The 57,671-nt window shown below is 69.3% G+C and carries 48 protein-coding genes (1 of these 48 running past the window's edge); 31 read left to right on the top strand and 17 right to left on the bottom strand.

Annotated features, from left to right (window positions below; all coding sequences use genetic code 11):
• Positions 1-211: the 3' end of a GNAT family N-acetyltransferase gene (locus tag Aco04nite_RS38260; protein WP_213002120.1), read on the top strand. 296 nt of this gene lie to the left of the window's left edge; 211 of the gene's 507 nt are visible here — the last part of the coding sequence; the start codon falls outside the window, past its left edge; its stop codon occupies positions 209-211.
• Here Aco04nite_RS38260 and Aco04nite_RS38255 read toward each other — a convergent pair.
• From Aco04nite_RS38255 to Aco04nite_RS38235, 5 genes are all read right to left on the bottom strand, one after another.
• Complete coding sequence (locus tag Aco04nite_RS38255) at positions 198-1,364, bottom strand: RNA polymerase sigma factor (protein ID WP_213002119.1); 1,167 nt, start codon at positions 1,362-1,364, stop codon at positions 198-200. The two genes, Aco04nite_RS38260 and Aco04nite_RS38255, sit on opposite strands and share 14 nt — an antisense overlap.
• Before the next feature lie 92 nt (positions 1,365-1,456).
• Entirely contained in the window at positions 1,457-1,810 is a 354-nt protein-coding gene (locus tag Aco04nite_RS38250) for a YciI family protein (protein ID WP_213002118.1), read from the bottom strand.
• Positions 1,807-2,223 carry a hypothetical protein gene (locus tag Aco04nite_RS38245; protein WP_213002117.1) on the bottom strand — a complete coding sequence of 139 codons (417 nt, stop codon included), beginning with the start codon at positions 2,221-2,223 and terminating at the stop codon, positions 1,807-1,809. Before Aco04nite_RS38245 ends, Aco04nite_RS38250 begins: the two co-directional genes overlap by 4 nt.
• Complete coding sequence (locus Aco04nite_RS38240; protein WP_213002116.1) at positions 2,220-2,624, bottom strand: DUF6924 domain-containing protein; 405 nt, start codon at positions 2,622-2,624, stop codon at positions 2,220-2,222. The genes Aco04nite_RS38245 and Aco04nite_RS38240 overlap by 4 nt, the downstream gene beginning before the upstream one ends.
• 131 nt (positions 2,625-2,755) lie before the next feature.
• Positions 2,756-7,300: an ATP-dependent helicase gene (locus Aco04nite_RS38235; protein WP_213002115.1), complete on the bottom strand. Its 4,545-nt coding sequence runs from the start codon at positions 7,298-7,300 to the stop codon at positions 2,756-2,758.
• 88 nt (positions 7,301-7,388) lie between these two features.
• On the opposite strand from Aco04nite_RS38235, the gene Aco04nite_RS38230 reads away from it, so the two are divergent.
• The 7 genes from Aco04nite_RS38230 to Aco04nite_RS38200 all read left to right on the top strand — a co-directional run bounded on the left by Aco04nite_RS38230 (position 7,389) and on the right by Aco04nite_RS38200 (position 14,666).
• On the top strand, positions 7,389-8,219 hold the full coding sequence (locus Aco04nite_RS38230) for a DUF4397 domain-containing protein (protein WP_213002114.1): 831 nt from the start codon (positions 7,389-7,391) through the stop codon (positions 8,217-8,219).
• Positions 8,216-8,860: a class F sortase gene (locus tag Aco04nite_RS38225; RefSeq protein WP_244876601.1), complete on the top strand. Its 645-nt coding sequence runs from the start codon at positions 8,216-8,218 to the stop codon at positions 8,858-8,860. The genes Aco04nite_RS38230 and Aco04nite_RS38225 overlap by 4 nt, the downstream gene beginning before the upstream one ends.
• A gap of 49 nt (positions 8,861-8,909) precedes the next feature.
• Positions 8,910-10,547 carry a serine/threonine-protein kinase gene (locus Aco04nite_RS38220; RefSeq protein ID WP_213002113.1) on the top strand — a complete coding sequence of 546 codons (1,638 nt, stop codon included), beginning with the start codon at positions 8,910-8,912 and terminating at the stop codon, positions 10,545-10,547.
• Between the two features lie 198 nt (positions 10,548-10,745).
• Entirely contained in the window at positions 10,746-12,071 is a 1,326-nt protein-coding gene (locus Aco04nite_RS38215; RefSeq protein ID WP_213002112.1) for a hemolysin family protein, read from the top strand.
• A complete protein-coding gene (locus Aco04nite_RS38210; RefSeq protein WP_213002111.1) occupies positions 12,068-13,126 on the top strand; it encodes a hemolysin family protein in 1,059 nt (352 codons plus the stop codon). Before Aco04nite_RS38215 ends, Aco04nite_RS38210 begins: the two co-directional genes overlap by 4 nt.
• A gap of 20 nt (positions 13,127-13,146) precedes the next feature.
• The gene (locus Aco04nite_RS38205; protein ID WP_213002110.1) at positions 13,147-13,902 is read left to right on the top strand and encodes a sporulation protein; all 756 of its coding nucleotides are present in this window, start codon (positions 13,147-13,149) and stop codon (positions 13,900-13,902) included.
• 296 nt (positions 13,903-14,198) lie between these two features.
• Positions 14,199-14,666: a DoxX family protein gene (locus Aco04nite_RS38200; protein WP_213002109.1), complete on the top strand. Its 468-nt coding sequence runs from the start codon at positions 14,199-14,201 to the stop codon at positions 14,664-14,666.
• Between the two features lie 438 nt (positions 14,667-15,104).
• Here Aco04nite_RS38200 and Aco04nite_RS38195 read toward each other — a convergent pair whose 3' ends face one another.
• Entirely contained in the window at positions 15,105-16,367 is a 1,263-nt protein-coding gene (locus Aco04nite_RS38195) for a bifunctional pyridoxamine 5'-phosphate oxidase family protein/GNAT family N-acetyltransferase (RefSeq protein ID WP_244876600.1), read from the bottom strand.
• Positions 16,368-16,414: 47 nt separating this feature from the next.
• Between Aco04nite_RS38195 and Aco04nite_RS38190 the strand changes: the two genes are divergently transcribed.
• A complete protein-coding gene (locus Aco04nite_RS38190; RefSeq protein WP_213002108.1) occupies positions 16,415-17,761 on the top strand; it encodes an aminotransferase class I/II-fold pyridoxal phosphate-dependent enzyme in 1,347 nt (448 codons plus the stop codon).
• A 67-nt stretch (positions 17,762-17,828) separates the two neighbouring features.
• A complete protein-coding gene (locus Aco04nite_RS38185) occupies positions 17,829-18,494 on the top strand; it encodes a UdgX family uracil-DNA binding protein (RefSeq protein ID WP_213002107.1) in 666 nt (221 codons plus the stop codon).
• A gap of 19 nt (positions 18,495-18,513) precedes the next feature.
• On the opposite strand, the gene Aco04nite_RS38180 is transcribed toward Aco04nite_RS38185, so the two are convergent.
• Positions 18,514-18,990 (bottom strand): hypothetical protein, encoded by a 477-nt coding sequence (locus Aco04nite_RS38180; RefSeq protein ID WP_213002106.1) that lies wholly within the window; start codon positions 18,988-18,990, stop codon positions 18,514-18,516.
• 210 nt (positions 18,991-19,200) lie between these two features.
• Between Aco04nite_RS38180 and Aco04nite_RS38175 the strand changes: the two genes are divergently transcribed.
• The 5 genes from Aco04nite_RS38175 (at position 19,201) to rny (ending at position 27,941) form a co-directional block, all read left to right on the top strand.
• Positions 19,201-19,401: a DUF3046 domain-containing protein gene (locus Aco04nite_RS38175; RefSeq protein WP_213002105.1), complete on the top strand. Its 201-nt coding sequence runs from the start codon at positions 19,201-19,203 to the stop codon at positions 19,399-19,401.
• A 202-nt stretch (positions 19,402-19,603) separates the two neighbouring features.
• The gene (recA, locus tag Aco04nite_RS38170; RefSeq protein WP_203838738.1) at positions 19,604-20,650 is read left to right on the top strand and encodes a recombinase RecA; all 1,047 of its coding nucleotides are present in this window, start codon (positions 19,604-19,606) and stop codon (positions 20,648-20,650) included.
• 531 nt (positions 20,651-21,181) lie between these two features.
• Positions 21,182-21,760 carry a regulatory protein RecX gene (locus Aco04nite_RS38165; RefSeq protein ID WP_213002104.1) on the top strand — a complete coding sequence of 193 codons (579 nt, stop codon included), beginning with the start codon at positions 21,182-21,184 and terminating at the stop codon, positions 21,758-21,760.
• Positions 21,761-23,014: 1,254 nt separating this feature from the next.
• Positions 23,015-24,847 carry a hypothetical protein gene (locus Aco04nite_RS38160; RefSeq protein WP_213002103.1) on the top strand — a complete coding sequence of 611 codons (1,833 nt, stop codon included), beginning with the start codon at positions 23,015-23,017 and terminating at the stop codon, positions 24,845-24,847.
• Positions 24,848-26,216: 1,369 nt separating this feature from the next.
• Complete coding sequence (rny, locus tag Aco04nite_RS38155; protein ID WP_213002102.1) at positions 26,217-27,941, top strand: ribonuclease Y; 1,725 nt, start codon at positions 26,217-26,219, stop codon at positions 27,939-27,941.
• Positions 27,942-28,090: 149 nt separating this feature from the next.
• Here rny and Aco04nite_RS38150 read toward each other — a convergent pair whose 3' ends face one another.
• On the bottom strand, positions 28,091-28,594 hold the full coding sequence (locus Aco04nite_RS38150; protein ID WP_213002101.1) for an NUDIX domain-containing protein: 504 nt from the start codon (positions 28,592-28,594) through the stop codon (positions 28,091-28,093).
• Here Aco04nite_RS38150 and Aco04nite_RS38145 point away from each other — a divergent pair.
• Together Aco04nite_RS38145 and Aco04nite_RS38140 are read left to right on the top strand one after the other, a co-directional pair.
• Positions 28,593-28,946, top strand: a complete 354-nt coding sequence (locus tag Aco04nite_RS38145) for a hypothetical protein (protein ID WP_213002100.1) — start codon at positions 28,593-28,595, stop codon at positions 28,944-28,946. The genes Aco04nite_RS38150 and Aco04nite_RS38145 overlap by 2 nt on opposite strands.
• Positions 28,922-29,860: a helix-turn-helix domain-containing protein gene (locus Aco04nite_RS38140; protein WP_213002099.1), complete on the top strand. Its 939-nt coding sequence runs from the start codon at positions 28,922-28,924 to the stop codon at positions 29,858-29,860. Before Aco04nite_RS38145 ends, Aco04nite_RS38140 begins: the two co-directional genes overlap by 25 nt.
• A gap of 356 nt (positions 29,861-30,216) precedes the next feature.
• On the opposite strand, the gene Aco04nite_RS38135 is transcribed toward Aco04nite_RS38140, so the two are convergent.
• The 4 genes from Aco04nite_RS38135 to Aco04nite_RS38120 all read right to left on the bottom strand — a co-directional run bounded on the left by Aco04nite_RS38135 (position 30,217) and on the right by Aco04nite_RS38120 (position 33,567).
• Complete coding sequence (locus tag Aco04nite_RS38135; protein WP_213002098.1) at positions 30,217-31,101, bottom strand: amino acid ABC transporter permease; 885 nt, start codon at positions 31,099-31,101, stop codon at positions 30,217-30,219.
• A complete protein-coding gene (locus tag Aco04nite_RS38130) occupies positions 31,098-31,772 on the bottom strand; it encodes an amino acid ABC transporter permease (protein WP_213002097.1) in 675 nt (224 codons plus the stop codon). The genes Aco04nite_RS38135 and Aco04nite_RS38130 overlap by 4 nt, the downstream gene beginning before the upstream one ends.
• Before the next feature lie 83 nt (positions 31,773-31,855).
• Complete coding sequence (locus Aco04nite_RS38125; RefSeq protein ID WP_213002096.1) at positions 31,856-32,713, bottom strand: glutamate ABC transporter substrate-binding protein; 858 nt, start codon at positions 32,711-32,713, stop codon at positions 31,856-31,858.
• A gap of 107 nt (positions 32,714-32,820) precedes the next feature.
• Entirely contained in the window at positions 32,821-33,567 is a 747-nt protein-coding gene (locus Aco04nite_RS38120) for an amino acid ABC transporter ATP-binding protein (RefSeq protein WP_203838750.1), read from the bottom strand.
• A gap of 142 nt (positions 33,568-33,709) precedes the next feature.
• On the opposite strand from Aco04nite_RS38120, the gene Aco04nite_RS38115 reads away from it, so the two are divergent.
• The 4 genes from Aco04nite_RS38115 to Aco04nite_RS38100 are packed head-to-tail and all read left to right on the top strand — an operon-like array spanning position 33,710 to position 37,228.
• Positions 33,710-34,195: a hypothetical protein gene (locus tag Aco04nite_RS38115; RefSeq protein ID WP_244876599.1), complete on the top strand. Its 486-nt coding sequence runs from the start codon at positions 33,710-33,712 to the stop codon at positions 34,193-34,195.
• Positions 34,196-34,216: 21 nt separating this feature from the next.
• A complete protein-coding gene (gene miaB, locus Aco04nite_RS38110) occupies positions 34,217-35,761 on the top strand; it encodes a tRNA (N6-isopentenyl adenosine(37)-C2)-methylthiotransferase MiaB (RefSeq protein WP_280519471.1) in 1,545 nt (514 codons plus the stop codon).
• Positions 35,762-35,805: 44 nt separating this feature from the next.
• Positions 35,806-36,267, top strand: a complete 462-nt coding sequence (locus tag Aco04nite_RS38105; protein WP_213002094.1) for a group II truncated hemoglobin — start codon at positions 35,806-35,808, stop codon at positions 36,265-36,267.
• A 7-nt stretch (positions 36,268-36,274) separates the two neighbouring features.
• Complete coding sequence (locus Aco04nite_RS38100) at positions 36,275-37,228, top strand: threonine ammonia-lyase (RefSeq protein WP_244876598.1); 954 nt, start codon at positions 36,275-36,277, stop codon at positions 37,226-37,228.
• Between the two features lie 47 nt (positions 37,229-37,275).
• Here Aco04nite_RS38100 and Aco04nite_RS38095 read toward each other — a convergent pair whose 3' ends face one another.
• Positions 37,276-38,484 carry a DUF349 domain-containing protein gene (locus Aco04nite_RS38095; RefSeq protein WP_213002093.1) on the bottom strand — a complete coding sequence of 403 codons (1,209 nt, stop codon included), beginning with the start codon at positions 38,482-38,484 and terminating at the stop codon, positions 37,276-37,278.
• Between the two features lie 172 nt (positions 38,485-38,656).
• Here Aco04nite_RS38095 and miaA point away from each other — a divergent pair, with 172 nt between their 5' ends.
• Genes miaA through Aco04nite_RS38080 form a run of 3 tightly spaced genes read left to right on the top strand, consistent with a single transcriptional unit; the run spans position 38,657 to position 41,171 of the window.
• Positions 38,657-39,580, top strand: a complete 924-nt coding sequence (gene miaA / locus Aco04nite_RS38090; RefSeq protein ID WP_213002092.1) for a tRNA (adenosine(37)-N6)-dimethylallyltransferase MiaA — start codon at positions 38,657-38,659, stop codon at positions 39,578-39,580.
• An 8-nt stretch (positions 39,581-39,588) separates the two neighbouring features.
• A complete protein-coding gene (gene dapF / locus Aco04nite_RS38085; protein WP_213002091.1) occupies positions 39,589-40,434 on the top strand; it encodes a diaminopimelate epimerase in 846 nt (281 codons plus the stop codon).
• Complete coding sequence (locus Aco04nite_RS38080) at positions 40,431-41,171, top strand: glycerophosphodiester phosphodiesterase (protein WP_213002090.1); 741 nt, start codon at positions 40,431-40,433, stop codon at positions 41,169-41,171. The genes dapF and Aco04nite_RS38080 overlap by 4 nt, the downstream gene beginning before the upstream one ends.
• Here Aco04nite_RS38080 and Aco04nite_RS38075 read toward each other — a convergent pair.
• On the bottom strand, positions 41,168-42,628 hold the full coding sequence (locus Aco04nite_RS38075) for an NAD-dependent malic enzyme (RefSeq protein WP_203838758.1): 1,461 nt from the start codon (positions 42,626-42,628) through the stop codon (positions 41,168-41,170). The two genes, Aco04nite_RS38080 and Aco04nite_RS38075, sit on opposite strands and share 4 nt — an antisense overlap.
• A gap of 173 nt (positions 42,629-42,801) precedes the next feature.
• Here Aco04nite_RS38075 and hflX point away from each other — a divergent pair, with 173 nt between their 5' ends.
• A complete protein-coding gene (hflX, locus tag Aco04nite_RS38070) occupies positions 42,802-44,199 on the top strand; it encodes a GTPase HflX (RefSeq protein ID WP_213002089.1) in 1,398 nt (465 codons plus the stop codon).
• 97 nt (positions 44,200-44,296) lie between these two features.
• Positions 44,297-46,507: a hypothetical protein gene (locus Aco04nite_RS38065; protein WP_244876607.1), complete on the top strand. Its 2,211-nt coding sequence runs from the start codon at positions 44,297-44,299 to the stop codon at positions 46,505-46,507.
• A gap of 475 nt (positions 46,508-46,982) precedes the next feature.
• Here Aco04nite_RS38065 and Aco04nite_RS38060 read toward each other — a convergent pair whose 3' ends face one another.
• Positions 46,983-47,627, bottom strand: coding sequence for a hypothetical protein (locus Aco04nite_RS38060; protein WP_213002088.1), 645 nt, complete (start codon positions 47,625-47,627; stop codon positions 46,983-46,985).
• 79 nt (positions 47,628-47,706) lie between these two features.
• Positions 47,707-48,504 carry a transcriptional repressor LexA gene (gene lexA / locus Aco04nite_RS38055; RefSeq protein WP_213002087.1) on the bottom strand — a complete coding sequence of 266 codons (798 nt, stop codon included), beginning with the start codon at positions 48,502-48,504 and terminating at the stop codon, positions 47,707-47,709.
• A gap of 368 nt (positions 48,505-48,872) precedes the next feature.
• On the opposite strand from lexA, the gene Aco04nite_RS38050 reads away from it, so the two are divergent.
• From Aco04nite_RS38050 to Aco04nite_RS38040, 3 genes are all read left to right on the top strand, one after another.
• Complete coding sequence (locus Aco04nite_RS38050) at positions 48,873-49,097, top strand: LysM peptidoglycan-binding domain-containing protein (RefSeq protein WP_244876597.1); 225 nt, start codon at positions 48,873-48,875, stop codon at positions 49,095-49,097.
• Positions 49,098-49,622: 525 nt separating this feature from the next.
• Entirely contained in the window at positions 49,623-50,153 is a 531-nt protein-coding gene (gene nrdR, locus Aco04nite_RS38045) for a transcriptional regulator NrdR (protein WP_203838762.1), read from the top strand.
• Positions 50,154-50,498: 345 nt separating this feature from the next.
• Positions 50,499-53,393, top strand: coding sequence for a vitamin B12-dependent ribonucleotide reductase (locus Aco04nite_RS38040; protein WP_213002086.1), 2,895 nt, complete (start codon positions 50,499-50,501; stop codon positions 53,391-53,393).
• Positions 53,394-53,753: 360 nt separating this feature from the next.
• Here Aco04nite_RS38040 and Aco04nite_RS38035 read toward each other — a convergent pair whose 3' ends face one another.
• A complete protein-coding gene (locus Aco04nite_RS38035; RefSeq protein WP_213002085.1) occupies positions 53,754-54,284 on the bottom strand; it encodes a TIGR03086 family metal-binding protein in 531 nt (176 codons plus the stop codon).
• Between the two features lie 94 nt (positions 54,285-54,378).
• Between Aco04nite_RS38035 and Aco04nite_RS38030 the strand changes: the two genes are divergently transcribed.
• On the top strand, positions 54,379-55,875 hold the full coding sequence (locus tag Aco04nite_RS38030; RefSeq protein WP_213002084.1) for a peptide-N4-asparagine amidase: 1,497 nt from the start codon (positions 54,379-54,381) through the stop codon (positions 55,873-55,875).
• A 238-nt stretch (positions 55,876-56,113) separates the two neighbouring features.
• Positions 56,114-57,346 carry an MFS transporter gene (locus Aco04nite_RS38025; RefSeq protein ID WP_244876596.1) on the top strand — a complete coding sequence of 411 codons (1,233 nt, stop codon included), beginning with the start codon at positions 56,114-56,116 and terminating at the stop codon, positions 57,344-57,346.
• Positions 57,347-57,671 lie beyond the last annotated feature (325 nt).

Raw genomic sequence — 57,671 nt, 5'->3', positions numbered from 1 at the left:
CGCCGCGTGGGGCGCCGGCTATGCCACCGAGGTGGCAACAGCAGTGGTGGCCTGGGCCGGCGAGCACCTCCCGGACTGGCCGATCCTCGCCCGCGTACGCCCGGAGAACATCGCCTCGCAGAAGGTCGCCCTCAACGCCGGCCTGACCCGTGCCGAGCACCTCGACGAGCCCGGCGAGGACGGCCCCGACTGGATGTTCACCGCGAACTGAGAAACTCCCGCTCCGCCTCGTTGCTCGTCAACGCCAACGCCTCGCGATAGGCGACCGCGGCCTCGGCATCCCGGCCCGCTCGCCGCAGGAGATCCGCCTTGACCGCCGGAAGGTACTGGTACCCCGCGAGCCGGCCCTCGGTCTCCAGCTCCGCGATCGCCAGCAGGGCCCGCTCGACCCCGGCCACCTCGGCCAGTGCCACGGTGCGGTTCAGCGCGACAACCGGCGACGGCCACGCCGCCAGCAACTCGTCGTAGAGCGCCAGAATCCGCGCCCAGTCCGTCTCCGCGAAGGTCGGCGCCTCCGCATACTGCGCGGCGATCGCTGCCTGCAGGACATACCGGCCCCGGCTCGGCTCCTCATTGAGCAACTCGTGCGCTTCGGCAATCGCGGCATGGTCCCATTGCGACCGATCCTGCTGATCCAGCCTCAGCAGCCGCCCCTGCGAGTCAACTCGGGTACGCCGCCGGGCATCGGTCACGAGCAGCAGGGCCAACAGCCCACGCACCTCTCCCTCACCGGGCATCAGCTCGTTCAGCACCCTGGCCAGGTGCACACCTTGATCCAGGAGATCGGCCCGCATCAGCGACGCACCCGACGGCGCGGCATGCCCCGCGGTGAAGAGCAGATGGATCACCCCGAGCACCCCGCGCAGCCGCCCGGCCAGATCAGCCGCCTCCGGCACGCGATACGGAATCCGCGCGGTCGCGATCTTCTTCTTCGCCCTGGTCAACCGAGCCGCCATCGTCGGCTCCGACACCAGCAACGCCCGCGCGACCTCCCCGGTCGACAACCCACACACCAACCGCAACGTGAGCGCCAGCTGCGCCTCCTGCCCCAGCGCCGGATGACAACACATGAAAATCAACCGCAACCGCTCATCGGGTACGCAGTCAGCGCCATCACCTACCCCCGGCTCGACCGCCACCTCTGCTTCCTCGGGCACCACCAGCAGCGGAAGCTTGGCCCGCAACACCCGCTCCCGCCGAACCACATCAACCGCCCGCCGCCGCGCCGTGGTCGTCAGCCACCCCACCGGACTGCCCGGCACCCCACCCCCGGGCCACCCATCCAAAGCCGCCGCGTACGCCTCCTGCACACACTCCTCCGCCAGATCCAGATCCCGGGTGACCCGCACCGTCGCAGCCAGCACGATCCCCCACCCCCGCCGATGCGCCTCCGCAACCTCAGCCCTGACATCAACCGCCACCTCCGGCCCAGCGTCTCGCGCGTGGTCCGGCCCGGTCACTCGCGTGCGGTGGGGCGGATGAAGCCGCCCGCAACCGGCCGCACCTCGACGCCGCCACCCTGCTGGATCACGGGGTTGGCCCCGGCAATCCGCAGCGCGGCATCCAAGTCAGGAGCCTCGATCACGTAGAACCCCGCAATGACCTCCTTGGCATCAACGAACGGCCCATCCGTCACCGCGTCACCCCGGATCGACGTCGCACTCGCGACGGACTCCAACGCGAACGCCGCCACCATGCTGTCGGCGTCCCGCAACTCCTCTGCATGGCGATCGTGCACCTCCTGCTCCGCCTCGGCGCCCTCGCGATGCGCCGAATCACCCGCATAGATCAAGACCGCGTACTGAGTCATGGCTCTTCTCCCTCACCGCCGGACGACTGCGTTCCACCTCTATGTCGAACGGATCCGCCGAAATCGACAGCCGGATCGATTTCCGCTTCCAACGGCCTGAGCACAACTGTCAGCTCCCGCGGCTCGGCATCGAGCCATCCCGTCGCCTCGTCATCGGGAAGCAGCCCCGCCCAGTCGATCCCCTCCCGAGACCGCACACCGCCCCCGACGAAGAGCGTGAACCGCCAACGCTCCTGCCCGGTGACGCCGCACCACATCAGGCCCCCGATGAACGGATCCGCCCCGTCGAGGTGATAGTCCTCCGCCTCGAACCCGTCGCACCACAGATACCGAAGCCTGTTGTCCTCGAACCCACGGAACTCGGCACACACCCGGAACTCGAGCCGCCCCCAGAACTCGGCCTCGTCCATCATTTCCCCAGGTAAGCGCCGGACTCATCCACGTGATCGGCGAACTCGTCGAAGTCCATGTTCGCGATGGCCAGGTTGGCGGAAACGTCCCCGAACCAGCGCAGCGGCAGCCGGAAGGTGCGGCCCGGCTCGGTGTACAGATCGACGGCCAGCAATGGGTGCCCGGCGTCGGCCAAGGTGGTGGCGTCGGCGAGGAACAGGTATGTCAGCTTGTCGTCATCCTCGGCCCCGGCGTCCGCGGCGACCAGCGAATCGACGGTTGCGTCGGCGTAGGCGGGGTCACTGACGAGGGTCGCACTTTCGTCACGCAGCGCGGCTTCGAGCTCCCGCCACGCCAGATCGCCGCCGAAGCTCGTGCGCAGGACCAGCGAGGTCAGATCGTCAGGCTGAGGCAGCACGGTCATCTCCAGAGGTCAGCTGCGTTCCGGGCGGTGGTGGACCGCGCCGGGTGGTGTGAGTAGCGAACGATGTCAGCCCATTCGGAGAAGGCAGTGGGCCGTGGGCGGAGGGGAGCCGGCAGGGGTGAGGGACGGGATCAGCCGCGCAGGCGGAGGCCACGGGGGGTGGTGCGGAACCCGGCTGTGGTGAGGGCTTCGCGGAGGGGAGAGGGGGAGGCGTGGACGGATTCGCCGTCGGCTCGTTCGACGGACATGGGGCCGAGGGCGCCGGATTTCACCGCGCCGGCGAGGGCCTGGCCGGCTGCGATGAGGGATTCGGGGGTGTCGGTGAAGGAGAGCAGGGTGCGGCCGCCGCGCTCGACGTAGAGGATGATGTCGCCGCCGACGAGGACCACGAGGGCGCCGGCTTTGCGGCCGGCGCGGTGGCCGGTGGCGGGGGTGGTTTCGCCGTTGCCGCTGTCGATGACGCGTTCGGGCCAGGGCAGGGCTGCGCCGTAGGGGTTGGCAGGGTCGGTCGCGGCTAGGACGACGGCGGCTGTGGCTGTGCGTTTGGCCAGCTCTGCGGGCTCGGCGAGGGCGCGGAGGCGGTCGACCGCGCCGGGGACAGCGAACTGGGCTGCGCCGAGGCCCTCGACGAAGTAGCCGCGGCGGGCGGCGCCGCGTTCCTCGAGGGCGGCGAGGACCGGGTAGACCGCGGCGAAACCGCCCGTGACGCCCTCGGCCATGACCGCGCCGCGGGTGATGACGCCGTGCCGTTCGAGCAGGAGATCGGCGAGCGCGGCGGCGCGGCGGGTGGGGTCGAGGTCGCGGGCGGGCAGGCGGGACCAGCGGCCGACCATCTGCAGGGGGCCGCTGCGGGCGGGCATCGCGACGCGGCCGGGGCGGCGGTATCGGGCTCGGGCCGGGGCGGATTTGCTCTTGTGGGCGCCGCTGCCGCCGAGCAGGGCGCGCAGCGGGGCGAGCGTGTCGTTGGTCAGGTGACCGGCCCACACGAGGTCCCAGATCGCGGCCGCGAGGGCGTTGTCGTCGAGTGAGTGGACCCGGTCGGCGAGGCTGCGGAAGAACAGCGCCTGGCCGTCGGCGAGGGTGTCGAGGATCGACTGGTGCAGCGGGGTCAGCGCCACCTCGTCGTCCGGGGGCGGCAGGAGCAGCGGGGCGCTGTCGGCGTATGCGAGGGTGATCCAGCCGTCGCCGCCGGCGATGCTGCCGGAGCCGGCCCAGAGCACCTCGCCTGCCGCGCAGAGCTCGTCGAGCTGGGGTGGGGCGTAATCGGCGACCCGGGACGGCAGGACGAGGCGCTCCCAGGCCGAGGCGGGGACAGCGACACCCTGGAGCTGCTCGAGCGAGGCGGCGAGGGCGTCGATGCCGCGGGAGTTGCCGCCGATCTGGTGCCAGCGGGGCAGGAACGCGGCGAGGATCCGGGGCGCGACCGGCTCGATCTCGCGGCGCAGCGCGGCCAGGGAACGCCGGCGCAGCATCCGCAGCACCTCGGCGTCGCACCACTCGGTGCCCGCGCCGCCGGGGGAGAACTCGCCGGAGACCACGCGGCCGGTGGCGCTGAGCCGTTTGAGGGCCTGCTCCACCACGAAGACACCGAGGCCGAAGCGGGCCGCGCAGGTCGCCGCCGCGAACGGGCCGTGGGTGCGGGCGTAACGGGCGACGACATCGCCGAGCGGGTCGGCGACCGGCTCGAGATAGGCCTCCGGGATGCCCACCGGCAGCGCGACACCGAACGCGTCGCGGTAGCGGCCGGCGTCCTCGACGCCGATCCAGCGCTCCTCGCCGGCCACCCGGATCTGGATCGCGCGGCGGGTGTCGGCGAGTTGGGTCATCCAGTCGAGCTCGATCGAGCGGGCGGTCAGCTCGGCCTGGGACAGGTCGCCGAGCAGGCGCAGCAGCTCGGCGGCGTCCTCGGCGTCGCGCGGGCTGCGTTGCGTGGTGAGCCACTGCAGACCGCTCTCGGTCTCGGTGACGACCGTCGGGTCGAGCAGCTCGCGCAGGTCGACCCGGCCGAGCAGCTCGCCGAGCAGCGTCGAATCCAGGGCCAGCGCGGCGGCGCGGCGCTCGGCCAGCGGAGCGTCACCCTCGTAGAGGAACGCGCCGACATATCCGAACAGCAGCGAGCGCGCGAACGGCGAGGGCCGGGGCGTCTCCGCCTCGACGAGCCGCACCTTGCGCCCGGCGATCTCGCGCATGAGCCCGACCAGCCCTGGCACGTCGAACACGTCCTGCAGGCACTCGCGGGCAGCCTCGAGCGTGACCGGGAAGTCGGCGAACTCGCGGGCGACGTCGAGCAGCTGGGCCGAGCGCTGGCGCTGCTGCCAGAGCGGCTGACGACGGCGTGGATCGCGGCGTGGCAGCAACAACGACCGGGCCGCGCACTCGCGGAAGCGTGAGGCGAACAGCGCCGAGGTGCCCACCGTCTCCTCGACGATCTGCGAGATCTCCTCGGGGTCGAAGGCGACCAGGTCGGCGCCGGGCGGGTCCTCGGCGGTGTCGGGCAGCCGGATCACGATGCCGTCGTCGGACGGCATGACCTGACCGTCCACGCCGTAGCGCTCGCTGAGCCGGCGCGCGATCGCGAGCGCCCAGGGCGCGTTGACCTTGGCGCCGAGGACGCAGTGCACGGTCATCCGCCAGTCGCCCAGCTCGTCGCGGAACCGCTCGACGACCACCGTGCGGTCGTCGGGCAGGTTGCGCGTGGCTTCCCGCTGCTCACGCAGGTAGGCGACGAGGTTGTCGGCGGCCCACTCGTCGAGCCCGGACCCGCGCAGCGACGCGACGGCGGCCTCGTCACCGGCCCGGGTCAGCCCGCGCAACCGGGCGCCGATGGCCCGGCCCAGCTCGACCGGGCGACCCAGCGAGTCGCCCTTCCAGAACGGCATCTTGGCCGGGGCGCCGGGCGCGGGGGAGACCAGCACCCGGTCGGGGGTGATGTCCTCGATGCGCCACGAGGTCGAGCCGAGCAGGAAGACGTCGCCGACGCGGGACTCGTAGACCATCTCCTCGTCGAGCTCGCCGACCCGGGACGCGCGCTCCGACCCGGCCAGGAACACGCCGAACATGCCACGGTCGGGGATGGTGCCGCCGCTCGTGACGGCCAGCCGCTGGGCGCCCGGGCGACCGGTGAGCTGGTCGGTGGTGCGATCCCAGACCAGGCGGGGGCGCAGCTCGGCGAATGCCGTCGAGGGGTAGCGGCCGGAGAGCATGTCGAGCACGGCGTGCAATGCGGAGTCGGGCAGCTCCGTGTAGGGCGCCGAGCGGCGGACCAGCGCGGCGAGATCGTCGAGCTGCCACTCGTCGAGCGCGACCATGGCGACGATCTGCTGGGCCAGCACGTCGAGCGGGTTGCGCAGGTAGCGCAGCTCCTCGATCGCGCCCTCGCTCATCCGCTCGGCGACCACCGCGCAGGAGACCAGGTCACCGCGGTGCTTCGGGAAGACGACGCCCCGGGAGACCGCGCCGACCTGGTGACCGGCCCGGCCGATGCGCTGCAGCCCGGCGGAGACCGACGGCGGCGCCTCGATCTGCACGACCAGGTCGACCGCGCCCATGTCGATGCCCAGCTCCAGGCTGGACGTCGCGACCACGGCGGGAAGCTGCCCGGATTTCAGCGCCTCCTCGATCTGTTTGCGCTCCTCGCGGGAAACGCTGCCGTGATGCGCCCGCGCGACGACCGGTGGCGCGCCGCCGGAGGAGCCCGCTTGAGCCATGATCTGCGCGGGTGGAGCCGACGCCTCGGAAGTGGTTTCCAGCGCCAGCTCGTTGATCCGCGCGCACAACCGCTCGGCCCCGCGGCGGGAGTTGGTGAAGACGATGGTCGAGCGATGCGCTCTGATCAGATCGAGCACCCGCTCCTCGACCGCCGGCCAGATCGACGGCGAGTGCCGCCCCGCGCCGGGATCGTCGGGGTCGACGTCGGGCACCTCGTCGAGGCGGGTCATGTCCTCGACCGGGACCTGCACCGTGACCTCGATGGTCTTGCTGCTCTTCGGCTGCACGATCTCGACGTGGTGGGCGCCGCCGAGGAACCGGGCGGTGTCCTCGATCGGGCGGACGGTGGCGGAGAGGCCGACCCGCTGGGCCGGCTTGGGCAGCAGCGCGTCGAGGCGCTCGAGCGAGAGCGCCAGGTGCGCGCCGCGCTTGGTGGCGGCGACGGCGTGCACCTCGTCGATGATCACCGTCTCGACACCGCGCAACGACTCCCGCGCGGCCGACGTGAGCAGCAGGAACAGCGACTCGGGCGTGGTGATCAGGATGTCGGGCGGGGTGCGCGCGAAGGCGCGTCGCTCGTCGGCCGGTGTGTCGCCGGAGCGCATGCCCACGGTGATGTCGGGCGGAGGCACGCCGAGCCGGCCCGAGGCCTGCCGGATGCCGGTCAGCGGGGCGCGCAGGTTGCGCTCGACGTCGACCGCGAGGGCCTTGAGCGGACTGATGTAGAGGACCCGGCACCGGTGCTTGGGGTCCGGCGGCAGCGGCTCCTGCGCGAGCCGGTCAAGCGACCAGAGGAACGCGGCCAGGGTCTTGCCGGAACCGGTCGGCGCCACCACCAAAGCGTTACGGCCGCCACCGATCGCCCGCCACGCGCCGGTCTGGGCGGCGGTGGGCGCGGCGAAGGCAGCCCGGAACCACTCCCTGGTGGCCAGGCCAAATTCCTCCAACACGTCTCGCACGTCCTCCATCGTGCCCCGGGGGTATGACAAAAACAGCGGATCGACCCGCCCGGATGGGCCATGGCGTCCGTCCATGACCTGCGACACATTGATGGGCATGTTGAGGAAACTCCCCGGTGCAGTCGCCGCAGCCCTGGCCGTCGTCGCGCTCGGTGCGGCCCCGGCGCAGGCGGCAGGCGCCGGTTACGTCCGGCTTGCCCACCTGTCTCCCGACACCCCCGCGGTCGACGTCTATCTCAAGTCCGACAGCGGCGCGGTCGAACCCCAGCGTTTCAACGGCGTCGCGTACGGTGCCATGTCCGACTATCTGCGTCTGCCCACCGGGGCGTACCAGGTCGCCATGCGTAAATCGGGAGCGTCCGCGACCAGCCCACCGGTGCTGACCACCCAGGTCACGGTGGCGGAGGGCGCGGCCTACACGGTCGCCGGCGTCGGCCGCTACGCCGATCTCGGGCTGCGCGTGCTGCAGGACGATCTGAAACTGCCGGGCGGCGACGAATCCAAGATCAGGATCATTCAGGCGTCGGTACGCGCACCCGTGCTCGACGTCGCCGGCGCCAACGGCAAGGCCATCGCCGACGGGGTCGCGTTCGCCACCACGACCGACTACCGCCAGGTCAACCCGGGCAAGTGGACTGTCCAGGTCCGGCCCAGCGGCGGCGGCTCGGCCAGCGAGTTGCCCTGCACCCTCGGTGCGGGCAACGTCTACTCGCTGCTGGTGCTCGACGACAAGAAGGGTGGCCTCAAGCCCGAGCTGCACATCGACGCGGCCGGCACGAGCACGGTGCCGCAGGGTGGCGTCGCAACCGGGCTGGGTGGCACGCAACACCATGACGACCGGCTCACGGCGGTGCTGCTCGCGGGCCTGGCGGCCCTGCTCACATCGGGTCTGATGGTCACGCTCCGACGTTCCAGGGCCTCCTCTTGACGGTACGCTCCACAGCTCGCCGGCTACTTCTTCCGATCGCCGTCCCACTGGTCGTGGCCCTCGTGGTCGCGACCGGGTACCTGGCTCTGCGTGGATCGCCGGGTCCCGTTGAGGGCGCGGGAGTGCGCGCTCCGGGCGTACCGTCAAATTGGCCGCAACCGGAAGGCCTGCCTGATCCCTTCGGTCGATCGGCGGCCGCGCCCAGCGGCCTGCCGTCACGTCTCAGAGTCGGGGCCGTCGGCATCGACACCGGGCTGGAGAGGCTGCGGCTGGGTGCGTCCGGCGAGCTCGTGCCGCCCAAGGGCAACGACCGGGCCGGTTGGTACGCGGACGGCACAGCCCCCGGTGACGTCGGCCCCGCTGTTCTCGCCGGCCACGTCGACTCGAAGTCCGGACCGGCCGTGTTCTACCGCCTGCGTGAGGTGGTGGCCGGCGACCGCATCGAGGTGATCCGCGGCGGGGCGACGCTCTCGTTCACCGTCACCGAGACCGCCTGGTACCCGAAGAGCGCGTTCCCGACGGCACGCGTCTACGGCCCCACGCCCGACCGGGAGCTGCGGCTGATCACGTGCGGGGGAGTCTTCGACAAGAGCCTGCGGTCCTATCGGGACAACCTGGTCATCTATGCGGTAGCCCGATGAATGCCGGGCCCGGGTTGGCTACTCTGGAAGGGACGACGGGTGGGTGCTGATGGCGGTCAGGCGGATGCTCATCGCCGGTCGGTATCGCCTGCGCGAACCGGTCGGCAGCGGCGGCATGGGCCGGGTGTGGCTGGCCCGCGACGAGATGCTCGACCGGGATGTCGCGGTCAAGGAGTTCGTCCCGCCCGACTGGATGACCGACGAGGAAAAAACCCGGCTGCGTGACCGTACGTTGCGCGAGGCCCGCAGTGCCGCCCGGCTCAACCACCCGCACGTGGTCAAGATCTACGACGTGGTGCACGCGGAGGACCAGCCGTGGATCGTGATGGAGTACGTCCCGTCACGCTCGCTGCACCAGGTCATCGGCGAGGACGGCCCCTACGATCCGCGGTCGGCGGCCCGGATCGGCCTCGACGTGCTGGAGGCGATCACCGCCGCGCACCGCGCCGGGGTCCTGCACCGCGATGTCAAACCGCACAACGTGCTGATCGGTCATGACGGCCGGGTGGTGCTCACCGACTTCGGCCTGGCCACGTTCGTCGACGACGGCTCGGTCACCGGGCCGGGCCTGATCGTCGGCTCCCCGCAGTACGTGTCGCCGGAGCGGGCGCGCGACGGCGCCTCCACGGTCGAGTCCGACCTGTGGTCCTTCGGCGCGACGCTGTTCGCCGCGGTGGAGGGCCGGTCGCCGTTCGCCCGGGAGAGCTCCATGGCCACGCTGATGGCGCTGGCGACCGAGGAGCCCGACGCGCCGGTGCGGGCCGGCCCGCTCGCGCCGGTGCTGACCGGCCTGCTGCAGCGTGAGCCGATCGATCGGTTGGACGCCGCCTCGACGCGTGACCAGCTGCGTGAAGTGGCCGGCCTCTTCCAAGGCCACGCCGTGGTGCCCGCACCCCGCGCGCCCATGGACGATCCTGCGCCCTCTCCCGCACCCGTCCCTTCACCAGCCTCTGTGCCTGCGACGCCTCCCGGCCCCGAGCCGCCGCGGCCCGCGGTTCGCCGCTCCTTGGCCCTGATCGGCGGCTTTCTCGTGGTGGCCCTGCTCGCCGGGACGGCCTTGCTGTTGCGGGATCGCGACACCCCCATCCCGCCCGTGTCCCAGCCTTCCGCCGCCGCCCCCGCCTCCTCCTCCGTTTCAGCCGCGGCTCCGGTGGGGTTCAGCCCGGTGAAATGCCTGGGCGAGGCGTCGGACGGACTGCCCACGACACCGCAGCCCGGAGCAGAACGCCTGCGTGACGGGTGGGCGCTCTACGCCGGCTGGTCCTATTTCCAGCAGGGCGATTTCCATATCGCGGTGCCCGACGGCTGGACGTACGAAAAGGTCGGCACCACGCTCTGCTTCCGCGATCCGATCGCGCTGCGGGTGCTCAGCGTCGACCCTTCCCGCAATCCCGCAGGAAATCCGGAAAAGGCGTGCCGCGACGAGGTCACCCTTTTACGTGACGCGGGCAAGCTGCCCGGCTATCAGCAATACGGCATCAATCGGGTTTCGTCGCTCGATCGGGCGGCCGATTGGGAGTACGCCTACGACGACAAGGGCTCCGGGGCACGGCTGCACGCGATGACCAGGTGGGTGGCATCGGGAGGCAAGGGCTACGCGTACGGGCTGATGACCCGCGACCTCGACTGGCCGGCCAACTTCGCGACCTGGGGGATGATCGTCAGCACGTTCTACACGAACGCCTAGGGGTGGTGGAAGCGGCCGTGGACGACGTACTGATCAGCCGGTCCTGACCGTCGTCGGGCAGCCCGGACGGGCCCGTGCCCGTCCGGGAATCTCACAGCCCGTATTCAGCGCACGCTGGTAGATTTCTCGGATGATCGGCAGTAGACAGCCGGGCTTGGCCCGGCTTTCCGTGTATCTCCTCCTGTGTCAGGCGCCGCCATGTTGATCCTGGTCGGCCTCCTGCTCGTGATCCTGGTGACGGCCATCACCGGCTATTTCGTCGCCCAAGAGTTCGGTTACGTCGCCGTCGACCGCGGGCATCTGCGCCAGCAGGCCGAACAGGGCGACAAAGCCGCCGAACGAGCACTCAAAGTAACTGAACGCCTCTCCTTCGTGCTGTCCGGCGCGCAGCTCGGCATCACCGTCACCGCCCTGGTCGTCGGCTACGTGGCCGAGCCGTTCCTCGGTGAGGGTTTCGCCGACCTGATCGGTCTCACGGGCCTGTCCGACGGGGTGAGCACGGCGATCTCGGTGATCCTCGCCCTGCTGATCGCGACCGTGGTGCAGATGGTGCTCGGCGAGCTCGCCCCCAAGAACTTCGCGATCGCCCGCCCGGAGGTCCTCGCCAAGGCGCTGAGCCGCAGCACGCTGATGTATCTCGCGGTCTTCGGCCCGATCATCAAGCTCTTCGACAAGGCCGCCGCCAAGCTGCTCCGCCGCATCGGCATCGAGCCGATCGAGGAGCTGCCCGAGGGCGCCACCGAGGAGGACCTGGAGCAGATCATCGCGGAGTCCCGGCAGGAGGGCCACCTCACCCCGGAGCTGTCCGAGCTGCTCGACCGCGGCCTCGACTTCCGCCGCCGGACGGCCTCCGAGGTGATGGTCCCGCGCGTCGACGTGCAGACCGTCCAGGCCACCGACCCGGCCGAGCGCATCGTCACCCTGCTCGACACCGGCCGCTCCCGCTTCCCTGTCCGCTCCGGCACGGGTGTCGACGAGATCATCGGCGTCGTCGGCATCGCCGACGTCCTCGCCGTCGCCCCCGCGGCCCGTTCGACGGTGCAGGTCGGCGATCTCTGCGCCCCCGCGCTGTTCGTCCCCGCCTCGCTCCGGCTGCCCGCCGTGCTCGACCGCCTCCGCGGCGGCCACCGCCAGCTGGCCTGCGTGGTCGACGAATACGGCGGCTTCGCGGGCATCATCACCCTCGAGGACATCGCCGAGGAGCTCGTCGGCCCGATCCGCGACGAGGACGACCTGCCCGAGCCGACCCCCACCCGCCAGGACGACGGCTCCTGGATCGTCCCCGCCCGCTGGCGCATCGACGAGGTCGCCGACGCGACCGGCCTGCCCCTGCCCGAGTCCGACGAGTACGACACCGTCTCCGGTCTGATCATGACCCAGCTCGGCCGGGTCCCGCAGATCGGCGACTCGGTCCTGCTGGACACCGGCGCGACGCTCGACGTGCTCTCCGTCAACCGGCACGTGCCCCAGTCCGTACGCATCTCCGTGCCCTCGACCTCCGACGCCGCGGAGGTGTCCGCATGAGCACGACCTGGGCCGCCATCTGCTCGTTCCTGCTGCTCGCGGGTAACGCCTTCTTCGTCGCCGCCGAGTTCGCCCTGGTGGCCAGCAAGCGTTACCGCCTCGAACACGCCGCCGCCGACGGCAGCCGCGCCGCGAAAGCCGCGCTCGACGGCAGCCGGGAGCTCTCCATCATGTTGGCGGGCGCGCAGCTGGGCATCACCCTCTGCTCGCTGGGCCTCGGCGCCCTGGCCGAGCCGGCCATCGAGCACCTGCTCGCCCCGCTGCTGCACGACATCGGCCTGCACGAGGTGCCGAGCGAGATCATCGCCCTGCTCTTCGCCCTGGTCGTCGTCACCTTCCTGCACCTCGTGATCGGCGAGATGATGCCCAAGTCCTGGGCCATCACCGACCCGGAACGCTCCGCCACCCTGCTGGCACTGCCGTTCCGTGGTTTCGTCCGCGTCGTGCGTCCCGCGCTGGTCGCCCTCAACTGGCTGGCCAACGCGGCACTGCGCCCCTTCGGAGTGCACGCGCAGGACCAGCTCGCCCAGGCCCACGGCCCGGAGGAGATGAACATCCTGCTCGAACGCTCCCGCGCCGAAGGCCTGATCGGCGCCGAGCAGACCGAGCTGCTCACCAGCATGCTCAAGCTGCAGGAAACAACCGTCGCCGACGTCCTCATCCTCGACGACCAGCTGGTCACGGTCGCCCCCGACTCCTCAGCCCTGGACGTCGAGGCCGCCTCCCTGCGCAGCGGTCGTTCGCGGCTGGCGGTCGTCTCGCCCGCCACCGGCGCGGTCGTTGGCGTCGTGCACGTCAGGGAAGCAGTCCGGGCCACCACCGCGGGCATCGACGTGACAGCCGAAGAGCTCATGGACTCCGCCTTCGTCCTGGACGCCGCGGTCACCGTCACCGACGCGGTCACCGCGATGCGCGGGGCCCGCGCCCAGCTCGCCATGGTCACCCGTGGTGGGGAAAGAGTGGGCTTCGTAGCCCTCGAAGATCTGCTTGAGCAGGTAATCGGCGAGTTCGACGACGAGACTGACCCGGTACCGGTGGGCAGGCGCATGCGCTGACAGTTGCTGGGGGTGGCGAGATGGCCTTCGAGAAGGTACGCCGGGCGTTCGGCCTGGGCGGCCCGGTCGTCCACACGGTCCTCACCACCCCCGACACCTGTCCGGGCCTCCCACTCATGGGCGCCGTCCGGGTCCGCGGCGGCCACTACGACGTCGCCGTGGACACCGTCGCCGTCGGCCTGGTCACCCGCACCGAAGCCGAGGACGGCGACGCCCTCCTCGAATTCCACCGCGCCTGGGTCGCCGCCGGCTTCACGCTGGCACCGGGCGAGCACCAGGACATCCCCTTCACCATCACGCCCCCGTGGGAGACCCCGCTCACCCACGCCTACGGAAAGCACCTCGCCGGCATGAGCATGGGCCTGCGCACGGAGCTCACCGCCGACGACGAACTCGACCACGGCGACGTCGAACTCGTCCACGTCCACCCGCTGCCGCTGCACGACCAGGTCCTCCACGAACTGGACCACCTCGGCTTCCACTTCCGCCACGCCGACGTCGAACGAGGAGCCATCTACGGCGTACGCCAGGAGCTCCCCTTCTACCAGGAGATCGAGTTCACCCCGCCGGACCACTGGCGCCGCGTCATGGACGAACTCGAGCTGACCTTCATCACGGACGAAACCGGCGTCGACGTCATCCTGGAATACGAGAAGCACAGCGGCTTCCTACGCAAAGCCCAGGACTCCTACGCCCGCTTCCGCCTCAACCACGACGAGGACGGCCACGCCGACGTCGAGGTAGCTCTCCGGGAAGCCCTCCCGCCGATCATCTGACCGCCCTGCACCACACCCCCGCCGTTCAGGCCCCTGTGGCATATCCCTCAGGCGCTGCCGGATCGGGTGAGTCCGGTTCGGACGGTCACGTCAGCGACACGCCCAGTGGCCAGCGCATGTGACATGCCCGAAATGCCTGTCACACGGCTCTAACAACTATCTCAACCATTTAACCCCGATCCACCCCTTGAAGGTTGCACCTTCAATCTATTAACGTCCGTCTATTGGTCAACGGCGGCGCGTTACCCCTTCGAGCACGTCGCCAGTGGTTCCCTTCCCCCACCAAGGAGCGACGCATGGACACGCACAGGTTCGCAGCCCCCGTCTGGTCGGTCTTCCGGATCGTGATCGGCCTGCTGTTCAGCCTGCACGGCGCCGCATCGGTACTCGGCCTCTTCGGCGGCGCCCAAGGATCCGGCAAAGCGATCGAGGCCGGCCTCTGGCCCGGCTGGTACGCAGGCCTGATCCAGCTCGTCTGCGGCATCCTCGTCATGATCGGCCTAGGCACCCGCCCCGCCGCAATCCTCGCCTCAGGCTCCATGGCCTACGCCTACTTCACGGTCCACCAGCCCGACGCCCTGATGCCGATCCAAAACGGCGGCGTCAACGCAGCCCTCTACGCCTGGACCTTCCTGGCAATCGCCGTCCTCGGCGCCGGCCCCTGGTCCCTGGACGCCCTCCTCCGCCGCCGCACCACAACCCCCGCCACCGCCGCTGACCCCGCCGCCGCCGACGAGCACGTCACCGAACCCGCCACCGCCTGACCGCATCCCCTTCTCGGCTCAGCTCGCCCAGCCCGGCCTCAGTCCGCCCGGCCTTAGTCCGCCCGGCCTCAGCCCGCCCCACTACGGCCTGGCCTGGCTCGGCTAGGCCTGGCCTGGCTCGGCTAGGCCTGGCCTGGCTCGACCTGGCCTACGGCCCGGTTCGGCCTACGGCCCGGTTCGGCTTGGCTGCGGCCTGGCCTGGCCTGGCCTGGCTTTGCTCTGCTGCGGCTGCAGCTGCGGCCCTGTTCGGCCTGCGGCCCTGTTCGGCTTGCTGCGGCCTGGCCTGGCCTGGCCTGGCTTTGGTCTGCTGCGGCCCGGCCCGGCCCGGCCCGGTCCAACTACGGACTGGCTCGGTTGCGGGCTGGCGCCGGCACGTGGATGCGGCCTTGTTCGGCCACTGCCCTGTGACTGCTGGTCGGGCGACCGCCCGACCAGCAGTCACTTGGTCCCCTGATCTTCCGCCCCCTGCTGCAGCCGTGCCTCCAACCGCTTCCGGGCGGCAGGCCACTCGTCCACGGTCATCGCGAACAGCACCGTGTCCCGCCAGGTCCCGTCCGGACGTAGCCGGTGCCGGCGGATCAGCCCGTCCCTGCTGGCGCCCAGCCTTGCGATGGCCCGCTGTGATCTCTCGTTGCGGATGTCGGTGTACCAGAAGACGCGCCCCGCCCCCAGCACCTCGAAAGCCCGTTCGAGCAGCAAAAGCTTGGCCTCGGTGTTGACGCCGCTGCGCCACCATCGTTTGCCGAGCATCGTGTGCCCGATGCCCAGCGCTCCGGCCTTCTCGTCGACGTCGTGGTAGCTGGTCATGCCCATTACCTCGCCGGTTTCCGGGTCGCATTGAGCCCAGGTCACCCGGTCACCGTTCCACTGCTGCCGGGCCGCCAGGGCTACCTGCTCCGCCATCTGCTCGCGGCTTCCGGGCCTGCGCGTGGGGAGGAACTGCCAGACCTCGTCGTCCGCGAGCGCTGTCATGAGACCGTCGACGTGCGCCGGCGTCAGCGGTTCGAGTGCCACGTGCCGGCCGTGCATCGGGACGGCTGTCTGCCAGGGGGAGGCCGGCGTCTGCGGGAGGTAGTGCGGTGCCGGACGGGTCATGCCCTCGGCCGGCTCCGGTGGCCCCGCCACGCGCCGTAGCGGTAGGACGCCTGCCCAGTGTGACAACGACTGGTCCTCCGGATCGTCCACGGCGCCATGCGCACGCACCCGGACGGAGACCTCTTCCAGCGGCAGTGCCAGGACTGCCGTCGTCACCAGCTCCTTGGCTGTCGGCGGCCGGCTGTCGGCCGCCCGGCCCGGGCCAACCTTGTCGACCATGGCCGTGAGCACGGCCTCTTTCTCGGCGTTGTCGGTGACCGGCCGGGCCTGACCCATGGCGACCAGGGACCGGTAGTTGGCACTGTGGTTGAACTGGGACCGCGCGAAGACGAGCCCGTCGAGCAGCGTCACCGAGACGCAGATCCGGACGCCGTCGCCACGGGCCGCGAGCCCGAACCGGCCTCCGGTCGACCCGTGCAGGTAGAGGGTGTCGCCGACGCGAACGTGCAGCGTGGGCAGCACGCGGGGCTCGCCGTCGACCACGAAGGCCACAGAACAGTCGTAGGCCTCGTCCAGGATGGCGTGTGCAGTGTCGCGCTCGTAGAACATCCGCTCGCGAGTGCGGGTCGCCGTGGTGCGCGAGGTCGGTTCGTAGAGGTCGGTCACGGGTAGCCCCCTTGCGTAATCTTCTGTGCTAGTACAAACTTTGTGATGTGCCAGAACAATATCAGGTCAGTGGTTCGACTGCCGCTTCGATTTCGGCCAGCATCGAGGCCGGGGTCCGGCGTGGTGACTGGGTCTTCGGCGACAGCCTCCCGCCGATCCGGATACTCGCGGAGTCGCTGCACGTCAGCCCTGCGACGGTCGCGAAGGCCTACCAGGAGCTGCGGCAACGCGGCATCGTCGAGACCTCGGGCCGGCGCGGGACCCGGGTGCGTTCCCGGCCGGCCGTCGCGCGTCAGCGCGCCTTGTTGAGGCCGCCTGCGCCGCCCGGCTCACTGGATCTCTCGTCGGGCGACCCCGATATCCGCTGGCTGCCCACTCTCGGCCCGCACCTACGTGCGGTCTCCGAAGAAACAGGTGCCCCACTTGGGTACGCAGCAGCGGGCGCAATGCCGGAAGTAGCGGAGATAGCCCGCGCCCGTTTCGAGGCGGACGGCGTCCCAGTCGACGACGTGGAGATCGCGGTGACGAGCGGCACACTCGACGCCATCGAGCGCCTGCTGGTGACCCGTCTGCGCCCCGGGGACATCGTCGCCGTCGAGGATCCCGGCTGGGCCAATCTCCTCGACCTGGTCGCGGCGCTCGGGCTGTCCACCGTGTCCATGGCCGTCGACGACGAGGGTCCGCTTCCCGACAGCCTGGACGAGGCGATCGCGCTGGGCGCGCAGGCTGTCATCGTCACCGCGCGTGCGCAGAATCCGACGGGCGCTGCAATCAGTGAGCAACGTGCGATCGCTCTGCGTGCAGTCCTGGCACAACACCCGCAGGTGCTGCTCATCGAGGACGACCACGCCGCCGAGCTGGCCGGCGTGGCGTTGCACTGTCTCAGCGGCGTCACCAATTCCTGGGCGTTCATCCGCTCGGCGTCCAAACCTTACGGCCCTGACCTGCGGGTGGCTGTCACGGCCGGCGACGAGGAGACCATGGGCCGCGTGATCGGCCGCCTGCGCATCAGCACCGGCTGGGTGTCCACGGTGATGCAGCGACTGATGCTCCGCCTCTGGCTCGACGACGACGTCACTACGACGGTTGCCGCAGCCGCCGCGAGCTATGACCGGCGACGCCTCGCTCTGCGGGACGCTCTGTCCGTGCGAGGGCTCCAGGCCCACGGCACCACAGGCATCAACCTATGGGTACGCGTAAACGACGAAACCAGTGCGGTAACAGCCCTCCGTGATGCCGGCTACACGGTGGCGCCGGGGTCGATGTTCCGCCTCGCCTCCCCGCCGGGCATCCGCGTGACTATCAGCCCGCTCGACGACGAGATGGTCGAACTGTTCGCTGACGCCGTCGCTCATGCCGTACATCCCGCTGCCGCAGGCGCTCCTGGCCGTTGACCTGGGTCCTCCACGTTCGGGTGACACCGACGCGCGTGGAGGACGCAGGTGGGGGTAAAACGGTGCAATGCCGAGCACCGAAGCGCCCATCGGCGCACAGCAATTCGTCCCCGGAAGCGCCACCAGTCTCGACGAGCTCAAGACCGCAGCGGCCAAGTGCGAGGGCTGTGAGCTTTTCGAGCCGGCCACCCAGACCGTCTTCGGCCGTGGCGGGGCCGACGCCCGGGTCGTCTTCGTCGGCGAGCAGCCGGGCGACGTGGAGGATCAGAAAGGCCTGCCGTTCGTGGGTCCGGCCGGCCGGTTGCTGCGCGATGCGGTCGATGCTGCGGGGATCGACGCGTCCAGCGTCTACATCACGAATTCCGTCAAGCATTTTCGCTTCGAGCTGCGGGGTGCCCGCCGCATCCACCAGACCCCTGGCCCGGCGCACATCACTGCCTGCCGACCGTGGCTGGTCGCCGAGTTCGCGCTGCTCAAGCCCGAGATGGTGATCGTGCTGGGCGCGACGGCTGCCAAGTCGCTGCTCGGCCCGTCATTCCGGGTGACCCGCTCCCGGGGCCAGCTCATGCCGTGGCCGGCCGCTGCGCAGTTCCCCGACGACTTCCCGGCGACGCAGGCCCAGGCGCTCGCCACGATTCATCCTTCGGCGGTCCTGCGTGCCGACGACCGGGATCAGGCGTACGCGGGGCTGGTCGCTGACCTCACGGTGGCAGCGCAAGCCATCGGGGGTTGATCGGATGCCCTGACCTCGCTCAGCGGGTTGGCGGCCGGGTATCGCCAGGGGAAGCGAGTCGTTGCTCCGCGAGGTGCTGACGGCGCCGTTGCCACGCTTTGTACGCCGATTCCGGCACCACTCTCACGACTCGGGTGACGTCGAACAACTGGGGCTCGTGCCGGTGTGGCCCATAGCGGTAGAAGCCTTCCACCAGCGCATACGTGCCTACGCTGAGCCGAGATCCGCGAAACCAGGCGTCGTGCCTGTTGCCGGGCTTTCCGCTCCAGCGCACGAAGGCCTTGGTCCCGGTCGTAGCGCGCTGGTGGACCTGAGTCACGAAGCAGAGCCTGGCTGACGGGTTCTGGCGGATGCTGACGCGCATCGCCTCCCAGCTTGCCGCGAGCGCTGCCTCGCGTTGCGGCCGTCGCACGATTTTCCTGAACAGGGCACCGGCAGCCATCCCCAGGAGATACCCCAGGCCTCCGGCGACGCTGCGGTTGTTCTTGGATGTCACACGAGCACGGTGCCATCGGTCGATGTCGTGAGTAAATCCTTTTTGGACCATGTGTCTCGAACAACGGTCGGCGCTGTTCTACCCGGAACCCACGACCAACTCAGTCGTCCCAGCCCTGGCATGACGGATCGAAGTAGTGACACATGTCTCAGTGGCATTGGCGACGAGCTCTCCGGGTGGTCCCGAAGCGGTCGCGAGTAGGCTTCCGGTGTGCGGTTGACGGACTTTTGGGAGCGCCTCGAGCAGGCATTTGGCTCCTCATATGCGCGGAGCATCGCCGCCGACTATGCCTTCTCCAGCCTCGGTGGAAGAACAATCGACGAGGCGATTGCGCAGGGTGTTGATACGGCTACTATCTGGCGATCCGTGGTCTCTGCGTACCCCGATCGCATACCCGCTCGCCTGCGCTAACTGCGTTTTCGTACGCCTGTTCGGGCGTGTCGCTCGATCCTAGTACAAGTGTTCGGCTATTCTCCTCAGCGGCGTGGTCATCCACAGCTCAGGGCCGGGCGGCTGATTTCTGTCAGACCCAACGTCTAGCGTGACCCGCGTGGTGAACAGAAGCAGCTCAGCGGCGAAAACGCCTGGGAAGTCGAATACAGGGGTGGCGGACATGGTGGCAGGACCCGACAGGGACAAGGCGCTCGATCTAGCGCTTGCCCAGATCGACAAACAGTTCGGCAAGGGCTCGGTGATGCGGCTCGGTGAGCGGCCGGTCGTGCAGACCGCCGTCATCCCGACCGGATCCATCGCCCTCGACGTGGCCCTCGGCGTCGGCGGCCTGCCCCGCGGCCGTGTCATCGAGGTCTTCGGACCGGAGTCCAGCGGTAAGACGACGGTGGCCCTGCACGCCGTCGCCAACGCCCAGCGCAACGGCGGCATCGCGGCCTTCATCGACGCGGAGCACGCCCTCGACCCGGAATACGCACGCAACCTCGGCGTCGACACCGACGCCCTGCTCGTGTCGCAGCCCGACACCGGTGAGCAGGCCCTCGAGATCGCCGACATGCTGATCCGCTCCGGCGCGCTCGACATCATCGTCATCGACTCGGTCGCGGCCCTCGTGCCGCGCGCTGAGATCGAGGGCGAGATGGGCGACAGTCACGTCGGCCTCCAGGCCCGGCTGATGAGCCAGGCACTCCGGAAGATCACCGGCATCCTGAGCAACTCCGGCACAACGGCCATCTTCATCAACCAGCTCCGCGAGAAGATCGGCGTCATGTTCGGCTCCCCGGAGACGACGACCGGTGGCCGTGCCCTGAAGTTCTACTCATCGGTCCGCCTCGACGTGCGCCGCATCGAAAGCCTCAAGGACGGCACCGACGTGGTGGGTAACCGCACCCGCGTCAAGGTCGTCAAGAACAAGGTCGCGGCCCCGTTCAAGCAGGCCGAGTTCGACATCATGTATGGCAAGGGCATCTCCCGCGAGGGCTCCCTGATCGATGTCGGCGTCGAGCAGAACATCATCCGCAAGTCCGGCGCCTGGTACACCTACGACGGTGACCAGCTGGGCCAGGGCAAGGAAAAAGCCCGCGAGTTCCTCAAGGACAACCCGGACGTCGCCGCCGAGATCGAGAAGAAGATCCTCGAAAAGCTCGGCGTGGGCCAGACCACCGGCGACGCAGCCAGCGGCCCGGAGCTCCCCCCGGTCGACTTCTGAGCGACCCAGCTCTGACCGGCCCGCCCCTCGTCTCGTCCAGCGGTCACCCCCTCTGGTCGGTCGATCGGGTGTTCGGTCAGTCGGGCCGGGTGGTTCAGGTTCGTCCGTCGGGACTCGTCGCCCGGTCCGGCCGTTCAGGCCGGACAGGTGTGACGTGGCATGGGAGAGCGCAGGGCAGCGGCCCCAACCGGGCCGCGGCCCTGCGCCCCGGCTTTCGCGGCACAGGCTTTCGCGCATGAGGTTCGCAAGCTGAATGTCGCTGTGTGACGAGGAGGCGGTTCGGCAGTGGCAGGACGACGCGGTGCACGATCGGGGCGCGGATGGGATGCGATCCCGCCCCGCTCCACCGAACCCGACTCTTCCGAAACTCCTCAAGACGAACCGCGGCAGAGCTCCCGCCGCGGTGGAGCCGGAGGAGGGCTTCGCGAGAGTTCCTCAGGCGGGTCCGGCGGTGGCTGGTCCTCAGGCGGGTCCTCAGGTGGTTGGTCCTCCGGCAGGCGGTCTGCCGGCAGCCGCTCCTCCAGCGGCGGCTTGTCAGGCGCCGGCGACGGCAATGGCCCCGCCGCCGAACAGCCCCGGTCCGAGTCCGAAGTGGCCCGCGAGATCTGCCTGCGGCAACTCGCGACCCGCCCGCGCACCCGGGTGGAACTGGCCAAGGTCCTGGCCCGCAAGGAGATCTCCGAAGAAGTGATCGCCGAAGTCCTCGACCGCTACGACGAGGTCGGCATCATCGACGACGCGGCCTTCGCCCGAGCCTGGGTCTCCAGCCGCCACCACGGCCGAGGCCTGGCCCGCCGAGCCCTCGCCAACGAGCTCCGCCAGCACGGCGTCGACGCCGAAGTAGCCACCGAAGCCCTCGAAGCCGTCGACGACGACGCGGAAGCCTCCGCCGCCCGCGCCCTGGTCGACCGAAAACTCCGAACCGCCCGCGGAACCCCCGACCAGGTCTTCCGCCGCCTCGTCGGCATGCTCGCCAGAAAGGGCTACCCCGCCGGTACAGCAATCCGAGCGGTAAAGGACGCACTCGCAGCCCGCGACGAAGAAGCCGCAGAATTCGCCGACCAGATAGACCCCGACGCCATGGCCTCTGACCAGGACGCCCTCTCCTAGCCTGCCCTCTCCCTGCCGGCCCTCTCTCTTACGCCAGCCTTCCCCGCGCCAGCCTTCCCCGCTCCCGGGTGGCTTGCGTTGCCCGGGTGGCTTGCGTTGCCGGCAGCTTGCGTTGCTCGGGCGACCTGGGCGTTGTTCACGCGGTTCGGTGCCGGTCGGGCTGGGCCTATGCGGAGCCGCGTTGCTCGACGCTGTCGCGTGTCTGCTTGAGGCAGTGGGGCATTTGATCATCGAGCCCGGAGCCCGGAGCCTGGCGGTCGTGCCCGTGCGGTCGTGCCCGTGCGGTCAGACCCAGCTCGGGCAGCCGCCGAGATTAGCCCCGTCGTGCTCGTCTGTTAGTCCCATTTTATCGTCGCCAGAGTGGATTTCTGCTAGTTAATCAATGTTTACCAGGCGTACTTGCCGGCGGTGCAGACGCTCATTCCGAATGATTTCTCTATTCGTCATGAACGAGCGTGCCAGCAGCGTGCAGCTGTTGCCTTTCGGTGCCGTGGAGTCAGACGGGAGCCAGGGTCCCAGCAGCTGGGGCGACATGAAGCTCTTCTCAACTGTGGCGATCGCCTCGCTGTCGTGAGCGTGGTGTCGCCCCTCCGCTACGAATCTTGAGGCTGTGAAACTGCGGCAAAGGCTTCGAGAAATATTGCTTACAGAATTGTTAAGTGCGAATAGGTAGCGTTGGCAAGGATTGAGACAACCGCTGGGTGGCATGACGATTCCGCTGAGCAGGACAACGTGAAGTCTCTCGCGGTCGACGGTGGCAGTGCGACGTTGGTCTCAATCTGCAGGCCGTAGTCATTGGTCAGGGAGGCGGGCGCGAGGAGAGCTCCCGGGACGATGGGTAGCAGCTGACCGAATTGCTCCGGAATGCGTTCCTGTTGGCTGGTGGAGGGTGTCCGGGCAGGTTTGCCGGGACGATCGCGCCGGTGTTGAGATCGGGTGGGGTGACAGCTGGGTAACGATGGATCTGTGGGCCCTCTGGGCTGCGGGTCTATTGCTTTGGGTGGATATCCTCGGGGCCCCGCCGGGACAGGACTGGCTGGTAACCTCCAACGTCGTGACAGGCAACCCTTGCGGTGCTCGCCACTGCCGTGTCCCCCTCCCCGAGGACGCAGCTGTGCCGGCGCTGCCCGGGAGCGGATGTCATCGGCCTGGCGGGCGGCGCTCCTGAAGCGTCACCCTCCATGGGACATGCACGGCACAGGGCGCGGGGGTGATCTCGCGCTGAGGAACAGCACAGCCGAGGGGATGGGTCCGGTGAGCGGTGCGGACCAGGGCTACGGAGTGGCCCAGGGGAACGATTCTGCAGCGGCGGAAGAGGCCGTCACGGCCCCGATCCCGACCGGTGCCGCTCCTGCGAGCCCGCAGGCAGCACCGGGCAGCCAGCAGCCTCCCAGCCAACAGGCCCCAGGCCGGCAGAGCCCGGCCCGGCAGGTCCCGGCCCAGCAGATCCCGGCCCAGCAGGCGCCAGGTCCGTATGCGACGCCGGCCGACGAGCAAGCAACGGCCCAATACACCACGCTTTCCGGCCAGCCCGCCCCCCAGCCCAGCGCAGCGCAGCAGGCCCAGCCCGGCAGTCAGCCCAGCACAGGTCAGCCCGGCCCGGCAGTCCAGCCCGGCACGGGTCAGCCCAGCACAGGTCAGCCCAGCCCGGCAGCCCAACCCGCCTCGTCGCAACCCAGCACCCCGCCGGCGGCACCCGGAACCTACGGATACCCCGACCCGGTGACCTACAGCCCCCCGGCCGCGACTCCCGCCCCGCAATACGGAGCCCAGTACGGCACCCCCCAATACGGTGCCCAGTACGGCGGCACCCCCGCCCCAGGCAAAGGACCAGGCACAGGACCAGGTGCGGGACCAAGCGCAGGCGCAGGCCAGAATCCCGCCACCATTGACCCGAACCAAGCCGGCGCCCCGTCCTACGGCCCGTTCCACGGCGGCCAGAACGACGCCTATCCGACCTCCGGCGCAGCGTGGGACCCGACCCCGACCTCAGGGCCGACCTACCCGACCTCGGGAGCGGGCACCTACCCCACCTCCGGCGCGGCCCCCACCAGCGGTGTCCCCACGAGCGGCACGGGCGTCCACCCCACAAGCGGCTACCCGACAAGCGGCCCAGGCACGTACCCGCAATTCCCGACCTCAGGCGCAGCGAACTACCCCACCTCAGGCCCGTCGAACTACCCGACTTCGGGCGCAGCGAACTACCCAACCTCAGGCGCAGCGAACTACCCGACCTCGGGCCCGTCGACCTACCCCACCTCAGGCGGAGCGAACTACCCCACCTCAGGCCCGGCCGACACGGACCAATACGGCCTCCCGCCGGCGGACCCGGACCGGTTCGCCCTGGTCCCGGCGAAGGGCGACCAGAACACCGACGCTGAGCGCTTCGGGTTCGAGTCCGTGCAGACGTTCGGTGGTCCCAGGATCGAGCCGACCCCCAAGCAGCCGAAGGGCCGGTTCATCCTCCCGGCACTGGCAGGCCTCGTCGTGGGCCTTCTTCTTTTCGGTACGGGTGGCTGGTTCCTCGGCCGCGCGATGTCCGACGGTTCGGGTGGCTCGACGGCTGCCGACAAGCCGACGACCGGGGGCAACCGCAATCTTGGCCCCTACGAGAGCAACCAGGTGGCGCTCAACGCTCCGAAGTTCAGCGGTGAGCTGACCACCCTCGCGGAAGGCTGGCTGCCGCGGCTCTCGAACTGTTCGCGCAGCGGCGACAAGGACGGCCCCACGCTCGCGAACGGTGAGAAGGTCCGGGTTCGCTGCCAGTTCGACGCGATCAGCATGTTCTTCATCGAGTACAACACCCCCGCGGACCGCGATCGGGCCAGGGTCAGCAGCCTGGGCCAGAACGTCGACGCCCGCGCGCTCACTCCCGGTGTTGCGGACGCCGGCTCACGGAAGACTCCGTCGGGCCGGACCGAAGGCAACTACATCGAGTACGCATACCAGGTCGACGGTCGTACGGTCGCCGGTTTGTGGTGGGACGACTACGCAACGCCGGTCGGAGCGTTCATGCTCGCGTACTGGGACAAGGACATGGGCCAGAAGTGGGACGGCGTACGCGAGGTCTGGGGCAACTGCGCCTGAATTGCCCGCAACGTTCCTGAGCAGGGCGTGAGCGGGTCTGTGCCGTAAGTCCTATCCGCTGCCGAATCATGAGTCCTTGACCGAAGCGGCTCTCGCGACCTAGCCTCGCGTTACCAAGGTTTGTACGACCATCGAAGGCTAAGCGCACAACATAGATCGCATCACTTTTTAGCATCACTTCCAGTTCTGGACCGTACGCGCAGCGAAGCCACCGCCGCCGCGAACGCCCACCACCGGACAAACCGCCACCAAGAGCGCGAGCATCAGCAACGGCACAAGCACTCACAGTGACGGCGACTCCACGGCCCACCAGCCGGCGCGCAGGACCACCGGGCGACTAACCCGACCCCAGCGAACCGGCCCGCCAGCCGTACGAGGTCACCCCGCACCACAACCCGGCAGCCAAGCAGCATCCGCAGCACAGCCCCACCGACCCAGCCCCACCGAGCCAGCCCCACCGAGCCAGTCCTACCGACCCAGCCTCACCAGGTCAGCCCGATGGCGCAAGCCAAAAGGCCCCAGGGCCGCCGGACCGGGCAAATGATCGGGAGGCCCGAGAGACCACGGTCTCGAAGGCCCCGGCTTCAAGGCCCACGCCGGACCGGGCAGGACGCCTGAAGGACCGAAAGGTCCCGAACGGCAGGCCTGATCGGACGGATCCCGAAGAGGGAGCCCAGCCCCCACCAGGGTCAGGCCCCGATCCTGGAACCCAGGGAAAGTCGATGCGGCGGAGCAGCTGACAAGAAGGGACGGCAGTCACCAGCGGACCGGAACCGTCGGCACCTGATACCGACGGCCGATGGTTCGTAGCTATGGCGCCCGGACTACGCAGTCCCGACGCCGAAGTTGATCTCCGCAGCTCGCAGACCGCGCGGGCGGCGGAACCAGGCCGGTCTTGCAGAAGACCGGCCCCGGCCCGTGACGAAGCGGGCCGGGAACACCCAGCGGTCCTTCGTCGGCGACGACGCCCCCGCGCCACTTCCAGCGGCGCCAGGCACCCCGAGCCGGAGCAGGACGGCATGTGCGGTCAGTCGCCTTTGGTCGGGCATCCCTTACCCGCGCTTCGCGTAGGACCATCCCACGCGGGCCCGGAGCACCCCGCGCAAAAGCGCAGGACCGGCGCATAACTGCCGGCCCCGCGCCCGAGAGCGCAGGACCAGCGCACCAGCGCCGGCCCAGCGCCCCGGAGAAGCAAAGCCTGCAACGGCCGAGCGACCCCGGAGAAGCAAGGCCCGCAACCAGGCCGAGCGACCCGGAAAGCAGAGCCGAACCAAGGCCGAGCAAATGCGCAGGCAACGCCCCGAGCAGCGAGCGCAGGACGTAAGACCGGTCGCAACCTTTGCGGCGCGGCGAAGGGAGAAACGGCGAGATGACGGCCCTCGACTGGGTGCTCGTAGTGGCGATCGTCGTTCTCGCTGCGTTTGTGGCGGCAGGTTTGTTTCTTGGGGCTCGGGCGTTGCAGAAGTTCCAGGCGAATCGCAGCGCGGATGAGCAGTCCCGTGAGCAGACTCTGCATGCGGCGAAGGCCAAGGTTGATGACGCGAACGCGAAGGCCGCATCCGTACGTGCGGAAGCTGCCGCGGCCAAAGCAGAAGCGACAGCCGCGCGAGCTGAGGCCAAGCGTGTACTGGAGTCGGCGCACGAGGAAGCCGACACCGTCCTGGAGCATGCCCACCGCCAGGCCGAGGCCGACGCTGAGCAGGTGAGATCCGCGGCCCGCCGCAGTGGTGAGCGTGAGGTCGCCCTGCTGAACACCACGGTGAAGGAGCAGTCCGCCGAGGTGGAGCGCAGGGCCGCGCGGATCGATGAGCGGGAGCGGTTGCACGCCGAGGAGGTCGAGCGCCTGGTGATCCGGGAGCGCCGGCTGGCCACGCTCGACGCCGATCTGACCGCGCGGGAGTCGGGGCTGACCAGCCGGGAGGCCGAACTGGTCGAGGCCGAGGAGCGCCGTCGCCGCGAGTTGGAGCGGATCGCCAGTCTCACCGCCGAGCAGGCCCGCGCTGAGCTGATCGAGGGTATCGAGAGTCAGGCCAAGCGGGAGGCCGCGATCCTGGTCCGGGACATCGAGGGTGAGGCGAAGAACACCGCCGACACCCGCGCCCGGCACATCGTGGTCGATGCCATTCAGCGGATCGCGAGCGAGCAGACCGCGGAGAGCGTGGTCAGCGTCCTGCATCTGCCGAGTGACGAGATGAAGGGCCGGATCATCGGCCGCGAGGGCCGCAACATCCGGGCGTTCGAGTCGGTCACGGGCGTGAACCTGATCATCGATGACACGCCCGAGGCGGTCCTGCTCTCCTGCTTCGACCCGGTCCGCCGCGAGGTGGGCCGGCTCACCCTGGAGAAACTCGTCCTCGACGGCCGCATCCACCCGCACCGCATCGAAGAGGTCTACGAGAGCGCCAAGAGCGAGGTCGACCGGCTCTGCGAACGAGCCGCCGAGGAGGCCCTGGTCGACGTCGGCATCACGGACCTGCACCCGGAGCTGGTCACGCTGCTGGGCCGCCTGCGCTACCGCACGAGCTACGGCCAGAACGTCCTCAAACACCTCGTCGAGACCGCCCACATCGCCGGCATCATGGCCGCTGAGCTGGGCCTGGACATCCCCACGATGAAGCGCTCGGCGTTCCTGCACGACATCGGCAAGGCGCTCACCCACGAGGTCGAGGGCAGTCACGCCCTGATCGGCGCCGACCTGGCCCGCAAGTACGGCGAGTCCGAGGACGTCGTACACGCGATCGAGGCCCACCACAACGAGGTCCAGCCCCAGACCGTCGAAGCCGTACTCACCCAGGCCGCCGACGCCTGCTCCGGCGGCCGGCCCGGCGCACGGCGCGAGAGCTTGGAAGCGTACGTAAAGCGTTTGGAGCGGATCGAAGAAATCGCCGGCGGCAAGCCGGGGGTCGAAAAGGTCTTCGCCATGCAGGCCGGCCGCGAAATCCGGGTAATGGTCCGCCCCGACGACGTCGACGACATCGGAGCCGCTGTTCTCGCCCGCGACGTCGCCAAACAAATCGAGGAAGAACTCACCTACCCCGGCCAGATCCGGGTCACGGTAGTGCGCGAATCCCGGGTGACAGAACTAGCAAGATAAAGGTCAAGATCAGGATGTCGCACCTGGTTGCATGGTGCTGACCGCAACTCCCGTCGAGGCCGCACCCGACCGGCCAAGGCGCCGAGGGCGCCAGAACAGCCGCCCGGCTGCTTCATTCTGCGTAAGTGGTTGAGCGGGTCACGAAATGTTCACAAGCCAAGGATGACCGGGTCGGTGGGTATCCCGGACATGAGCAACCCGGTCAGCGGCGTGCCAAGTTCACGGGGCGAGAACAGGTCGGATCCGGCGTAATTCGTGATCTCATCGAGCTGCCACCACCGAAAGGCGCCGATGTACTCAGTCGTGAGTTGATCATCGGTGAATTCTCCTCGAGGCTCGAAGTGGCCGGCGCGGACAAGGAAGTAGTCGTTGACAATGCCGTCGAAACCGGGCGCATAATCCGCGGCAACGACTACTTGATGCCAGACGTGCGGCGGATCGCCGGCGGTCACCAGGCCGGTTTCCTCCCGCAGCTCACGACGCAGCGCCGAAAGCCTGTCCTCACTCGGCTCAACGCCACCACCCGGAGCAGCCCAGACAACCTGTGCCCCGCTCGGGACCGCCGGGTGGGGAAAATCGAATCGGCACAGCAGGACGCGATCCTCCTCGTCAAGGATGATCGCGCGGACGGCGGTGCGAAGGTTCAGCGACATGCGAGCTCCTGATCCTGCGCCGGTGACACCGGCGATGATCGACGCGCTGGCGGCACCGGCGATGTTCGACGTGCTGGCGGCACCGGCGATGTTCGACGTGCTGGCGGCACCGGCGATGTTCGACGTGCTGGCGGCACCGGCGATGTTCGACGTGCTGGTGGCACCGGCGATGTTCGACGTGCTGGTGGCACCGGCGACGATCGATATGGAACGCAGGGTAACGCTTCGACCGGGCCGCTGCTCCGCGCTCAGAGCCACCGAAATCAATCCGAAAGCACAGCCGGAAGCGGTTGACTCTCCAGCCACTGGAGGGTTGAGGATCGATCCATGGACAAACACGCCGGCCTGCTGACCATCGGCCAGCTCGCGCGCCGCACCGGCCTCTCCGCGCGGACGCTGCGCTTCTGGTCGGACGAGGGGGCCCTCGCGCCGGCGAGCCGGACGGTGGGCGGCTACCGGCTCTACGACGCCGCGTGTGTGGCCCGCGTCGAGCTCGTCCGCACGTTACGGGAGCTGGGTCTCGGGCTCGACGACGTTCGCCGGGTGCTCGAGGGCCGCGCCACGGTCGCCGAGGTTGCCGCGACGCACGTGGCGGCGCTCGACGCGCAGATCCGCTCCCTGAAGGTCAGCCGGGCTGTCCTGTCCACCGTGTCAAAACGTCGATCCACCGCCGAGGAGACAGCACTGATGAACCGATTGGCAAGGCTCTCCGCCACCGAACGACTGCAGATCATCGACGACTTCAAAGCCGACGTCTACGGCGGCCTCGACATCGAACCGCAGCTCCGCGATCGGGTGCGGGATCTCCGCATCGACCTGCCCGACGATCCCTCGCCCGACCAGGTGGACGCCTGGATCGAGCTGGCAGGACGACTCCAAGATCCGGATTTCCGTGACCGGATGCGCACCTTCCTGGAGCTGAACATCCCCGTGCCAGGCCAGAACAACCCGCCCGGAGCCCGCATCTGGTGGGCCCGTCAGGTCGTGAACTCCGTCGCACGCACCAGAGCCGACGGCGTCAGCCCCGACGCCCCCGCCGCAGCCGATCTGGTCGCCACCCTGTTCACCAACGCCGACCTCACCGTTGTCCTGGCCTCCCTGGAGGCAGGAATCCAAGCAGACGCGGAGCAATACCGCGAGCTCGTCTCCCGTGTGCGAGGCGAACGCGGCGCCCCCGACGCCACCGAGGAACTGCGCTGGCTGGCAACAGCGATCCGACACGTCACCGCGCAAACAGCCGGGCCGGCACCTACCCCGCAAAGATGAGTCGGGCCGGCACCTACCCCGCAAAGATGAGCCGGGCCGGCACCTACCCCGCGTGGGTGAGTCGGGCCGGCACCTATTCCGCAAAGATGAGCCGGGCCGGCACCTACCCCGCGTGGGTGAGTCGGGCCGGCACCTATTCCGCAAGGGTGAGCCGGGCCGGCATCTACCCCGCAAGAGTGAGCCGGGCCGGCACCTACCCCGCAAGGGTGAGTCGGGCCGGCATCTACCCCGCAAGGGTGAGTCGGGCCGGCATCTACCCCGCAAGGGTGAGTCGGGCCGGCATCTACCCCGCAAGAGTGAGCCGGGCCCGCACCCACCCGCAAGGGTGAGCCGGGCCCGGGCACCGAAGAAGCGGATCAGATCGTGGCGGCTCCGTCGGCGACCGTGCCCGTGGTGACCGGGGCGGTCTTCGGGCTGCGGGGGGCGCGGCCCGTGCGGCGGGTGCGTCGCTCGAGGTAGCCCGCGAAGAACGTGAGCGAGGCGTTCAGGACGATGTAGATGATCGCGGCGACGATTGCCGCGGCCACCGTGTTGCCGAAGTTGGCGCCGAGCGTGTTGACGCCGTCCTGGAGCAGCTCGGTGTAGCCGATGATGTAGCCCAGTGCGGTGTCCTTGACCAGTACCACCAGCTGGCTGACGATCACCGGGAGCATCGCCCGGGCGGCTTGCGGGATCAGGATCTCGCGCATGACCAGGTTCTTGCGCATGCCGATCGCGTAACCGGCCTCGCTCTGGCCGGTCGGCACGGACTTGATGCCCGCGCGGAAGGCCTCGGCGAGGACCGACCCGTTGTAGAGGGTCAGGCTGATCACGACGGCCCAGAACGGGGGCATGGGTTCTTCGGTGAGGAACGGGATGCCGAAGAAGATGAAGAACATCATCAGCAGCAGGGGCACGGCTCGGAAGAACTCGACCACGGCGCCGGCCGGGATGCTCAGCCACCAGTGGTCGGAGAGCCGGCCGACGGCGAAGATGACGCCGAAGACCAGCGAGAGCACCATGGCTACCGCGGCGGCGCTGACCGTGCCCCAGAGGCCGGGGAGGATGTACGACGTCCAGGTCTCGCCCTCGAGGAACGGCTTCCAGAGCGGTCCGGCCCACTGGTTCTTGTCGTCGAACTTCGTGTAGATCCAATAGAGCACGGCGAGCATGGCGATGCCGAGGACGACCGTGAGGATCCGGTTGCGGATCTTGGCGCGGGGGCCGGGGTGGTCGTAGAGGACCGCGTCGGTGACGCTCACCGCTTCACCGCCAGTCGGTTGGCCAGCCAGCCGAAGGCGTAACCGGTGGGGATGAGGAAGATGGCGAACGTACCCGCGAAGACGAAGAAGATCGGGAAGACCGCGTCGCCGTTCGCGTTGATCAGTTCCTTCATGGCCGAGGAGGATTCCATCAGGCCGATGGTGCCGACGATCGTGGCATTCTTTGCCAAGGCGATGAAGATGCTGCCCAGCGGCGCGACGACCGCGCGGCCGGCCTGCGGCAGGACGATCAGGGTCAGCGTCTGGATGAACGACATCCCGATCGCGCGGGCGGCCTCGGCCTGTCCGACGGGGACGGTGTTGATGCCGGAGCGGATCGCCTCGCACACGAACGCGGCGGTGTAGACCGAGAGGCCGATCACGCCGAGCCAGTAGTTGTTCGTGTCGATGTCGTCGGACAGCTCGAGGCTGAGCGCGGAATACAGGCCGAAGTAGCAGAAGAACACGATCAGCGTCAGCGGCGTGTTCCGGAACGTGTTGACCCATGCCGTACCGAAGCCACGCAGGACCGGGATGGGGGAGACCCGCATACCGGCGAGCAGCACGCCGAGCACCAGGGCACCCACCGTGGCCGCGGCCGTGAGTTTCAGGATCCAGAGGAACCCGGTCACGTACGTGTCGATGTTGGCTGAATCCGAGAAGACGTCCATCGCCCTCGCTTCCTCGCGACGCTGGAGGGGGAAAGCAGGGGCGGAGCCGGCGTGATGCCGGCCCCGCCCCTCCTAGGAGAAAATCAGGCGCAGTTGGTGAGCTTGGTGACGTCGAGCTCGGGAGCCGGCGTGCCGCTCTTGCCGAGCGTGTTGTTCCACGCCGCCGTATAGGAGCCGTCCGTGGCGGACGCCTTCAGGATCTCGTTGATCTTGTTGCAGCCCTCGGTGTCGGACTTCTTGACGCCGATGCCGTACGGCTCGTCGGAGAACTTCTTGCCGACGACCTTGAACTTGCCGGCGTACTGATCCTGCGCGGCGTAACCGGCGAGGATGATGTCGTCGGTCGTGACCGCGTCGACCGAGCCCGCGGCGAGTGCGGTGACGCACTTGGAGTAGGAGTCGAACTGCTGGAGCTTCGCGTCCTTGTAGTCGGTCTGGATCCGCTTGGCCGGCGTGGAGCCGGAGACGGAGCAGACCTTCTTGCCGGCGAGCGCCTCGGGACCGGTGATGGTCGAGGCGATCGGCACGAGCAGGTCCTGACCGGCGACGTAGTACGGGCCGGCGAAGTTGACGACCTTCTTGCGCTCGTCGTTGATCGTGTAGGTCGCGATGACCACGTCGACCTGGCCCTGCTGGATGAACGGCTCCCGGTTGGCGGAGACGGTCGTCTTGTATTCGATGCCGGTCTCGGGCACGCCGAGGCCCTTGGCGACGATCTTCGCGATCTCGATGTCGAAGCCGGCGTAGGTGCCACCGGTCTGCAGACCGAGGCCGGGCTGGTCAGCCTTGACGCCGAAGACCAGCTTCTTGTCGCTGCTGGCCTTGCCGACGATGCCGCTGGCCGAACCCGACTTGCTGTCGTCGTCTCCGCCGCCACATGCTGCCGCGGTCATGGCCAGGGCGAATACCCCGGCTACCGCCGTCAAACGGGTGATGCGCATCGTCACGCTCCTCTTGCTGAAAAATTGCAGATCAAACTGAAGTGGACGTCCTCGTCCGCAGCTGCCACAAGGCATCTGTCGGAACAACGAAGCTCTGTATCCAGGGCTCAGTGGGTGAGGATTTTTGAGAGAAAGTCCTTGGCGCGATCGCTCTTCGGGCTGGCGAAGAACTCGGCCGGCGCGGCCTGCTCCACCAGCTGGCCGTCGGCCATGAAGACCACCCGGTCGGCCGCGGCGCGGGCGAAACCCATCTCGTGGGTGACGACGACCATGGTCATCCCCTCGCGGGCGAGGGAGGTCATGACGTCGAGCACCTCGCCGACCATTTCCGGGTCGAGCGCGCTGGTCGGCTCGTCGAAGAGCAGCGCCTTGGGCTGCATGGCGAGGGCGCGCGCGATGGCGACCCGCTGTTGCTGACCACCGGAGAGCTGCGCGGGGTACTTTTCCGCCTGTGCCGCGATGCCGACCCTTTCGAGCAGGCTCATCGCCCGTTCGCGTACGGCTGCGGACTTCTCTCCGCGAACCTTGATCGGACCGAGCATGACGTTCTGCAGGATGGTCTTGTGTGCGAAGAGGTTGAAGGACTGGAAGACCATGCCCACCTCGCTGCGCAGCCGCGCGAGCGCCTTGCCCTCCGCGGGCAGCGGCTGACCGTCGAAGGTGATCGACCCGCCGCTGATCGGCTCGAGGCGGTTGATCGCGCGACAGAGCGTGGACTTACCCGACCCCGAAGGTCCGATCACGACGACCACCTCACCGCGATCCACGGAGAGGCTGACATCCTGCAGGACGTGCAGGGGGCCGAAGTACTTGTTAACGCCTTCGAGGACGATGAGAGGCTCGCTCGTCGTCACCGTCTGACCACCGTCCTGTCTGTGGGGGCATCACTCTGATGGGGTCACTCTATTGGCGCAGTTGTATCGGAACGCGTCGAGAATGGTCACGGAGCAGTAACACCGCGGCTGCGGACCGGAAGGGATGTCCACGATGAGCGGTATGGCAGACACCGACCCGACCGACGGGCTCTGGAACTGGTGTGCCGCCGGGACCCTCGATGCGGCACTTGTCCGTGACGCTGTCTCCGGCGCTTTGCAGCGACCCGTGACGACCCTGGACGTGCCCGCGGGCGACGCCGTCCTCTGCGACGTCTGGCACGTCGGGGGCGACTTCCCGACGTTGATCGACTGCTACATGACCCCGGGCGACGTGGCGGAGGCGACCATCGCCAGCGCCGTCGCGGTCCGCCTCGGTGCCGACCTCCTGCTCCCGGACGACACCCTCAATCCCACCCGATATGTACGCGCTGAGCCCGACGGCACGCTGCGACCCGTACACGTGGAGGAGACCGAGACCGACGACGGCACGGAGCGGAGCCATGTGCGCGTCTGCACCGGTTCCGACCCCGCCTGCGCCGCCGGCCCCGGTTGCTCGCGATCGAGGTGGAAACCGGAGCGGCCTCCGGGGAGACCCGCGGCGGCTTAGGGACTACCCTGGTCAATTGCCATGACTGACATTTCGCAGAGCACCGAGCCCCGCACGCCCGCCGAACCCCACCCGTTCGCCGAGCCCCGGACGTCCGCCGATCCCCGGACGTATGACGTGCGCACCTACGGCTGCCAGATGAACGTGCACGACAGCGAGCGCATCTCCGGCCTGATGGAGGACGCGGGCTACGTCCGTGCCGCCGACGCCGACGCGGCCGACATCGTGGTCTTCAACACGTGCGCCGTCCGGGAGAACGCCGACAACCGCCTCTACGGCAACCTCGGCCACCTGCGGCCCACCAAGCTGAAGAACCCCGGCATGCAGATCGCCGTCGGTGGCTGCCTGGCGCAGAAGGACCGCGGCGACATCGTCAAGCGCGCGCCCTGGGTCGATGTCGTCTTCGGCACCCACAACATCGGCTCGCTGCCGACGCTGCTGGAGCGGGCCCGGCACAACCAGGAGGCCGAGGTCGAGATCCTCGAGTCGCTCGAGGTCTTCCCGTCGACGCTGCCGACCAAGCGCGAGTCGACCTACGCGGGCTGGGTCTCCATCTCGGTGGGCTGCAACAACACGTGCACGTTCTGCATCGTGCCGTCGCTGCGCGGCAAGGAGAAGGACCGCCGCCCCGGCGAGATCCTGGCCGAGGTCGAGGCGCTGGCCCGCGAGGGTGTCCTCGAGGTCACGCTGCTCGGGCAGAACGTCAACTCCTACGGCGCGGAGTTCGGCGACCGGCTCGCGTTCGGCAAGCTGCTGCGCTCCACCGGCACCATCGAGGGCCTGGAGCGGGTCCGGTTCACCAGCCCGCACCCGAAGGACTTCACCGACGACGTGATCGCCGCGATGGCCGAGACGCCGAATGTCTGCCACTCGCTGCACATGCCGCTGCAGTCCGGCTCCGACCAGGTCCTGAAGGCGATGCGCCGCAGTTACCGCTCGGAGAAATACCTCGGCATCATCGACAAGGTCCGCGCCGCCATGCCGGATGCCGCGATCACCACCGACATCATCGTGGGCTTCCCCGGCGAGACCGAGGACGACTTCCAGCGCACCCTCGACGTCGTGCGGCAGGCCCGCTTCTCCAGCGCCTTCACGTTCCAGTATTCGAAACGCCCCGGCACGCCCGCCGCGACCATGGACGGCCAGCTGCCGAAAGCGGTCGTCCAGGAGCGCTACGTGCGCCTGATCGAGGTGCTCGAAGAGATCAGCTGGGCGGAGAACAAGCGCCTCGTGGGGGAGAAGGTCGAGGTCCTGGTGGCCGTCGGCGAGGGCCGCAAGGACGAGCGCACCGGCCGGCTCAGCGGCCGCGCCCGCGACGGTCGCCTGGTCCACTTCGCGACCGGCGACACGGCGACCCGCCCGGGCGACATCATCGAGACCGTCATCACGTATGCGGCCCCGCACCACCTCAACGCCGACGGCGCCCCGCTGAGCCACCGCCGCACCCGCGCGGGTGACGCGTTCGAGGCCGGCCGCACCCCGAAGCTCCCCGGCGTCTCCCTCGGCCTGCCCACGATCGGCGTCCCGGCCCCGCTCCCCGCCGCCGACGGTTGCGCCGTCCGGTAGCCGCCGACGGTTGCGCCGTCCCGTAGAACCGGTAGAACTGGTGCATGGGGGATACACCGACACTCTGGGAATGGGCCGGCGGCACCGCGGCCTTCGAGCGGCTGACCGAGGCGTTCTACGCCCGGGTGGTCGAGGACGACCTGCTCGGGCCGCGGTTCGCCCGGATGGATCCGGAGCACGCCCGCTACGTGGCGATCTGGTTCGCGGAGGTCTTCGGCGGCCCGACGACGTACACCGATGAGCACGGGGGTTATCCCCACATGGTCGCCAAGCACATCGGCATGGCGATCACCGAGCCGCAGCGGCGCCGCTGGGTCAACCTGATCCAGGACGCCGCCGACGAGGCCGGGCTGCCCGCCGATCCCGAGTTCCGCGCGGCGTTCCTCGGTTACGTCGAATGGGGCACCCGGCTGGCCCACCAGAATTCACAGCCCGGGGCGGAAGTGTTCATGGACGCGCCCGTACCGCACTGGGGATGGGGAGTCGCACCGCCCTACCAGGGATGATGGTGTCGTGGATCTTGAATTTGGGGACGTGCTCGCGGCTCGCGACGTGGTTTACCGGCATCTGCCGCCGACCCCGATGTGGTCCTACCCCGTTCTGAACGAGACGGTCGGCGCGACGGTGTTCGTCAAGCACGAGAACGCCCAGCCGGTCGGGGCTTTCAAGGTGCGCGGCGGGCTCACCCTGCTCGACGCGATGTCGCCGGACGATCGCAAGCGCGGAATCGTTACGTGGTCGACCGGCAACCACGCGCAGTCCCTGGCGTATGCGAGCTCCGTTTTCGGCGCCGCCTGCACGGTGGTCATGCCGGGAACTGCCAGCACTGCCAAAGCCGCAGCCGTACGAGGTCATGGCGCCGAAGTCGTCCTGACCGGTGACGATCTCGAGGCGGCCCAGCGCTACGCCGAGGCGCTGGCCGACCGCACCCGGGCGCGTCTGGTCAGCCCGGGTGACACCCCGGAACTGCTCGCCGGGGTCGGCACCCTCTACCTGGAGATCCTCGAGGCGCAGCCGGAGCTCGACGCGATCGTCGTGCCGATCGGCAGCGGCACGGGCGCGGGCGCTGCCACCGTGGTCGCCCGCGAGCTGGCACCGGGCTGCAAGGTCTTCGGCGTGCAATCGGCGAGCTCGCCGGCGGCGTACGACTCCTGGCAGGCGGGGGAGCTCGTCAACCGGCCGAACCGCACGCGGGTGGCGGGCCTGGCGACCGGGCGCGGTTACGAGCTGCCGCAGCGCCTCCTGCGTACCGGGCTGGCCGATTTCCTGCTCGTCACCGACGACGAGATCGATGCTGCTCGGCGCCGGCTGGCGGCCGATGCGCACACCCTCGCCGAGGGAGCGGGCGCGGCGGCCCTCGCGGCCGTCCTGGGCCGCCCTGACCTCTTCGCGGGCCGGAGGGTGGCCGTGGTGTGCACCGGTGGCAACGCGGACGCCACGGAACTCTCAGGGCTTCAAGAGCTGTGAAAAATGGCGCCCGGCGAAAGCCGGGCGCCATCTGAAGAGGTACTACGTCAGCCGGCCGCCTCGGCGAGGGCCAGGAACTGCTTCTTGGAGGCGAGCGCCTTCTCGGCTTCCTTGGCCCGCTTGGTGTCACCGGCGGCCTGGGCGCGGGCGAGCTTCTCCTCGGCCTCCGCGACCTGGTCACGCATCTGCTTGAGCAGCGGGTTGTCCTGCGGAGTGGTCTTGCGCCACGCCGAGTCCATCGCGATCCGGATGCGCTCCTCCGCCGCGCGCCAGCGGCGGTCGAGACCGACGGACGCCTCGCGGGGCACCCGGCCCGCGTCGTGCCATGCGGCCTGGGCATCCCGCAGCTTGTTCTGTGCGCCGCGCGGGTCCGCGTCGATGTCGAGCGCCTCGACCTCGGCGAGGATCGCCTGCTTCTTCTCGAGGTTGCCCTTGTACTCCGCGTCGCGGGCCGAGAAGACCTCGCTGCGCTTGGTGAAGAAGGCGTCCTGAGCGGCCCGGAAGCGTTCCCAGAGCTTCTGCTCGGACTCCTTGGCGGCGCGGGGCGCGGCCTTCCACTCGTTCATGAGGTCCTTGAGCCGGTTGGCCGTCGGCCCCCACTCGGTGGACTCGGCGAGCGTCTCCGCCTCCTTGACCAGGTCCTCCTTGGCGGTCTGCGCCTGCTTGCGCTGACCGTCGAGGGTGGCGAAGTGCGCGCCGCGGCGACGGGTGAAGCCGTCCCGGGCGGCCGCGAAACGCTTCCACAGCTCGCCGTCGGTCTTCTTGTCGACGCCGCGGATGGTCTTCCACTCGTCGAGGATCTCCTTGAGCCGGTCGCCCGCGCTCTTCCAGCCGGTCGCCTCGGCCGCGATCGTCTCGGCCTCCTCGACCAGGGCGGTCTTGCGCGCGAGGGCCTCGGTGCGGGCCACCTCGCGGGCCGCCTTGGCCTCGCCGGCCTTGACGTCGGCCAGCTCGGTCAGCCGATCCAGCCGGGCGGCCAGGCCGTCGATGTCGCCGACGACGTGCGCCTCGTCGAGGGTCGTCCGGATCCGCTTGACACTGGTCAGCGAGTGCGACGCGTCGGCTGCGCCGGACTTGAGCCGGGCCTCCACGAGATCGACCTCGGTGACCAGGTCGGCGAAGCGCCGGGCGAAGTGCGCCAGGCCCTCCTCCGGCGTGCCGGCCTGCCAAGAACCGACCACCCGGTCGCCCTCGGCGGTCTTGACGTACACGGTGCCGTCGGCATCCACGCGCCCGAAGGTCGTCCAGTCAATCATGAGCCCATCCTCGTTCTCCCGGCGTCTCGGGCTCCGCTGCCCGGGGTCGCCGCCATGGCGCAGTCGAATGCCATCATTCCATCGGCATTGTTTCTCGCGCATTGTCACAGGTCCAACCCGGTTCCGGGGAAGCGCCCACGGATGACCGTGACCAGCCCGTTACGGTGGCTCCGTGCCGTTGCTCCCACCCCCGACCGTCGTGGCCGTCGTCGGCCCGACCGCCGCCGGAAAGTCCGCGCTGAGCCTCGCCCTGGCCCGTGAGCTGGGCGGGGAGGTGGTCAACGCCGACTCGATGCAGCTCTATCGGGGCATGGACATCGGCACCGCGAAACTGACCTCCGACGAGCGGGAAGGCGTCCCGCACCACGTCCTTGACCTGTGGGACGTCACGGTTGCGGCCAGTGTCGCCGAGTACCAGAAGGTCGCCCGGGCCGCCGTCGACGAGATTGCCGCGCGGGGACGCGTACCCATGCTGGTCGGGGGGTCAGGTTTGTATGTCCGGGCCGTTCTGGAAGATTTTGAATTTCCGGGCACGGATCCCGCCATTCGGGAACGTCTCGAGGCCGAGCTCGCCGAAAACGGACTTCCGCCGCTCTACGCACGGCTGCGGGAGGCCGACCCCGAGGCCGCCGGCAAGATCCTTCCCTCGAACGGGCGACGGGTCGTGCGGGCCCTCGAGGTGATCGAGATGACCGGCCGGCCGTTCACCGCGAGCCTGCCCGAGCCCACGCCGTACTACCCGGCCGTGCAGATCGGTGTGGATCGCGTCACCGACGAGCTGGACCGGCGGATCGCCGAACGGGTCGACCTGATGTGGGCGCAGGGGCTGCTGGAGGAGGTCCGCGCGCTCGACCGGCTCGGGCTGCGCGAGGGCCGCACCTCCAGCCGCGCGCTCGGCTACCAGCAGGCCCTCGCCGAGCTCGACGGCGAGCTGACCGGGGAGCAGGCCAGGGACGAGACCGTCCGGGCCACCCGCCGCTTCGTCCGCCGCCAGCGGTCCTGGTTCCGGCGGGATCCCCGGATCACCTGGCTGGACGCCGCCGATCCAAACGTGACGAACGCCGCGTTGGCAGTGGTTCGCGGGGCTGAGCGATGATGGACCGCGTGTTGTTCACCAAGGGCCACGGCACCGGCAATGACTTCGTCATCCTGGATGACCACGACGGCGCGCTCGACCTGACGCCGTCCCTCGTCGCCGCACTCTGCGACCGCCATCGGGGCATCGGCGCCGACGGCGTGCTGCGCGTGGTGCGATCCGCGAAGCACCCCGACGGCGCCGGCTACGCGGCCGAGGCCGAGTGGTTCATGGACTACTGGAACGCCGACGGCACGATCGCCGAGATGTGCGGCAACGGCGTCCGCGTCTTCTCCCGCTACCTGCTCACCCACGATCTCGCCGCCGCCGGGCCCGCGGGCCTTCCGGTCGCGACGCGATCAGGCGTTGTGCGCGCGGTCTTCGAGGGCGACTTGATCTCCGTTCACATGCGCACCCCCGAGGTGTACGCCGCCAGCACGGCAACCATCGGACCGCTGACGTTCCCGGGGATCGCCGTGAACTGTGGCAACCCCCACCTCGTCGCCGGGCTGCACGACGGCGTCCGGCTCGACAGGATCGACCTGCACGTGGCGCCCGGCTACGACCCCGGCGTGTTCCCCGAAGGGGTGAACGTCGAGTTCACCACCCCCGGCGAGCCCGTCGAGGGCACCGACAGGCACGTGCACATGCGCGTCTACGAGCGCGGCTCGGCCGAGACGCTGTCCTGCGGTTCCGGGGCGCTCGCGGTCGGTGCGGTCGCCCTGCGCGAGGCGGGCCTCACCGAGGGCCGGGTCGCTGTCGACCTGCCCGGCGGCCGGCTCCTGGTCACCGCCGACGGTGACGGGCGGTGGTGGCTGGCGGGACCGGCGGTGCTCGTGGCCACCGGCGAGGTCGATGTGGCGGCCCTCAGTTGATCGACTCGCTGCACCGCGTGGCGCATCGCGGTTATTCGGCCATCGCGCCCGAGAACACCCTGCCCGCCCTGACCGCGGGTGTGCTGGCGGGCGCGACGTTCATCGAGTTCGACGTGCGGACCACGGCCGACGGCGTGCCCGTGGTGATCCACGACCGGACGGTCGACCGGACCACGGACGGGTCCGGCAAGGTCTGGGAGTTGACCCTCGACGAGATCTCCGGGCTGGACGCGGGGACCTGGTTCTCTCCCGCGTACGCAGGGATCGGTGTGCCGCAGTTGACCGAGGTCCTTGATCTGCTCGGCCCGCACGACGCCGAGTTGCTCCTGGAGATCAAGCCCCCGGCCACGCTCGAGCAGGTCAAGAACATCCTCGGTCAGGTCGCCGACGCCGGGCTGCTCGGCCGCACGGTCGTGCAGAGTTTCGACCCGGCCATCGTGCGGCTGGCCGGCGAGGCCGCCCCCGAGGTGCGCCGCGGTCTGCTGCGCGACGGCTTCGACGCCGGTCAGGTCGAGATCGCCCGGGAGCTCGGCATCTCCTACTGCAACCCGCGGATGAGCTCGGTGCTCGACTCGCCCGCGACGGTCGCGGCGCTGGCCGGGGCCGGCGTCTCGGTCATGCCGTGGACGGCGAACGACGCCGCGCTCTGGCCCGGGCTGGTCGACGCCGGTGTGGCCGGCCTGATCACCGACCACACCGGGGAACTGACCGGCTGGGCCAACTCCCTCGTCGCCTAGAACGTCTCTTCGGGCGCCTCGTCCAGCTCCTCCTTGGCGACCGCGGCGGCGTTCTGCGGCGCCGGGGTGCCCTTGACCGTGGCCCGGATCGCCGCGGCCACCGCCGGGGTCACCCGCGGGTCGAACACGCTCGGCACGATCACGGTCGGGTTGAGCTTGTCGTCGCCGACCACGTTCGCGATGGCCATGGCCGCCGCGAGCGCCATGTCCTCGGTGAACTCCTCGGCGCTCACATCGAGCATGCCGCGGAAGACGCCGGGGAACGCCAGCACGTTGTTGATCTGGTTCGGCTGGTCGGAGCGGCCCGTGGCCACGACCGCGGCGTACTTGCGGGCCTCCCGCGGGTCCACCTCGGGGTCCGGGTTGGCCAGCGCGAAGACGATCGACCGGTCCGCCATCTTGGCGATGTCGTCGCCGGTGAGCAGGTTCGGCGCGCTCACCCCGATGAAGACGTCGGCGCCGGCGATCGCGCCCGGCAGATCTCCCGAGTAGTTGTCGCGGTTGGTGTGCTCCACGAGCCACTGCCAGGTCGGGTTCAAGTCGTCCATGTCGCGGTGAAGGGCGCCACGGCGGTCGTACGCGATGATGTCGCCCACGCCCTGCCGCAGCAGCAGCTTCATGATGGCTGTGCCCGCGGCACCGGCGCCGGAGACGACCACCTTGACGTCCGCCAGGTTCTTGCCGACCACCCGCAGCGCGTTGGTCAGCGCCGCGAGCACGCAGATCGCGGTGCCGTGCTGGTCGTCGTGGAAGACCGGGATGTCGAGCAGCTCGCGCAGCCGCGCCTCGATCTCGAAGCACCGCGGCGCCGCGATGTCCTCCAGGTTGATGCCGCCGTACGCCGGGGCGATCGCCTTGACGATCGCGACGATCTCGTCGGTGTCCTGCGTGTCCAGCACGACCGGCCAGGCGTCCACGCCGCCGAACCGCTTGAAGAGGGCGGCCTTGCCCTCCATGACCGGCATCGCGGCGGCCGGGCCGATGTTGCCCAGGCCGAGCACCGCCGAGCCGTCGCTCACCACGGCGACCGTGTTGCGCTTGATGGTCAGCCGGCGCGCGTCGGCGGGGTTCTCGGCGATGGCCATGCAGACCCGCGCCACGCCCGGGGTGTACGCCCGGGAGAGCTCGTCGCGGTTGCGCAGCGCGACCTTCGAGTTGACCTCGATCTTGCCGCCGAGGTGCAGCAGGAACGTGCGGTCGGAGACCTTGCGGACGTCGACGCCGTCCTGCTCCTCGAGGTTCTTCACGACCTGGTCGGCGTGCGAGGCGTCGGCGGTGTCGCAGGTGAGGTCCACGAGGACGCGGGTCGGGTCGGAGTCCACCACGTCGAGCGCCGTCACGATCGCGCCCGCCTCACCCACGCAGGTGGTGAGCCGTCCGATGGAAGAGGCGTCGGCTGTCACGGCGATACGGACAGTGATCGAGAATCCTGCGCTGGGCAGGCGGGTGGTCACCACGGATTTCCCTCCGTCGTTGGCGGGTGTGTACCCGCATTCTCGCCCCTGGGGAATAGCGGCAACCATCGCGGTGGTTACTGGTGAGTCAGACACTTCTGCGACAACGCTCAGCCCTCATATGTGGATGCGCTCGACCCCGGGACGTGCCACCATCGGGCTGAGGAGGTCACCTTTTGCGAACAGAGCTTTTCGAACCCGACGTAACGACCGGTGAGCTGGAACTCGAGGAACGGCACTCGCTACGGCGCGTGGCGGGTCTCTCCACCGAGCTCACGGACATCACCGAGGTCGAGTACAGGCAGCTGCGGCTCGAGCGAGTAGTCCTGGTCGGCGTCTGGACCGAGGGCAGCGTCAGCGATGCGGAGAATTCCCTCGCCGAGCTCGCCGCTCTGGCCGAGACCGCCGGCTCCGAGGTGCTCGAAGGCCTCATCCAGCGCCGCGGCCGGCCCGACTCGGCCACCTTCATCGGCCGGGGCAAGGTCGACGAGCTGCGCGACGTGGTCATCGCCACCGGCGCCGACACCGTCATCTGCGACGGCGAGCTCTCGCCCTCCCAGCTGCGCAACCTGGAGAAGCAGGTCAAGGTCAAGGTCGTCGACCGCACCGCGTTGATCCTCGACATCTTCGCCCAGCACGCGAAGAGCAAGGAAGGCAAGGCGCAGGTCGAGCTGGCCCAGCTGCAGTACCTCCTCCCGCGACTGCGCGGCTGGGGTGAGTCGCTGTCCCGTCAGGGCGGTGGCGCGGGCGGTTCCGGCGGCGGCGTGGGAACACGTGGCCCCGGTGAGACGAAGATCGAGACCGACCGCCGCAGGATCAACCAGCGCATCTCCAAGCTGCGCCGGGAGATCAAGGCCATGCGGACGGCCCGCCAGACCAAGCGCTCCAAGCGGTCCAGCAGCGGAGTGCCGGGCGTGGCGATCGCCGGTTACACCAACGCCGGCAAGTCCAGCCTGCTCAACCGGCTGACCTCGGCCGGTGTGCTGGTGGAGGACGCGCTCTTCGCCACCCTCGACCCGACGACGCGGCGCACAGCCGCGGAGGACGGCCGGGTCTTCACCATCTCCGACACCGTCGGCTTCGTCCGGCACCTGCCGCACCAGATCGTCGAGGCCTTCCGCTCGACGCTCGAGGAGGTCGCCTACGCCGACCTCGTCCTGCACGTGGTCGACGGCGCGCACCCCGACCCCGAGGGTCAGGTCGCCGCGGTCCGCGAGGTCCTCAGCGAGGTCGGTGCCGACCGCATCCCCGAGCTGCTCGTCATCAACAAGGTCGACGCGGCCGACGAGGAGACGATCCTGCGGCTCAAGCGGGCCTGGCCCGACGCGGTCTTCGCGTCAGCCCGGTCCGGTCAGGGCATCCCCGAGGTGCACGCGGCCATCGCGCAGCGGCTTCCGCGGCCCGCGGTGGATCTGCGGATCCTGCTGCCCTACGACCGCGGCGACCTGGTCGCCCGCATCCACCGCCAGGGACAGGTGCTGGACACCCGGCACACCGATGAGGGATCGGAGCTCCGGGTGCGGGTCGGCGAGCACCTGGCCGCCGATCTGGAGCAGTTCGTCGTTCCTCGGTGACGGGCTCAATACGGTGCGTGCCCCGGTTCGCCGCCCTTTGACCAGCCTTGATCCACGCGTAACACCGGCACGCGACGCCGCATGCGACACTGATCGGATGCGGCGTCTCGTGTTCCCAGCCATGCTGGCCTTTGGGCTGGTAGTGGTGGGTGCCGTGCCAGCCTCCGCCGAGGAGGCCCCAGCGGCCTCGGCGACGAAGGCCGCGGCCGGCAAGAAGGTGTGCAAGGTCACCGATCCGCTCCTCGACGAGCTCTCGGGCATCGTGGCGACGGATGACGGGTTCGTCGTCATCAACGACGGGTCGCTCACCGACGCGAAGAAGAAGGTTTTCTTCCTCACGGACAAGTGCGCGATCGACAAGACGGTGTCCTACAGCGGTGGGCCCCTCGACACCGAAGACATGATCATCTCGCCGGACGGCAAGACCCTCTGGATCGCGGACACGGGCGACAACGCCGTCCGCGACAAGAGCGCGACGTCCCGCCCTTCGGTCGCTCTCTGGAGCATGCCGGCCGACGGCTCCGAGAAGCCCAAGATCCACCGCCTGTCGTACCCCGACGGCGACAAGCACGACGCCGAGGCGCTCCTGCTGGACGGCAAGGGCAACCCGGTCATCGTCACCAAGGAAATCACCGGCGCGGCGCAGATCTACACGCCCACGACGGCCCTGAAGACGAACAACAAAGAGGGTGTCCCGCTCAAGAAGGTCGGCACGCTCGAACTCCCCCGCACGGACACCTCGGGCACGACGTTCGCCCGCCTCGCCCAGGGCGTGGTCACGGGCGGCGCGGTCTCTCCCGACGGCAAGAAGGTAGTGATCCGCACCTACCTCGACGCCTTCGAATGGGACGTCACCAACGGCGACGTGGTCGCGGCCCTCAAAGCCACCCCCCGCGCCACCGGCCTGCCCAACGAGCCGTTCGGTGAAGCCATCAGCTACAGCGCCGACGGCAAGACCTTCGTCACGGTCTCCGACTTCGGCGACGTCGACGACGCCTCGGTCAACTACATCCTGCGCTACACCCCGGCCACCAAGGTCGTCGCAGCGAAGTCCGACTCGGCCTCCAGCAACAAGTCAGCCGGCTCGAGCTTCTTCTCCAACCTGAGCCTCGACGACATCACCTACCTCGTCGCCGGCGTCGGCGTCATCGGCCTCCTCCTCGTGGGCGCAGGCGTCATCGGCATCGTGAAGGCCCGCAAGAAGCGAGCCCTGGAGCCGGCCCCCGCCGACGACGAGGACGACCTCCTCGGCGCCCCCGCCCCCGGCGACGCCAAAACCGAACTCCTCACCGTCGGTGGCCCACCCCGCGGCAACGCGGCCTACGCCGCCGGAGCCGGCCCGTCAGGCCCGATCTACGGAGCCAAGGCCGCCGCAGCCCAGAGCGCAGGCGTCTACGGCGGCGCCGGTGCTGGTGCAGCCGCCGCGGGTCGCCCGGGTCCTGCCGGACCCGGTGGCCCGCAGGGCCGCCCTGCCGGTGGCCCTCCGGGCGCAGGTCAGCCCGCCCGCGGTGCGCAGCCCGCCCGCCCTAGTGGTCCCGCTGGCCCTGGCGGCCCCCAGGGTCGCCCCACCGGCGGCGCCCAAGCTGCCCGCCCCGCCGGCACGGCCCAGCCCGGCCGTCCCGCCGGCGCCGCTCAACCTCCCCGCCCCGGTGGCGCCGCGCAGCCCGCCCGCTCCGGCGGAGCTCCTGTCGCTCAGCCCCCTCGCACCGGCGGTTCCGCCCAGCCTTCCCGCCCCACGGGCGCCGCTCAGCCTCCGCGTCCGGGCGGCGCAGCCCAGCCTCCGCGTCCCGGTGGCGCAGCTCAGCCTCCGCGTCCCGGCGGTGCGGCACAGCCTCCGCGTCCCGGCGGTGCGGCTCAGCCCGCTCGCCCGGCGGGTGGTGCCCAGCAGGGCCGCCCCTCTGGTGGCGCTCAGCAGGGTCGTCCTGCAGGCGGTGCCCAGGGTCGTCCTGCCGGCGGTGCCCAGCAGGGTCGTCCCGCGGGTGGGGCTCAGCAGGGTCGTCCCGCCGACGGTGCCCAGCCCGGCCGTCCCACCGGCGGCCAGGGCCGTCCCACCGGCGGCGCTCCCCGCCCGCCCCAGGGTGGCCAGCCCGCTGCGCGGCCTGCCTCGGCCCCGCAACCCGGCCGCGCCCCTCAGCCTCCCGCCCGTGGTGCCCAGCCCCCACGCGGCGGAGCCGCCCAACCCGGCCGCGCCACACCCCCTCCGACCCGCGGCGGCGGCCCCCAGCAAGGCGGTGGCGACAACGGCCGCCCCGGCCGCGGCGGCGGCGTCTACGGCGGTGGCCCGCAGGGTGGCGGCGGAGGCCGGTAGGCAAGCGGCCCCGCCACAACCCAACGGTCCCGAGGTGGGGAAGCCCTGAGGAATCCGGGCCAGGGCCGCTGACCACTCAGCTCATCGAGGCTGGACACCCCACCAGGTGTCCAGCCTCGCTCGGTTTCCATAGGCGTTCTCATGACCCGCTCGCACCTGCCGGGTCACCGACCCCACTCCGCGGAGCGGTCCCCGAGAGCCTCGGCGACGGCCTGGTGATCAAGGGCAGCTGATGCAGGGACAGGCCGTCGAGCGCCGCTGGGTCCAGTAATGCGAACCGGAGCACTTCGGCGGCCGTCTCATCGCCGGCGAGGCCCGGCGCGAGAGCGGCACATACCCGGACCCCGAAATCGGCATCCGTGAGCCACTCCGCCGGCGCCACGCCCAGCTCGCCGAGCCCGAGGACCATCGATGCCCGATAGCGCGGCGAGCCCTGGCAAGCCTGCTCAGCGTGGTAGGCGGTGACCTCGTCGTGTTACCTCCGGAGACCGGGGTGCGCGACGAGCAACGCCGTGGCGCTCGCGGCGGCCGCGCGCAATTCCTCCGGCCAACTCGCCGTGAGTAGCGGCTCATCCGGCGTGGGCGACGACTCCTCCGCCTGGCTTGGCGTGAGCAGCGTTGACAGCGGTGCGAAACACTCCGGGAGGAAGTCGAAGCAGTCCACTCGCGCCCCGGCGATCAACACCTGCCCAGGCGCGTCATCGGCGTCCCAGTCGAAGATCGACCGCTCCTGCCGCAGGTATTCGTCGAGCCATTCGTGCACGGCCGGTTCGTTGCGGCGGGCAGCGGTGAGCCGCGCGCCGTCCAGATCGGTGGCGGTGAGGACGGAGCGGATCACGTCCCGGATCCACCACACCGCGGCAACCCGCAGGGTGGGATCGGATCCGCCGAAGTCGTCCGCAGTGACGGCACTCGCGAGGTGGCGCAGGCCGAGAACCGTTGCCGGGGTGATCCGCCCGTCGCAGTAGAGCGCCGTCCACAGGAAGGTGTAGGGCTGCCACGCCGCGTGGGGATGATCCCGGAGGTACATGTCTTCGCGGCCGTGCCGAAATGCGTTCAGCAACTGATCGCCACCGCGCGCCGGACCGTACGCGTGGAAGGCCCGGTCCCAGCTGCTCACGCCCGCAGACTTCTTCCTGAGCGTGGCCGATCCCGCCGTACCCGGGGAATGCTGGTGCGGCGGGGTGGCCCGGTTGGTGTCAGACCCGGCGGAGGACGGCCACCACGCGGCCCATGACGACGGCGTCGTCACCGGGGATGGGATCGAAGGCGGGGTTGGCCGGCATCAGCCAGACGTGGCCGTCCCGCTGGCGGTAGCTCTTGATGGTGGCCTCACCGTCGATCATGGCGGCCACTATGTCGCCCACGTTGGCGGACGGCTGCTGGCGGACGACCACCCAGTCGCCGTTGCAGATGGCCGCGTCGATCATCGAGTCGCCCTTGACCTCGAGCATGAAGACCTCGCCCTCGCCGACGAGCTCGCGGGGCAGCGGGAAGAAGTCCTCGACGGCCTGCTCGGCCAGGATCGGGCCGCCGGCGGCGATGCGACCCAGCAGCGGCACGTACGCCGGTGCCGGGCGGGCCGAGCGGAGCGTCTCGTCGTCGACCATCTCGCTGGGGGAGCGGACGTCCACCGCGCGGGGGCGGTTGGGGTCGCGGCGCAGGAAGCCCTTCTTCTCGAGCTCCTTGAGCTGGTAGGCCACGCTCGACGGGGAGACCAGGCCGACCGCTTCGCCGATCTCACGGACGCTCGGCGGGTAGCCGTAGCGCTCCACCCAGTCCTTGATGAACTCCAGGATGCGGCGCTGGCGGGCCGTGAGGTCAGCCGTCACCACGTCGGGGAACTGGCTCACCACCGGTGTCACCGAACGCAACTGCGGCGCGTCGGCGCTGCGGGCCCGGGCCGGGGTCCGGCGGCGCAGGGCCGCCCTGTTGTTCGTCGCCTCGGGCTTCGAGTCCTTCTGCTGTTCCCGGCTCGTCCGGTCGTCGGTCGACACGTCGGCCCTCCTTGTCGGCCAGTGCCCTCTCGGACACGTGGTGCGCTCGCGGAGCCGGACATCTGCCGTGGGGATGACGTATGTCCGGCTGACCCCTCTTGAAGCAGAACCGTACTTGCGCGGTACGACATATTCAAACATCTGTACGACATTCTCCCGGCGTGTCGCCCTGAAGTGCTCGACTTCCGTACGCCTGTTCTGATAGACCGTCGTACGGGCGTTCGATCGAACGCCCGTACGAGAGAAGTATGCGATGAAAGGAATATGCCGTGGTAGCAACCGGTGTGCGCTCGGGCCGCCCCGTCCCGCTGCGGTTGACGCGGCGGGGACGTGTCGCCGTTCTGGCTCTCTTCGTGCTTCTGGCTTCCTTGGCCAGCGCAGTGCTGTGGACCACAGCTTCGCGCGCCGATGAAACGCCCGCCGGGCCCGCCGTGCCGGTGGTGGTCCAGCCGGGCGACTCGCTCTGGTCGATCGCCGACCGGATGGTTCCGGAGCGCTCGCCGCAGCAGGTGGTCCCCGAGATCCGTGATCTGAACGGGATCGACAGCCCATACATCTATGCCGGTCAGACCCTGGCGGTCCCGAGTCGCTGAGCGTCCGGCCCCTTGGGTAGTGGCGCCGACCGGGGTGAGTAGCCGGGATCACCTGTCGCCGGTGGCGTGGAGGCGGGGGTGGAGTGGTGTCCGGTGGGGGTCCGGAGGCTGTCGGCAGGGGTGGGGAGCAGGTCGTCGGCCAGTCGGGGCATTGATGGGTGCGAGGGTCCGGGCGTGGTGGGTTTACCCCGTCGCGTGACCTTGATCAACTGGTTTCGGTGCTGGCCGTGACCGGTGCGGCACCCGGCGTGTTGAGGTAGAAAATACGGCGCGCCGAACCGTCGGTGAACTTGCGTCGGCGTCCGCAGCGGCATAACGTCAACCCCAACATCTAGTAGTTACAAGGGTGTAAGTCATCCACAGGTTGGGGTCTGGCCCCCACGTCGTCCACAGATTCGTCCACAGGTTCGAGGCGGAAATTGATCACCTCGGAGCTGCATGTTGGCGTGTCCGGGCGGCGGGGAGACCGCGGGCAACTGCCTCTGGTGATCAGTGCTCTGAAGCTCTGGCAACAGGAGGATTACGGTGCGGTGCCCGTACTGCCGGCACGCGGACTCCCGCGTGGTCGACTCGCGTGAGGCCGACGACGGTCAGTTGATCCGTCGCCGTCGGTCGTGCCCCGAGTGCGGCAAGCGGTTCACCACCGTCGAGGAGGCCGTCCTCGCCGTGGTCAAGCGCAGCGGAGTCACCGAGCCCTTCAGCCGGACAAAGATCATGAGCGGGGTGCGTAAGGCCTGCCAGGGCCGGCCCGTCGACGAGGACTCGATCGCGCTGCTCGCGCAGAAGGTCGAGGAGACCGTGCGGGCCAAGGGCGCGGCCGAGGTGCCCAGTCACGACGTGGGCCTGGCGATCCTGCTTCCGCTTCGTGAGCTCGACCAGGTGGCCTATCTGCGCTTCGCGAGCGTCTACAAGTCGTTCGATTCGCTCGACGAGTTCGAGCGGGAGATCTCCGAGCTGCGAGAGGCCGCCACGAGCCGGGAGGCGGCCGCCCGGCACGTGGTCACCACCAGGCCCTCCGGCGGCAGGGCACCGAAGATCAGCGACCGGTCGCCCTAGGCCGGCACCACAACGCCGGGCGAGGCGGCACGGCGAGCACCAGCGGCGCGCGCAGGCACCATCAGCGTGCGCCGGCCGAGGCGCGTGGGGCTAGGAAAAGCGCAGCGCTGAAGCAAAACCCGCGGGAGGGCAAGTAGCCGCGGGCGTATCACCTGGGACTGCAACACCGGCGCGAGTACTGCACCGCCGCCACGGGGCGCCGCGCGTACCGGTGCGCTTTCGGGCGTACCGGCAGAGGGGTTTTGCCCCGAAACGGCTGGGAATGGAAGCACGGCCCGGGAGGCCGCGCTGTCGGAAAGTGGATCGCGGTGGGGAAGCCGTGATCGTTCGAGGGGGAGCACGCACATGGCCGGTGACGGCATCACAGCAGGTCGGCAGCGCACTCGCGCTGGTAACGGGGGCGCCGCGGTCGGGGGGCTGCGCGTCGAGCGGGTCTGGACGACCGAGGGGGTCCACCCGTACGACGAGGTCGAGTGGGAGCGCCGCGACGTCGTCATGACGAACTGGCGGGACGGCTCGATCAACTTCGAGCAGCGCGGGGTCGAGTATCCGGCCTCGTGGAGCGTCAACGCCGCGAACATCGTCACCACCAAGTACTTCCGGGGTGCGGTCGGCACGCCGGGCCGTGAGTGGTCGCTCAAGCAGCTCATCGACCGGGTCGTGAAGACCTACCGCAAGGCCGGCGACGACAACAACTACTTCGCCGCCCCGGCCGACGCCGAGGTGTTCGAGCACGAGCTGACCTGGATGCTGCTGCACCAGGTGTTCAGCTTCAACTCGCCGGTGTGGTTCAACGTCGGCACGTCCTCGCCGCAGCAGGTCAGTGCGTGTTTCATCCTGTCCGTCGACGACTCGATGGACTCGATCCTCGACTGGTACAAAGAAGAGGGCCTGATCTTCAAGGGTGGCTCCGGTTCCGGCGTCAACCTCTCCCGGATCCGCTCCTCCCGTGAGCTGCTCTCCTCCGGTGGCACCGCCAGCGGCCCGGTGAGCTTCATGCGTGGCGCCGACGCCAGCGCCGGGACGATCAAGTCCGGTGGCGCGACCCGCCGCGCGGCGAAGATGGTCATCCTCGACGTCGATCACCCCGACATCGAGGAGTTCGTCACCACCAAGGCCCGCGAAGAGGACAAGATCCGGGCCCTGCGCGACGCCGGGTTCGACATGGACCTCGGCGGCAGCGACATCGTCTCCGTGCAGTACCAGAACGCCAACAACTCCGTGCGCGTCAGCGACGAGTTCATGCGGGCGGTTGACGAGGGCACCACGTTCGACCTGCGGGGCCGGATGCACGGCGAGACGATCGAGAGCATCGACGCCCGCAAGCTGTTCACCGAGATCGCGAAGGCCGCCTGGGAGTGCGCCGACCCGGGTCTGCAGTACGACGACACGATCAACGACTGGCACACCAACCCGGAGACCGGCCGCATCACCGCGTCCAACCCGTGTTCGGAGTACATGTCGCTGGACGACTCGTCCTGCAACCTCGCCTCGCTCAACCTGATGAAGTTCCTGAAGTCCGACGGTGGCTTCGAGATCGAGAAGTTCGTCAAGAGCGTCGAGTTCGTGATCACCGCCATGGAGATCTCGATCTCCTTCGCGGACTTCCCGACCCCGAAGATCGGCGAGACCACGCGTGCCTACCGCCAGCTCGGCATCGGGTACGCGAACCTCGGCGCGCTGCTCATGGCGACCGGCCACCCGTACGACTCGGAGTCGGGCCGTGGCGTCGCCGCCGCGATCACCTCGCTGATGACGGGTGTGGCCTACCGCCGCTCCGCCGAGATCGCCGGCGTGGTCGGCGCGTACGACGGCTATGCCCGCAACGCCGACGCCCACAAGCGCGTCATGCGCAAGCACGCCGCGGCGAACGACGCGATCCGCCCGCAGGGCGACGTCGCCACCGCCCTGGTGAAGGAAGCCACCAAGCAGTGGCAGAACGGCAACAAGATCGGTGAGAAGAACGGCTGGCGCAACGCCCAGGCGTCCGTGCTCGCGCCGACCGGCACCATCGGCCTGATGATGGACTGCGACACCACCGGCGTCGAGCCCGACCTGGCCCTGGTCAAGTTCAAGAAGCTCGTCGGCGGCGGCTCGATGCAGATCGTCAACCAGACGGTCCCGCGCGCGCTGCGCAGCCTCGGCTACCCCGAGGAGCAGGTCGAGGCGATCGTCGAGCACATCGCCGACCACGGCATCGTGGTCGACGCGCCCGGCCTCAAGCCCGAGCACTACGCGGTCTTCGACTGCGCGATGGGCGAGCGTTCGATCGCCCCGATGGGCCACGTCCGGATGATGGCGGCCGTCCAGCCGTTCATCTCGGGTGCGATCTCCAAGACGATCAACATGCCGGAGTCGGCGACCGTCGAGGACATCGAGAACGTGCACTTCCAGGGCTGGAAGCTGGGCCTGAAGGCGCTCGCGATCTACCGCGACAACTGCAAGGTCGGCCAGCCGCTGTCGGCGTCCAAGGGCAACAAGGCCGCCGCCCCCGCGCCGGTCGACGTGGTCGCCGAGGCCGAGAAGATCGTCGAGAAGGTCATCGAGTACCGCCCGGTCCGCAAGCGCCTCCCCAAGAAGCGCACCTCGGAGACGGTGTCATTCTCGGTCGCCGGTGCCGAGGGCTACCTGACGGCGTCGTCCTACCCGGACGGCGGCCTCGGCGAGGTCTTCCTCAAGATGTCGAAGCAGGGCTCCACCCTGGCCGGCGTCATGGACGCCTTCTCGGTGGCGATCTCGATAGGGCTGCAGTACGGCGTCCCCCTGGAGACGTTCGTCAGCAAGTTCACCAACATGCGCTTCGAGCCCGCCGGCATGACCGACGACTCGGACGTCCGCATGGCCGCCTCGGTGATGGACTACATCTTCCGTCGCCTGGCCCTGGACTTCTTGCCCTACGACACCCGCGCCGAGCTGGGCATCTTCACCGCCAAGGAACGCGCCGCCCAGATCCAGGCCGAAGCCGCCGAGGCCGCGGGCGTGGTCGCCGAGACGACAAGCGTCGACCTCGCGGGCATGGCCGCCTCAGCCCCGGTCACCGCCCCGACGGCCGAGGTCCCCGCCGTCACCGAGATCGAGAAGGCCGCGCCCACCACAGCGCACTCCTCCACGGAGCTCCTCGAAATCGTCCTGGGCACCTCCGCGGACGCCCCGCTCTGCTTCACCTGCGGCACCAAGATGCGCCCCGCCGGCAGCTGCTACGTCTGCGAAGGCTGCGGCTCCACCTCCGGCTGCAGCTGACCCTCGGAGTAATACCCAGCACGACCGTTCTCAGATGACAAATGGCCCCTGTTGCGTCCGACGCAGCAGGGGCCATTTGCGTCGAAGACGATACGGCGGACCTGGAAGTACGTTGAGTAATTGACGTACCTATGGCCGCGAGGCGTGCTGGAAGTGACGAGGGGTGGTGGCGGCAGACGGCGCATCCTTCGATGAAGCGCTGGACCGGTGATCGGTCCACGTGCGGGCCGAATATCTGGGTCGCATTCTGCGGGACCAACTTCAGGCGCGGAAACCGGATTCTGGCGTTGTGTGCAAGACGGGCTGGTGCCGGTTCGAGGTGCGCCTGAGGGGCCCCACGGTTGCGGAGCCCCTCAGGCCCTATGCGGTCCAAGCGGGGTCGCGGCCGGTGAGGCCGAGGATGCGGTCGAGGGGTGGGGCGTCGGCGGGGATGGGGATTTCTTTGCCGTAGGCCTCCATCTGGCGGCCGAGGTCGGCGGTTTTCGCGACGTCTTCGAGGAGGAAATCGAGCACCTCGGGCGCCCATTGTGGGTGCTGACCGGTCGCCGTGGCCAGGTCCCAGCCGTGGACGACGACTTCGCCGATGGTCATGCCGCCGACCATCGGGGCCGGCATCGGGGCGTTGCCCATGGAGATTTCGCCCTCCCACGACTTGGGGTCGGAGTAGACGGTGCCCAGGATGGCGTAGCGGTCCTCGAGGCTTTCCGGGGGCTCGGATTTCACTCCGGCGGCTGAGGACAGCCAGGTGGCGGTGCCGGCCATGTGATCCAGCAATTGGCGTACGGTGAAATTGCCGCATGGGGTGGGTAGGTCGAGCTGCTCGGGGCGGACGGCCTTGACCACCGCGATTGTGGGTTCCAGGGCCGGCGTGACGAGCTCATGTGCTGACATGACTACTGACCATAGGCGGCACCGGTGCTCAGGTGTGGGACCGGTTTGACGAGATTGAAACACGCTGACGATCAATATTTGCGATGCTGGATGGGTGCAGATTCTCGCAGCCGCCGCCGCGGTGCTCACCCTGATCAGCGGTCCCACCCCGCCCGCCGAGTTCGGCAGCGACTGGGACGACCCCGTGACGGCGGCCCCGCCCGTGACCACCCCGCAGACCCCCAGCTGCTCGACGACGATTGTGGACACCGAATTCCGGGACTTCACGCCGTACCAGTCGAATTATTCTCCGTCCTGTGCCGGGCCCTGGCAGAAAGTGGTGCTGCGTCTGGACGGCGCGGTCGCGGGTCGGCAATATGACCGGCTCGGCTATCTGACGGTCGGCGGCGTGACCATTTTCAAAACGTCGACGCCGGAGCCTTCGCCGGACGGAATCACCTGGTCGGTGGAGAAGGACATCACGCAGTACGCGTCGCTGCTCACCAAGCCGCAGCCGATCGAGATGCTCATCGGGAACGTCGTCGACGACACCTACACGGGCGTGCTCGACGTGACGGTGAAACTGACTTTCTACCGTGGTGCCTCCGGTGACCGGCCGGAGATCCTCCCGATCAGCCAGGCCATTCCCCGCAACACCGAAAAACTGTTCGCCGACGTGTACGCGACGGGGTCCGGTGGTGGCTGCGAGGAATTCTGGTATCAGACCGTTCCGGACGGAATCCCGTATTCCTGCCCCGCGGACAACGGCCCGTACCGCGAGGTTCAGGTCACGATCGACGGCCGGCTGGCGGGCATCGCCGCACCGTATCCGCACATCTACACGGGCGGTTGGTCGAACCCGTTCCTCTGGTATGTCCTGCCGGCGCCCCGCGCATTCGACATCCAGCCCATCCGTTACGACCTCACGCCTTTCGCCGGTCTGCTCACCGACGGTAGAGCGCACGACATCAAGGTGGACGTGGTCGGCGTGCCCGAAGGTCAGTCAGGGTGGGACGTCCCGACGGCCCTGCTCGCCTGGCGGGACAAACACGCCACTCAGGTCACCGGCGGTCTGCTGAGCAGCACGTCGTCGCCGCTGCGCAACAGCTCGGTCTACACCGAACCCACCCTGAAGACCACCGGCGGCCACTCGCTCACGGTCAGTGGTTACCTCAACACCTCACACGGCCGCGTCACCACGACGGTCGGCCGCACGGTCGCGAACACCAGCACGCACACCTGGAACGCAGACGAGACCAACGACACGCTCCGCGCGATCTGGACCGACACCACCAGCACCACGATCAAAGCGGGCAGGTCCAGGCCGTCCACCACCACAACCAGCCGTCAGTACGCCCTGAGCGGCGCGATCACCATCGATGACAACGACCGCCTGACCACCACGATCTCGCTCACCGACGCAGCGACCACCCCCGCAACCCGCCTCCTCGACACGTACGAAGGCACAGCGTCCTGGCTGCTCAACGTCCCCCGCGACCAGCGCCACGCCACCGGCACCTCCACCGAGCGTTACCGCTTGTGGCAGCCCGGCCCCGACTACGACCACACCATCACCGCGGTGAACGGCACGATCACCGTCAACCGCCACTGAGGGCTTTCGTCGGCAGGTTTTGTCGCTGGCTTTCACTGCGGGCTTTATCGGGGGACTTCACCGCTGACCTTTACCGTTGGCCCGCTCGGGATCGCGACTTCTCCCGGGCGGGCCTGCTGGCGTTTCTCCCCGTCACACCGTGCGGCTTGGCAGCGTTCTCACAGCGTGCGGCTTGGCAGCGTTCTCACAGCGTGCGGCTTGTTTGCGTTTCTCGCCGGGCGGCTTGTTAGGTTGAGACGTGATCGACCCGCGCGTTGCGCCCGTGCAGGCTGCGAAGATCGCCGTGGCGGTTACGTTCGCCACCAACGGGATCGCGTTCGCGGGCTGGCTGGCGCGTGCTCCCGCCGTACGCAACGATCTGGGCCTGTCTCCGGCCGGACTCGGATTGCTCCTGCTCTGCCTCTCGGGCGCGGCAGTCTTGGCGATCCCTCTCGCCGGCCCGCTCGTCCAACGCTTCGGAGCGGCCCGCGCGGTCCTCACCGGCAGCATGTCGGTCGTCCTCGGCCTGATCGTCCTGGGCACCGGCACCGCCCTCGGCTCAGTCCCGATCGCCGGCGCCGGCCTCGTCCTGCTCGGCGCGGGCAACAGCCTGTGGGACGTAGCCATGAACGTCGAAGGCGCCACAGTCGAACGCCGCGTCGCCCGAACCCTGATGCCCCGCTTTCACGCCGCCTTCAGCCTGGGCACGGTCGGCGGTGCGGGATTGAGCGCGCTGGCTGCGTACCTGGAAGTATCAGTGACCATCCAGGTCTGTGCCACCGCCCTCCTGGCAGCAGCGATCATGCTCTTCACGGTCCGTCGTTTCCTACCGGCCGAAACCATCCCCGCAGGCAGCCACCCTGGCGGCCGAGTCCGCGACGCCTGGCGCGAACCCCGAACGCTGCTCATCGGCGTCATCATGCTCGGCTTCGGCTTCACCGAAGGCGCCGCCAACGACTGGCTCGCCATCAGCCTCGTCGACGGCTACCACGCCACGGAGACGGTCGGAGCCATCGGCTTCGGCTTCTTCGTCACCGCCATGACCGTCGGGCGGCTCTTCGGCGGCTCAGCAATCGAACGCTGGGGCCGAGTCGCCGCGCTGCGGGTGACGGCAATCTCCGCCCTGTTCGGCCTGCTCCTGGTGGTCTCCGGCCTCGGCATACCCGTGGTCCTCATCGGGGCGCTGCTCTGGGGCGCGGGCGCCTCGCTCGGCTTCCCCGTCGGGATGAGCGCGGCGGCCGATGATCCACTTCGCGCGGCGATCCGGGTGTCCGTCGCGGGCTCGATCGGTTACGGCGCCTTCCTTGCGGGGCCGCCCTTGATCGGGCTGCTGGCGGAGCACTTCGGCATCCTGCGCGCCCTGTTCCTGGTAGTCGTCGCCATCGGCCTGGGCCTGATCGGCTCTGGAGCCGCGCGCCCCTTGCAGGCGGCAACAAACGGAATCGCGCCCACGGGGCCGCCGTCCGACTCGGACGGCAGCGACAAGGCCTGAGCCGTTGCGTTCTGCCCGTCTGCGGCTGGTCGCTATGGAGGTTTGGCCTGATGGGGCGGTAGGCCCGGCTGGGCTGGGCTTGGCTGGCCTGGTCGCAGGTCCGACTCCAGCTGCCGCAGGGTTGCCGCTCGGCCTGGACCGAACCGGAGCCTCGCCCCTGGTCCTCGGCTCAGGCTGACGTTCTGGTCCGGGCTGGCGTCCGGGCTGGGCTGATGTTTTGGTCCGCGCTGGTGTCCGGGTCGGGCTGATGTTTGGTCCGCGCTGGTGTCCGGGTCGGGCTGATGTTTTGGTCCGGACTGACGTTCGGGTCGGGCTGGCGTTTTGG

This window comes from Winogradskya consettensis (assembly GCF_018332715.1).
GTDB lineage: Bacteria > Actinomycetota > Actinomycetes > Mycobacteriales > Micromonosporaceae > Actinoplanes > Actinoplanes consettensis.
The sequence above is the reverse complement of the archived record's forward strand: the minus strand, read 5'-3'. Positions and strand labels throughout refer to the sequence as shown.

Coding starts and splice junctions, on each gene's coding strand:
- Aco04nite_RS38040 (WP_213002086.1), top strand. CDS start 50,499: ATGGCCGGTGACGGCATCACAGCAGGTCGGCAGCGCACTCGCGCTGGT.
- miaB (WP_280519471.1), top strand. CDS start 34,217: ATGACTGACATTTCGCAGAGCACCGAGCCCCGCACGCCCGCCGAACCC.
- Aco04nite_RS38035 (WP_213002085.1), bottom strand. CDS start 54,284: ATGTCAGCACATGAGCTCGTCACGCCGGCCCTGGAACCCACAATCGCG.
- Aco04nite_RS38130 (WP_213002097.1), bottom strand. CDS start 31,772: ATGGACGTCTTCTCGGATTCAGCCAACATCGACACGTACGTGACCGGG.
- Aco04nite_RS38235 (WP_213002115.1), bottom strand. CDS start 7,300: ATGGAGGACGTGCGAGACGTGTTGGAGGAATTTGGCCTGGCCACCAGG.
- Aco04nite_RS38145 (WP_213002100.1), top strand. CDS start 28,593: ATGCGAGCTCCTGATCCTGCGCCGGTGACACCGGCGATGATCGACGCG.
- Aco04nite_RS38220 (WP_213002113.1), top strand. CDS start 8,910: ATGGCGGTCAGGCGGATGCTCATCGCCGGTCGGTATCGCCTGCGCGAA.
- Aco04nite_RS38240 (WP_213002116.1), bottom strand. CDS start 2,624: ATGACCGTGCTGCCTCAGCCTGACGATCTGACCTCGCTGGTCCTGCGC.
- rny (WP_213002102.1), top strand. CDS start 26,217: ATGACGGCCCTCGACTGGGTGCTCGTAGTGGCGATCGTCGTTCTCGCT.
- Aco04nite_RS38230 (WP_213002114.1), top strand. CDS start 7,389: ATGTTGAGGAAACTCCCCGGTGCAGTCGCCGCAGCCCTGGCCGTCGTC.
- Aco04nite_RS38200 (WP_213002109.1), top strand. CDS start 14,199: ATGGACACGCACAGGTTCGCAGCCCCCGTCTGGTCGGTCTTCCGGATC.
- Aco04nite_RS38140 (WP_213002099.1), top strand. CDS start 28,922: ATGGACAAACACGCCGGCCTGCTGACCATCGGCCAGCTCGCGCGCCGC.
- Aco04nite_RS38210 (WP_213002111.1), top strand. CDS start 12,068: ATGAGCACGACCTGGGCCGCCATCTGCTCGTTCCTGCTGCTCGCGGGT.
- Aco04nite_RS38245 (WP_213002117.1), bottom strand. CDS start 2,223: ATGATGGACGAGGCCGAGTTCTGGGGGCGGCTCGAGTTCCGGGTGTGT.
- Aco04nite_RS38205 (WP_213002110.1), top strand. CDS start 13,147: ATGGCCTTCGAGAAGGTACGCCGGGCGTTCGGCCTGGGCGGCCCGGTC.
- recA (WP_203838738.1), top strand. CDS start 19,604: ATGGTGGCAGGACCCGACAGGGACAAGGCGCTCGATCTAGCGCTTGCC.
- Aco04nite_RS38095 (WP_213002093.1), bottom strand. CDS start 38,484: ATGATTGACTGGACGACCTTCGGGCGCGTGGATGCCGACGGCACCGTG.
- Aco04nite_RS38105 (WP_213002094.1), top strand. CDS start 35,806: ATGGGGGATACACCGACACTCTGGGAATGGGCCGGCGGCACCGCGGCC.
- Aco04nite_RS38150 (WP_213002101.1), bottom strand. CDS start 28,594: ATGTCGCTGAACCTTCGCACCGCCGTCCGCGCGATCATCCTTGACGAG.
- Aco04nite_RS38250 (WP_213002118.1), bottom strand. CDS start 1,810: ATGACTCAGTACGCGGTCTTGATCTATGCGGGTGATTCGGCGCATCGC.
- Aco04nite_RS38125 (WP_213002096.1), bottom strand. CDS start 32,713: ATGCGCATCACCCGTTTGACGGCGGTAGCCGGGGTATTCGCCCTGGCC.
- Aco04nite_RS38215 (WP_213002112.1), top strand. CDS start 10,746: ATGTTGATCCTGGTCGGCCTCCTGCTCGTGATCCTGGTGACGGCCATC.
- Aco04nite_RS38115 (WP_244876599.1), top strand. CDS start 33,710: ATGGCAGACACCGACCCGACCGACGGGCTCTGGAACTGGTGTGCCGCC.
- Aco04nite_RS38185 (WP_213002107.1), top strand. CDS start 17,829: ATGCCGAGCACCGAAGCGCCCATCGGCGCACAGCAATTCGTCCCCGGA.
- Aco04nite_RS38065 (WP_244876607.1), top strand. CDS start 44,297: ATGCGGCGTCTCGTGTTCCCAGCCATGCTGGCCTTTGGGCTGGTAGTG.